This is a genomic window from Xanthomonas sp. PPL134 (assembly GCF_040595915.1).
Classification (GTDB): domain Bacteria; phylum Pseudomonadota; class Gammaproteobacteria; order Xanthomonadales; family Xanthomonadaceae; genus Xanthomonas_A; species Xanthomonas_A indica.
On sequence record NZ_JAMDLL010000010.1, the window covers coordinates 1 to 57,671 of the forward strand.

The following is a 57,671-nucleotide window of genomic DNA, read 5'->3' on the forward strand; positions in this document are numbered from 1 at the left end:
CGTCCGAAAGGACGGGGATTTTTTATTGCGCGTGAAAAAACAGCGCGACGCGAGCTGGCGTTGGAAGTGCGGCCGAACCTCGCAATGGCGGATCGGCGAGGCGCTGCCCGCCCCGTACCCTCACCCCAACCCCTCTCCCGGCGGGAGAGGGGCTCGGTTCCTTCCTTCTCCCGTCGGGAGAAGGTGCCCTCGCGGGGGCGGATGAGGCCAAGCCGCTCGACCACCTCCCGCGCCGCTGTGCCGCCCGGTGAGATGCGCAATGGCGCGCATCGAGACTTGTTGCGTCGCAGCCCTGCGCGATGCCATGGCTGAGCGCCGGCGTTCCGATGCCGGCGGGTGTGGCGGGACTAGCGCGGTGAATCGGGCAATGTGCTGATCGCCAGGCGCCAGGACGGCGTGCCGTGGCCGAGCTGTTGGGCCAGCCGGGCGCAGGCGGGGTCGTAGGCTGCGGCAAGCACCAGCAGCGATTCCGCGCCCTCCGCTGCGTACGGCGTGCCGATCACGTGCCCGGCTTCGCCGTTGTCCGAGCGTGCCTTGTCGAACGGCACCTGGCTGCCGACGAACTCGGCGTGGCTGCGTTCGCCGCGCAGATACGGCAGTAGCCAGTCGACGCTGCGCGCCAGCGACGCGCCGTTGGGTGCGCGCCAGTGGTAGAGGTCCTCGCCGCGTTCGGAGAACAGCAATGCCAGCGTCACCAGCGGGCGCAGGTCGTAGACGTGATAGGACAACGCATCGCGTTCGACGAAATCGATGCTGCGGCCGTCGGGCAACAGGTTGTCGGCGATCTGCTGGCGAAAGCCGGTCCGGGCGTAGTCCAGCAACCGGGTGTCGTCGAGCGCGGCGCCGATCATGCCCACGGTCTTCAGGCGATGGCTATGCCAGTTGTTGGTGGCGGTCTTGCGTTTGAGATCGCGCGAACCGATTTCGGCGTCGGCGATCCGCCGCATCCACGCATCGATGGCGCGGCGCTGCGCATCCGGCAGCGCCGGGCGGACGATGCGATAGGCGAAGATCGCCGGTTCCAGCCCGGTTTCGTCGATCGGGTTGCCGTTGGGCACATTGCGCGCGGCCCATTGCGCGAGTTGGTCGCCGGCCGCCAGCGCGTCCGCGCGCTCGCCGTCCAGGGCGTAGCGCAGCGCCAGCGCCTGGATGCGCGGCATGTCGCCGAGGCTGGCTTCGGTCGCGGCCTTCACCGGATCGCCGTGCAGGCGGCCGCCGGTGCTCAGGGTGTCGAGCGGGTGCGCGCCTTGTGTACGCGCCGCATCGGCCAGCCGGGCCTGCGCTGCCTCGACCTGGCGCCAGGCCGGATCGGTGGCGGCCGACGTGTGCAGCCGTTGCCACTGCTCTGCGGTCGGCCACAGCCGCTGCACCGCGGCGGCGGGCGCGCTGTGCGCCAAGGCGAGTCCGGCGAGCATCACGCCAAGAAGGGCGTGCGATGGACGAGACATGGCGATCTCCGGAGCCAGGTGGGCGAGCGTTGTCGGGCGACTGTAGGCGCGGTGCGGTGAACGGGGGATGGCCTGATTGCCAGCGTGCGCTCCGGTTTCCATATGACGAATGGACGATCGGCGCCAGCGCGGCGTCATTCTCGACAGGCTGGTTTAGGTGAGGTGCGCCGAGTCGTTGTAGCAACGATATGCGTGTCGCCGCGAGGAGCGGGAGCATGGGAGTAGCAGCGGCTTCAGCCGAGACCTGCATTCCCCGCAAGGACCGCCTGCGGTCGCGGCCACGACAGGCGTGTCTAAATCAGGCATTCCGATGGCCTTCGCGCCAGACCCATCCACGTCGCGCTTGATCACCACGTCGCTTGCGGGAGGTCGCAGCACTAGAACGGTGGCCATCGAAAACCGTGGCGATCGAATGCCTGCCGAAGCGCCAAGTCGTGCATCGTCCGCCGGAAGGGGCGCTTCGCGCTCCGGACCCTCACCCCAACCCCTCTCCCGATGGGAGAGGGGCTTTGGTCTTTCCTTTTCCCCTAGAGGCCATGGCCCTTTTCGGGGAAAGGTGACAAGGGGCGGATGAGGATACGGGCGATGTCTCATGGCGTCGGTGTGCACAACCGGCTGCGTCCACCCTGCAACGCACTGCCTTATCGCGCCCGATCCAGCAACCAGAGTTCGACGCGCTCGTTGCGCGTCTTGGCCGCGGCGTCTTCGCCGCCGACCAGCGGACGCAGTGCGCCGAGGCCGCGCACCCGTTCCACGGCGACGCCGCGTTGCACCAGGTACGCGGCAACCACGTCGGCGCGGTCGTTGCTGGCGATGGTCGGGTACAGGCGGTTGGCACTGTCCGGCGTGGCGAAGCCGATCACCGCCAGGGCGCGGCCGCGCATCGCCGGCTGCTGCATGAAGGCGACCAGCCGGTCCAGGTCCTGGGCGCTGCGCGCCTCGTACATCCCGTTGAGCGAGTGCAGGCTGAAACGCAGCGTGGTGGTCAGACGCCGGGCGCCGGCGATGGCCTGGTCACAGGCCGCGTCGGTGCGGACAGCGGCGCTCCCGCTTGGCGGTGTGGTGGGGTCGACGTCGATCGTCATGGGGATCGGACCGAGCCGGCGCACCAGTTGCTGCGCCGGCGGGCCGATCGCATACAGGGCCAGGCTGCGGCCGAGCGCCGACATCATCTGCCCGCCATACAGGCTGTAGCGCTGGACCAACGGATAGTCTTCGCCGCGCACTGCCGCCGCGGTCGGGGCGACGGCGAGGCCGCCATCGGCGATGGCCAGGGCGCGCGTGCCGGCCGGCACCGGTGTGGTCAGCCCGACGATCGCCAAGGCGTCGGGATGGCCGACGATGGCGCGCGCGGCCTCGGCCTGGTCGGCATGCAGGATTTCCGCCGACGCGTGCAGCGCCGGCAGCGCCAGGCGCTCGCGCAGGAAATCGTCGAGTCCGCCATGCACGGCGCTGCGATGGAGTGCGATCGGCAGGTCCGCACCGCCGAGTTGCGACCAGCGGGTCACTCGCCCGCTGAGGATGTCGCGCAACTGACCCACGCTCAGCATCGCGATGGGGTTGTCGGCGGCCACCAGGATCCGCGCACCGTCCAGGGCCACGACGAACTGCTGGTCCGGCGAGGCCAGATCGCCGAGCTGCCAGGCGGCCTCGCGCTCGCGCGCGTCGGGCTGGCGCGCCAGCATCGCCAGTTCGGCCTCGCCATGCACCAGGTCGGCGAGGCCGGCGGCCGAGCCGGTGCCGGCGATCTCGACCACCAGCGGCGCATCGTCGCGCACCGCGGCGATCTCCAGGGTCGTCGCATCGACGCGACGCCGTTGCAGTTGCCGATAGCCCATGCTCTGCAGCCAGGATTCCACCAGCGCCGGCATCAGCCGCGCGCCGAGGCTGTTGGAACCGTGCACACGCAGGCGCTCGGCCGGCTGCGCAGACGCGGACGGCAGCGCGCACAGCGCTGCTGCGCCGAGCAGCAGGCGCAGGATGAAACGCAACATGGGATCCCCCCTGGGATCTGGACAGGCGCGGCAGTGTTGGCGATCGGCGTGACATCGCAGTGGCTGTGCGTACGGTCACGCACGCCAGCGCAGCGTCGCGGCGCGCCCTGTCTGCTGTCCACGCGCGACGCGATCGCGCGCGATGACCGCGCGCGTCAGTCCGGGGCGATACGGCGTGCGGCGGCCTGTGCCCAGCGCGCGGCGATCACCGGCGAGGTGATGCACACGGCGCTGTCGGTGACCGTGGTCACTGCGCGTTCCAGCAACTGGATGTCGGCCTCGTGCTGGCGCGCGACATGCGGATCCTCGAAGAAGATCGCGCGGTGGCAGCGCCGCTCCAGCACGCGATCGGCGATCTGCGCGTCGCCGCCCATCGGGCCGCTCTGGTAGCGGTGCACCCACTCCTGGCCCTGCGGCCAGCCGCGGCTCCAGGCCAGTTCGTTGAGCCGCTGGCCAGTGGTGCCGGTGGCCACGCGTTCGGCGAAGCGCGACAGCAGGTCGAAATGCGCGCTGGCGAACGCCAGCATCTGCGGCTTCATCGCGTCGTGGGCGATCAGCGCCAGGGTCTGCCGCTGCAGCGCGTACAGATTGTCGGCGCCACGGTCCGGCGGCAGCGCGGCGTGGATGCGCTCCATCTCCACCCAGTCGCGGGCGCTGGCCACGGTCGAAATGAACGGCTTGCCGTGGATCACGCACTGGCGCTTGAGCGCGATCGCCTCGGGGAAGATCGAGGATGGGTCGACCGGATCGATCAGGTAGACGGCGCCGTCGAGGGTGCGTTCGGCGCCTTCCAGGCCCACGACTTCGGCCACCAGCTTCATCAGTCCGCCTTCGCGGCCGAACGGGTAGCGCCTGAGGCCGGCATAGCCGTTCAACAACCCGACGCGCACGATCGCCTCGTGGGTGCGGCCGACCGCATGCAGGCCGAGCTGCAGCTCGCGGATGCCGGCTTCGCTGGCGCGCAGCCAGCGGAACAGCGCGGCATCCTTGCCCTGGTGGTGCAATCGGTTGGCGGCCAGGCCCAGGCGCATGCGTCGATCCGTGCGGGAAAGGTGCGACAGTCTGCGCCCGTCGCGGGGCCGACTCAATCGCCGCGCGATCGCCGTGCCGCCGCCGCGGACCCCGGCCTTGCCGCAGTCATTGCGTGACCTGCTGCGCGCGTACCGCCAGCACGTCCATCTGCGGCTTGTCGGCCCCGCTCTTGTCCGGTTGCAGGTTGAACGCATAGTCGCTGCGCCACCACGCACCGCCGGCCCAGGCGGTCCAGCCCAGCCAGACGTCGCCGTTGGCGTGGACGTAGTCGAGCATGGTGTCGAGCGCGGCCAGGCAGGTGGCGTCGCTGCTGCCGCCGAACTCGCCGAGGAAGCCGCGATAGCCGTTGGCGCGCAGCCATTGGGTGAACCCTTGCAGCCGCTCCGTGCCGATGGTGGTGCTGACGCAGGCGGCGCTGGTGCCGGAGGAGTCCGGATCCAGGTACTGATGCACCTCGAACGCCAGGTTGCCGGCGGGATCGTGGACCGTCAGCAACCCTTGCGCGTTGGACACGCCGTACCAGGTGCTGTTCCAGCTGTGCGCGCCGCTGAAGGCGGTGCCGGGCACCAGGATCAGATTGTCGGCGCCGGTGCCGCGGATCGCGTCGATCGCCGCCTGCGCGATGGCCGCCCAGTCGCCCGACGCCAGACCGTTCGGCTCGTTCATCAGCCCGAACACCACGCTGCTGTCGTTGCCGAACACCAGCGCCAGGCGCCGCCACAGATCGGCCAGCGCCGCCGCCGGCACCGCGTCGCCGCCGATACGCACGCCGTTGTACTTGGCGTAGTTGTGCACGTCCAGGATCAGCTGCAGGTCGTAGCGCTTGGCGCGCGCGACGGCGGTGCGCAGGGCGTCGAGCTGCGCGGTGTCCAGCGGGCCGTTGGCCTGCGGCTGCAGCCGCTCCCACAGGAACGGCAGGCGCACGATGTTCATGCCCTGCGCCGCGGTGTACGCATAGTCGGCGTCGGTGGGATACACATAGTCCTTGAACAGCACGCCGGGCTTCTTCGCCGAGTTGAACTCGGCACCGGCCAGGTTGATGCCGGCATAGCGCAGCGTTTGCTGCGCGTGGGCGAACGGCACGCAGGCGGCCAGGAGCAGGCACAGCGCGGCGCGCTGCCGCCATTGCGGGGAGCGGAAAAAACGGGAATTGCGTGGCATGGCGGATCCTTCGTGGGGAAAGAGCGGCAGGCGCCGCCGCGATGCGGCGTGCGCGGCCGTGCACCACGCTGCAACCGCCATGCCAGAGCGATCGTGGTCATCGCAAATGTGCGACGCATTGCACGTCGCAGGTCACGCGGGCAGCTCTACTCGCCCGCGTGCGCACAATCCGCTGGATGCAGCTTGCCCTGTGGGAGCGGCGCAGCCGCGACGACGCGTTCGCGGTAAAGCCCGCCTCGGCTGATCTCGCAAGAAAGCGTGAGCGCCGCTCACGCAACACGTCCCGACGTGACGCGCGGTGCCTATGTGTCGGCGCGCGCCGCGGTGTTGTTCCGCATGGCGTCGCGCGCGTGTACCGCTTCCGGCAGCGCCACGTTCAGCGCGTGATGCGCTGTGCCCAGGGCGCGAGGATCGCCATCTGCGGACGGTCATGGCCGTCGGCGTCGGGCTGCACGTTGAACGGATAGTCGGCGCGCCACCAGGCGCCGCCGGCCCAGTAGCTCCAGCCCAGCCACAGCGTCGGGTGCTGCGCGATGTCGGCGAGCATGCCATCGAGCGCGCGCCGGCAGACCGGATTGTCGGCGGCGCCGAATTCACCGAGGAAGCCGAGGTGGCCGGTCTCCTGCAACCATCCGGTGAACGCGCGCAGGCGTTCGGCGCCGATGTCGTCGCTGACGCAGACCGGGCTGGTGCCGCTGGAATCGGCATCGAGGTATTGGTGCACTTCGATCGCCACGCGCTGCAGCGGATCGTGCAGCGTGGCCAGCGCGCTGGCGTTCGAGGTGCCGTCCACCGGCGTGTACCAGCTATGCGCGCCGGTCCACAGCGCGCCCGGCACCAGGATCAGGTTGCTGGCGCCGGTGGCGCGGATCGCATCGACCGTGGCTTGCGCGGCGTCGGCCCAGGCGGCGGGGCTGATGCCGTGCGGCTCGTTCATCAGCCCGAATACCACCGCGTTGTCGCTGCCGTAGGCGCGCGCCAGACGCTGCCACAGGTCGACGAAGGCGGCGACCGGCAGGCCGGCGCTGCCGATGAGGTGGCCGTCGTAACGCGCGTAGTTGTGGATGTCCACGATCACGTACATGCCCTGCGCCTTGGCTTGCTGCACGGCGTCGTCGATCAGCGCCAGTTGCGCCGCGTCGAGCGGACCGCGCGGCTGCGGTTGCAGGCGTTCCCAGCGCACCGGCAGGCGCAGCAGGTTCATGCCCTTGCCGGCGAAATAGGTGTAGTCGCTGCTGCGCGGATAGGTGTAGTCGACGCCGAGGACGCCGGGAATCTTCGACGGCGTGATTTCGGCGCCGGACAGGTTGACGCCGGCCAAACGCAGCGCCTCTTGCGCCTGCAGCGACGGCAATGGAACGGACAGGCACAGCAGCAGCGCGGCACGCCATGCGTGCCGCGACCGCCGACGCAAGGTGCGCGCGATCATGGTGGGTCTCCTTCGGCATCAAGGGGGAACCCGGCCGATGGAACTGCAGGCCGGGCTGATGACAACGGTGTGCGGACACCGTAGTGCATTGCCGAGGGAGAGGCGATGCGTCGCAGGCACGCATGCATGGATCTGTGCCGCGATTGGCAGCGCGAACCGGTACTGGATCGCGCTGCATGGGCTGTGCCAGGCGTGCGTGTCGTGCACGCTGCACGCGTCGTGTGGTGATCGGCGAGGCGTTGCCGGCGCGCAACGCCGGCAACGGCGGCTCACTTCTTGCCGGTGATCTGACGGGCGTACTTGGACAGGATCGGCATCTGCGGCTTCTCGCTGCCGTCCTTGCCGGGCTGCACGTTGAACGGATAGTCGGGCTTCCACCATGCACCGGCCGCCCACCAGGTCCAACCGAGAATCACGTCGTCGTTCTTCTGCATGTAGCTGAGCATGTTCTCCAGCGCTTGGTTGCAGGTGGGCGTGTTGGCGGTGGCAAACTCGCCGATGAAGCCGACCTTCTTGTTCTCGCGCAACCAGCTGACGAACCCGGCCAGCTTCTCGGCACCGGCGGTGGCGCTGACGCACTCGCCCTTGGTGCCGCTGCTGTCGCGGTCCAGGTACTGGTGCGCTTCGAACGCCATGCGGTTGCGCGGATCCTTCAGCGGCTGCAGCGCCACCGCGTTGGGCGTGCCGTAGGCGGTGCTGCGCCAGCTGTGCGCGCCGGTGTAGGCGGTGCCCGGCACCAGGATCAGGTTGTTGGCACCGGCCTTGCGGATGGCGTCGATCGCCGCCTGCGCCGCACTGGCCCAGTCGGTCGAGGACACCGCGTTGGGCTCGTTCATCAGCCCGAAGATGACGTTGTCGTCACCCTTGAACTCCTTGGCCAGGCGCCGCCACAGATCGGCGAACACGTCGTCGGGGGCGCCCTCGCTGCCGACCAGCGCGCCGTTGTACTTGGCGTAGTTATGCGGATCCAGGATCAGGTACATGCGGTTGGCCTTGGCTTGCTCCACCGCCTTCTTCAACAGCGCCAGTTGCGCCGGATCGAACTCGCCCTTGGCGGTGGGTTGCAGGCGTTCCCACAGGAACGGCAGGCGGATGGTGTTCATGCCCTTGCTGGCGAAGTAGGCAAAGTCGCTGGCGGTCGGGTAGGTGTAGTCCTTGTACAGCACGCCGGGCTTCTTGCCGGAGTTGAACTCGGCGCCGGACAGGTTGACGCCGGCGTACTTGAGCACGCTGCGGCCTTCGGCGGCAGCGTTGCAGGCGACGGTGGCGAGCAGCAGCGCCAGCGGCAGGGAACGCCAGCGCGGGGAACACGACGAGGAAAGCGGCATGGGGGAGCTTCCTTGGGTGAGGGGAGGCGCCGACCGCGTCGGGGGAGTGCGGACGGCAGGCGCAAGCGTGCAAGGATCGCCCCCGGGATCGCCAGCCTGCACGCACCCGTGTTAGCCCAGCATTCACCTGGCGCGGACGGGGGGTGCGCGGACGTCGCCAGCGTCACCGCGCGCGCGTGGTTCAGCTGCCAACAGCGGCGTGACCATTGTCGCGTTCGCGCGTTGTTGTTGCAGCCGTCCGCGTCAGGTCGGGCGCGTCGCGAGAGGTCGCGCAAACGGATGCGCGCACCGGATGCGCCGCTCGAGCCGCGGAGCTCGGCGAAGACATGGATCATGCGGTCTGACGCTGCGCTTTGGGCACGCAGTCATCCGCTTCGCCGACGTTGCCGTTGCCGAAGCCTGCGCCCCGGCAGCGCCGCTCAGGCGGCCGCCTGGGTCGTCACCGGCAGGCGGTTGCCGATCCACGCGGCGATGCTGGCCGCGGCATCGCGGCCTTCGGCCACCGCGGTCACCACCAGGTCGGCGCCGCGGACCGCGTCGCCGCCGGCGAACAACTTGGGGTTGGTGGTCTGGTACGGCAGGCGGCCGCTGCCGTCGGACTCGCTGCCGCCGGCGAGGATGCGGCCGTTGACGGTGCCTTCCACGCCCTGCGCCGCCAGCCACTCGGGCACGCTCGGCGAGAAGCCGAAGGCGATGATCACCACGTCCGCGTCCAGCAGCGATTCGCTGCCTTCCACCGGCACCGCCGCCTGGCGTCCGCGCGCGTCCGGCTCGCCGAGCCGGGTCTGCACCACGCGCACGCCGGCCAGGTTGCCGGCGGCGTCGGCTTCCACCGCCAGCGGCTGGCGGTTGAACAGGAAGCGCACGCCTTCCTCGCGCGCATTGGCCACCTCGCGCGCCGAGCCGGGCATGTTGGCCTCGTCGCGGCGGTAGGCGCAGGTGACCTTGGCCGCACCCAGGCGGATCGCGCTGCGCACGCAATCCATGCCGGTGTCGCCGCCGCCCAGCACCACCACGCGCTTGCCGCTCAGGTCGGGTAGCGCGATCTTGTCTTCCCAGCCGGCGATTGGCCGGCCCCAGGGATCGTTGCCGCCGACGATGCGGCTGTTCTGCACCAGGAACGGCAGCGCCGGCAGCACGCCGGGCAGGTCCTGGCCGGGCAGGCCGCCGTCGGTGTAGCGGTAGGCGCCGGTGCCCAGGAACACCGCGTCGTACTCGCCGAGCAGCTGTTCCAGGCTCACGTCGCGGCCGATCTCCACGCCCAGGCGGAACTGCACGCCCATGCCTTCGAGCACCTCGCGGCGCTTGCCGATCACGCTCTTGTCCAGCTTGAAGCTGGGGATGCCGAACTGCAGCAGGCCGCCGATCTGCTCGTAGCGGTCGTACACCACCGCCTGGATGCCGGCGCGGGCCAGGCGGTCGGCGCAGCTGAGCCCGGCCGGACCGGCGCCGATCACCGCCACGCGCTTGCCGGTGGGTTCGACCTGGCTCAGGTCCGGGCGCCAGCCGTTGTTGAGCGCGGTATCGACGATGTACTTCTCGACCGCGCCGATGGTGACCGCGCCGAACTCCTCCAGCGTGCAGCTGCCTTCGCACAGGCGGTCCTGCGGGCATACCCGCCCGCACACTTCCGGCAGCGGGTTGGTGCTGTGGCACAGCGCCGCGGCTTCCTCGATGCGGTTCTCCTGCACCAGTTGCAGCCACTGCGGGATGGCGTTGTGCACCGGGCACTTCCAGCTGCAGTACGGGTTGCCGCAATCCAGGCAGCGCCCGGCCTGGTACTGCGCATCGGCCTTGTCGAACTTGCCGTACAGCTCGTTCCAGTCGCCGGAGGTGCGTAGTTCCACCGGAATGCGCTGTGGCATCTGTCGCGGCAGGTCGAGGAACTGGAAGGCGTGCTTGCGGCTCATAGGGCTGGGAATCGCGAATGGGGAATGGGGAATGGCAAAAGCCAATCTGCGTGCACGGTAGGAAACGGGGAGAACCGGGCCTTTACCATTCCCGATTCTCCATTCCCGATTCCCGGCGCCGCCATCAGGCGGCGCGCCGCAGCGACTCGGTCAACGACTCGATGCTCGCCGCCTTCGGTTTGACCAGCCAGAACTTGCCGACGTAGTCGCGGAATTCGTCGAGGATCTGCTGCGCCCAGATGCTGCCGGTCAGTTCGCGGTGGCGGCTGATCAGCTTGTGCAGGTGCTGGCGGTGGCTTTCGAAACCTTCGGCGGAGATGCGGTGGATGTCGATCAGTTCGTGGTTGTAGCGGTCGACGAAGTCGCGGTCCACGTCGAGCACGTAGGCCAGGCCGCCGGTGAAGCCGGCGCCGAAGTTCAGCCCGACCTTGCCCAGCACCAGCACGATGCCGTCGGTCATGTACTCGCAGCAGTGGTCGCCGGCGCCCTCGATCACCGCCAGCGCGCCGGAGTTGCGCACCGCGAAGCGCTCGCCGGCGCGGCCGGCCGCGTACAGTTCGCCACCGGTGGCGCCGTACAGGCAGGTATTGCCGATGATCGCCGTGCTGCGTGCCTCAAAGCGCGCGCCGCGCGGCGGACGCACCACCAGGCGGCCGCCGGCCATGCCCTTGCCGACGTAGTCGTTGGCCTCGCCTTCCAGTTCCAGGTGCAGGCCGCCGGCGTTGAACGCGCCGAAGCTCTGCCCGGCCGAACCCCGGAAGCGCAGGGTCAGCGGCGCATCGTCCATGCCGTGGTTGCCGTGGACGCGGGCGATGGTGCCGGACAGGCGCGCGCCGATCGAACGGTCGGTGTTGTGGATCAGGAAGCGATGGTCGCCGCCGCGCTTGTGCGCGATGGCGTCGGCGAGCAGGCCGTCCATCTGCGTGGCCAGGCTGTCCGGCGATTCGTACAGGCGCTGCGCGGCGCAGTGGCCGCCGTCGTGGCGCACGTCCTTGAGCAGCCGCGACAGGTCCACGCGCACGCCTTCGCGCGGCGAGATGTCCAACTGCTGCAGCAGTTCGGTGCGGCCGACGATCTCGTCCAGCGAACGCACGCCCAGGTACGACAGCCATTGCCGCACTTCCTCGGCCAGCAGGCGGAAGAAGTTCTCCACGCGCTCGGGCAGGCCGACGAAGTGGTTGGCACGCAGGCGCTCGTCCTGGGTGGCCACGCCGGTGGCGCAGTTGTTGAGGTGGCAGATGCGCAGGTACTTGCAGCCGAGCACGATCATCGGCCCGGTGCCGAAGCCGAAGCTGTCCGCGCCCAGGATCGCCGCCTTGACCACGTCCAGGCCGGTCTTCAGGCCGCCGTCGGTCTGCAGGATGGTGCGCGCGCGCAGGTCGTTGGCGACCAGCGCCTGGTGCGACTCGGCCACGCCCAGTTCCCATGGCACGCCGGCATAGCGGATCGAGCTGACCGGGCTGGCACCGGTGCCGCCATCGTGGCCGGACACGGTGATCAGGTCGGCGCCGGCCTTGACCACGCCGGCGGCGATGGTGCCCACGCCGGCATGGCTGACCAGCTTCACCGACACCAGCGCGCTGGGATTGACCTGCTTGAGGTCGTAGATCAGCTGCGCGAGGTCCTCGATCGAGTAGATGTCGTGGTGCGGCGGCGGCGAGATCAGGCCGATGCCGGGCTTGGCGTAGCGCAGCCGCGCGATCAGTTCGTTGACCTTGTGGCCGGGCAGCTGGCCGCCTTCGCCGGGCTTGGCGCCCTGCGCGACCTTGATCTGCAGCACCTCGGCGTTGACCAGGTACTCGGGGGTGACGCCGAAGCGGCCGGAGGCCACCTGCTTGATCTTGGAGCGCTTCTCGGTGCCGTAGCGCGCCGGGTCTTCGCCGCCTTCGCCGGAATTGCTGCGCCCGCCGAGGCGGTTCATCGCGATCGCCAGCGCCTCGTGCGCTTCCGGCGACAGCGCGCCGAGACTGATCGCGGCGGTGTCGAAACGGCGCAGCAGGTCCTCGGCCGGGGCCACCTCGTCCAGCGGCGTCGGCGTAGCGGCGCGCTTGAGCTGCAGCAGGTCGCGCAGGGCGGAGGCCGGGCGCCCGTGCACCGCGGCGGCGTAGGCGTCCCAGTCGGCCTGCAGGCCGCTGCGCGTGGCGCGCTGCAGGGTCAGCACCACGTCCGGGTTGTACATGTGGTACTCGCCGCCGTGCACGTACTTGAGCAGGCCGCCCACTTCCGGCTTGAGCAGGTCGTTCCAGGCGCGCGCGGCCAGTTGCCGCGCCTCGGTGTCCAGCCGCGCCAGGCCGACGCCGCCGATGCGCGCGGCGGTGTCCGGGAAGCACAGCGCCACCACGTCCGGATCCAGCCCGACGATCTCGAACAACTGCGCACCGCGGTAGCTGGCGATGGTGCAGATGCCCATCTTGGAGATGATCTTGGACAGGCCCTTGTAGATGCCCTTGCGGTACTTGCGGCCGATCTGGGTCTGCTCGCCGCCGCTCTTGAGCATGAGGATGCCGCGCCGGCCCAGGTCGAACAGGGTCTGGTAGGCCAGGTACGGGTACACCGCGGTGGCGCCGAAGCCGAGCAGGCAGGCCATGTGGTGCGGATCGCGCGCGGTGCCGGTCTCGATGATCAGGTTGACGTCGCAGCGCAGGCCGACCCGCGAGAGGTGGTGATGCACCGCGCCGGTGGCCAGCAGCGCATGCGCCATCGGCCGCTCCGGCACCGGGTAGCGGTCGGTCAGCAGCAGCATGACCTTGCCGTCGCGCGCGGCCTGTTCGGCCTCGGCGCAGATGCGCCTGAGCCCGGCCTCCAGGCCTTCCTCGACGCTGTAGGACAGGTCGATCTGCGCGTTGCGGGTCTGGTACTGCTCCATCTTCAGCAACTGCCGCAGCTTGCGCTGGCTGAGCACCGGCGAGTTGAGGATGACGTGGTTCACCGTCTCCGGGCCGGCATGGAAGATGTTGGTCTCCTTGCCGAGCTGGGTGGTCAGCGACATCACGCAGTCTTCCCGCAACGGGTCGATCGGCGGGTTGGTGACCTGCGCGAAGGCCTGGCGGAAGTAGTCGTACAGCGGCCGGGTGTGGCGGCTGAGCACCGCCATCGGGGTGTCGTCGCCCATCGAGCCGGTGGCTTCCTGCTCGGTCTCGGCCAGCGGCCGCAGCACCTGCTCCACTTCCTCGGTGCTGAGCTGGAACAGCTTGTGATAGCTGCGCAGGGTGCGCTCGTCGAACGGCTCCTCGACCAGCGAGGGGTCGATCAGCTCGGTCTGCAGGTAGGTCACGCCCTGCTGCAGCCACTGCTTGTACGGGGCGCGGCCGCGGTTGATGCGGTCGATGGCATCGGAATCGAGCAGGTCGCCGCGCTTGAGGTCGATGGCCATCATCTCGCCGGGGCCGAGCTTGCCCTTGCGGGTGACGCGCTCGGCCGGCAGTTCCCACACGCCGGCTTCGGAGGCGACCAGGAAGTGCCGGTCGGAGGTCAGCATCCAGCGCGCCGGGCGCAGGCCGTTGCGGTCGAGCATGCACGCGGCGTAGCGGCCGTCGCAGGCGACGATGCCGGCCGGGCCGTCCCACGGCTCGGTGTTGAGCCCGTAGAACTCGTAGAACGCGGCCAGGTCGGCGTCCTTGAACTCCAGCGACTGGGTGGCCGGCGGCACCAGGATGCGCAGCGCCTGCAGCAGGTCCATGCCGCCGGCGACCAGCAGCTCGAGCATGTTGTCCAGGCTCTGCGAATCGGAGCCGTGCATGGAGATCACCGGGTCGAACTCGGCGATGTCGAAGCGCGGGGTCTTCCACACCTTGCTGCGCGCCTGCGCCCAGTGCCGGTTGCCCTCGATGGTGTTGATCTCGCCGTTGTGGGCGAGCAGGCGGAACGGGTGCGCCAGCGGCCAGCGCGGCAGCGTGTTGGTGGAGAAGCGCTGGTGGAACACGATGGCGCTGGAAGCCAGGTCGTTGCGCTGCAGGTCCGGGTAGAAGGTGCTGAGCTTGTCCGGCAGCACCATGCCCTTGTAGCTGATGCCGTTGGGCGAGAGCGTGGTGACGTAGAAATCGGCGACCTCGCGCAGGCGCTGCTCGGCGCGGCGGCGCGCCAGGAACAGGGCCAGGGCGAAGGCGTCCTCGCCTTGCTCGGCGCCGGCATCGACGAACACCTGCTCGATGCGCGGCAGGGTGTCCTTGGCCAGCTGTCCGCACACCGCATCGTCGGTGGGGGTGAGGCGCCAGCCGCACGGCTGCACGTCGACGCGGCGCAGTTCCTCTTCCAGCACCTGGCGGCAGCGCGCGGCATCGTCCGCGTCGCGCGGCAGGAACACGTTGCCGGCGGCGAAGCGCGCGCCGACGCTCAGGCCGGCCTCGCGCGCCAGCGCGCGCAGGAACGGCTCGGGTTTGCGGATCAGCAGGCCGCAACCGTCGCCGGTGAGGCCGTCGGCGGCGACGCCGCCGCGATGGGTCATGCGCGACAGGGCGGCGATGGCGGTATCCACCAGCGCCCGCGAAGGTTGGTCGTCGAGTTGCGCGACCATGCCGAAACCACAGGCATCGCGCTCGTCTTGGGGGTCGTAGAGCCCGTGGCGGTTGCGGGGGGCCATGTCTGCCTCTGAAAGCGATCCGAAGGAACGCGGCGACACTCGCCCCCGCTCTCTCCTGGAGCGCTTCTTGAGGTCACCGGAATCTCGACTAAAACATAGTTGGTGCGGTGCCGCAATACACCGTTACACCTGCAACTTCAGCGCTGGCGGCGGCCGTGTCGCCGCCGCCGCGCCGGGCTCTTGGCCGAGCGCTCAGCCGCAGCGCACGCCGGTGATCTGGTTCTTCTCGTCGACCTCGATATTGAGCCGTTCGCCGTTGAACTCCATGGTCACCGCCTGGTTCGGCTTGAGCACGCGCACGCTCTTGGCGCCGGTGTCGCTGCGCGCCTGGTCCAGCAGCGCCTGTTCGGCAGCCTGGCCGACCAGCCCCTGTGCCTGCGAGGCATCGCAGGTTCCGACCGGCGGCGCGTCCGGGGCATTGGCCGGGTCCGGCGCGGCGGCCTGCTGCGCGGCGGCCTGGGCCTTGGCGGTCACCTGTTCCTGCTCGTCCGGCGGCGGCGCGCCGCAGGCGGCCAGGGCCAGCGCCAGGCAGGCCGTGCCGAGCAGGCCGACACGCGTGGACGCACGGGAGGAAAGGGGTGTGCTCATCGGGGCTCCTGATGGATGGAGGGAGGATGGGTGCAGCATAGAGCGTGTGATGCCCGTGAGACGAGTGCGGAGCGCTTGCGATGTGGTGCGAAGGCGTGCGCCCTGGCACCGCCCTGGGCCGCACCCCGCAGACCACCCCGCTCCGCATCGCGCACAGGCACCGCCTCTTGCCTCCACGTCCATGACACGCACCAGAACGTGCGCCGCGCTTTGAGACCGGCTGCGGTCATCGGCGGCGAACGGCACCGCCGATGCGCCCACGGCCGTTGTGGTGTCTGCCGGCGCGACGCACGTCCAACACCACCAGCATCGGACATGGCGCGTTCGCCACACGTTAAGCGGTGCAACGGCCCGGCATCACGCGCCGTAGCCGTTGCGCTGTCGACAATCCAGGCTCGTGGAACCGACGGCGCGGGCCGCGGTTCCGGCTTCCGGAGGTCCGATGTCCAACCCGTCCCGTTCCACCGCCGCGGCCGAGGCGGCGCGTGCCCGGCAGTCCCGCCAGGCCGCCAGCAGCGCGGGCCTGGTCTACGTCAGCGACCAGGAGCCGGGCATCGTCCGTCGCCGTGCCGGCAAGGGCTTCGGCTATCGCATGCCCGACGGCAGTGCGGTGCGCGACGCCGCCACCCTGCAGCGCATCCGCCAGCTGGCGATCCCGCCGGCCTATACCGAGGTGTGGATCTGCACGCGCGACAACGGCCACCTGCAGGCCACCGGCCGCGACGCGCGCCGGCGCAAGCAATACCGCTACCACGCCAACTGGGCGCAGGTGCGCGGCGACGGCAAGTTCGAGCGCATCGTCGCCTTCGGCCAGGCCTTGCCACGGCTGCGTCGGCGCCTGCGCCGCGACATGGCGCTGCCCGGCTACCCGCGCGACAAGGTGCTGGCGATGGTGGTGGCGCTGATGGCCGAGACCCTGGTGCGCGTGGGCAACGCCGAATACGCGCGCAGCAACCGCTCCTATGGCCTGACCACGCTGCGCAACCGCCACCTGGCCTTCGTCAAGGGCGGCCGCGCGCGGCTGCAGTTCCGCGGCAAGGGCGGCCAGGAGCACGATATCGAGGTCGACGACGTGCACCTGGTCAAGCTGATCCGCGGCTGCCAGCAGCTGCCCGGGCAGGCCCTGTTCCAGTACCGCGACGACGATGGCCAGCTGCAGCCGGTGGATTCGGGCGAGGTCAACGACTACCTGCGCGAGGCGATGGGCGACAGCTTCACCGCCAAGGACTTCCGCACCTGGGGCGGCACCCGCGCCGCGCTGCAGCGGCTGGCCGCGCTGCCGCTGCCGGACACGGGCGGCGAGCGCGCGCTGGCGCAGGCGCAGAACGCGGTGATCCGGGAAGTGTCCGAGGCGCTGGGCAATACCCCGGCGGTGTGCCGCAAGGCCTATATCGATCCGTGCGTGTTCGACGGCTGGCGCTGCGGCCGCCTGCACGGCCTGTGCGAGGGCGTGCGCGGCGAGCGGCAGTGGGATCTGATCACGCTGAAGTATCTGGGGCGGGCACGCACCGCGGCACGCAAGGCGGCCAAGGCGGCCGGCCGCACCGCGGCGAAGGCGCCGCCGCTGCGCAAGGTTGCTCGGACCACGCGCAAGGGCGCGGCGGCGAGCGCGCAGGGCAGCGGTCATCGCGGCAAGCGCAAGGCCGCACCCGGGGCCCGCAAGCGCGCCTGAGCGGCTGACGCTGCGTCAGCCGCGGCACGCCGGCCCGGCGACGCGGATCAGCCGCAGTAGACGGTGGTGATGTTGTTGGTCGGGCCGATCTCGACCGTCAGGCGGTCGCCGCCGGTTTCGCGGGCGCCACGGTTGGCGCTGTCCACGCCGCTGGAGGTGGCGCCGTTGTCGGTGACGCTGCTCTTGACCACCTGCACCTTGAGGCTGTCGCTGTCGACGCGGGCGCGTTCGACGGTCATGCGCGAGGCGGCCAGGCCGACCGCGCCGCGTACCTTGTCGATATGGCATTGGCCGGAGATGACGCCGTCGATCGGCTGCACCTGCGCCACCTGAGTGGTGCTGCAGGCGCCGAGCAGCAGCACGGCGGCGAACGGGGCAAGGCGGGCGAGCGGGTGGCGGATCATGGGGCGTCTCCTTCGATCGATGGCGCGAGCCTGTCGCGGCGCATGTTTGCGCGGCATGAAGAGATCGCCCCGGTGGTTTCACCGGTCGTGGCCGCCGGCGGGGCCAGACTCGGGGTTCCCCCAGCAACCGGAGCCGATCATGGCCACCTGCGATGTCTGCGGAAACGACTACGACCAGGCCTTCACCCTGACCCAGGGCGCGCGCAGCGGCACCTTCGATTCGTTCGAGTGCGCCATCCACGCCTTCGCCCCACGCTGCAGCCACTGCGATTGCCGCATCGTCGGCCACGGCGTGCAGGCCGGCGAGCGCATGTTCTGCTGCGCGCACTGCGCCCAGCACGCCGGCGTCAGCGGTCTCGCCGACCGCGCCTGAGCGACGCCTCTTCCTTCCGTTCGAGGAGGGCTGCGCCACCGCGTCCTCCTCCCGCATCCGGAGTATTGCCGATGGCCTCCCGCAAGCGTCCTGCCGCCACCCCGTCCGCCCCGTCGAAGCGCAGCAGTGCCTCGTCGTCCAGCGCCAAGACCGCGCAGCAGCAGCGCGCGCTGCAGCGCGCGGTCGATGCCGGCGACGCCAAGCCCAAGCCCAAGCGCGCCAAGCCGGGCGACGCCGGGCAGGCCGGGCCGCGCAAGCAGCCGCAGCGCATGCCTAAGCAACACCTGGCCAAGCCGGGCAACGAGCACGAACTGGCGCTGCAGCCGCGCTTCGAGGCGCCCGAGTACGTGGGCAGCGGCAAGCTGCGCGGCATGAGCACGATCGTGACCGGTGCCGACTCGGGCATCGGCCGCGCGGTGGCGGTGCTGTTCGCGCGCGAGGGCGCGGATGTGGCGGTGCTGTACCTGGACGAACACGAGGATGCGCAGGTCACCCGCCAGCACGTCGAGAACGAAGGCCGCCGCTGCATCACCATCGCCGGCGACGTGAAGGATCCGGCGTTCTGCGAGGACGCGGTGGCGCAGACTGTGCGCGCCTTCGGCGGGCTCGACGTGCTGGTCAACAACGCCGCCTTCCAGTTGCATTGCGATGCGCTGGAGGACCTGAGCGAGGAACATCTGCAGGAGACGCTGCAGACCAACATCGCCGGCTATTTCCATATGGCGCGCGCGGCGCTGCCGCATCTCAAGCGCGGCGCGGCGATCGTCAACAGCGGCTCGGAAACCGGGTTGTTCGGCAGCAAGTCGCTGCTGGACTATTCGGCGACCAAGGGCGCGATCCATGCCTTCACCATGGCCCTGGCCAGCCAGTTGCAGCCGCGCGGCATCCGCGTCAACGCGGTCGCCCCGGGGCCGGTGTGGACGCCGCTCAATCCGGCCGACAAGCCCGCCGAGGATGTGGCCGAGTTCGGCAAGCAGAACCCGATGGGGCGCCCGGCGCAGCCGGAGGAACTGTCGCCGGCCTATGTGTTCCTGGCGTCGCCGATTACTGCCAGCTACATCAATGGCGCGATCCTGCCGGTGATGGGTGGGCCGACGGGGTAGTTGCGGGGTGGGATGGTGGCCAGTGCGTTGGCTAGCGGTCGGACCCTCACCCCAACCCCTCTCCCGGGGGGAGAGGGGCTCGTGACTCCCTTCTCCCGCTGGGAGAAGGTGCCCCGCAGGGGCGGATGAGGGAGCGGGTCGCTCGTGTCATTCCGGCAGTCCGGACATCTGCCATGCTCAGTCCGACTGCACGAGGCTGCGCCCGTACCCTCACCCCAACCCCTCTCCCGGAGGGAGAGGGGCTTCACTTCTCCGCTTCGGCCCAGCGCGCCAGGTTCTGCTTCAGCGCGTCGATCCCGGCCCAGGGATCCTTGCGTCGCCGTTTCAGCTTGCCCGGCACGTCGCGCAGTTTGAAGGCGTCGGCGCGGTGCAGCTTGGGCAGGTCGCTCCAGGCCAGCGGCATCGCCACCGGCGCGCCGGCGCGCGCGCGTAGCGAGTACGAGGCCACCGCGGTGGCGCCGCGGCCGTTGCGCAGGTAGTCGACGAAGATGCGCTGGTTGCGCAGGCGCTTGCTGGCGGTGGCGAGGAAGCGCTCGGGTTGCGACTGCGCCAGGGCGTCGGCGAAACCATGGGCGAAGCGCTTGGTCAGGTCCCAGTCGCAGCCCGGCGCCAGCGGCACCACCACGTGCAGGCCCTTGCCGCCGGACACGCGCAGGAACGACTCCAGCTCCAGTTGGGCGAGCAGCTTGCGGATGTCGGTGGCCGCGCGCTTGACCTCGGCGAACGGCACGTCCGGCCCTGGGTCCAGGTCGAACACCACGCGGTCGGCCACGTCCGGGCGCTGCGCATGCGCGCCCCAGGGGTGGAACTCCAAGGCATTGAACTGCACCAGTTCCAGCAGCCCGGCCGCATCCTCGACCACCAGATACTCGGCCTGGGTGCCGCTCTCCTCCTTCAAGCGCACCGACGACACCAGCTCCAGCCCGGCGGTGTGGTGCTTCTGGAAGAAGCACGCGCGTTCGGCGCCGGCCGGGCAGCGGATGATCGACAGCGGGCGTCCGGCAATCTCCGGCAGCAGGTGGTCCATCACCGCGTTGTAGTAGTCCCAGACCTCGCGCTTGGTCGCGCCGATGTCGGGGAACACGACCCGGCCCGGGCTGGACAGGGGCGGCGGCGTGCGCGCGCTGTCGACCGCTGCGGCGCCGCGCTTGGCGCTGGCGGCCTTCGCGCCGACCGCCTTTGCTGCCTTGGTCGCCTTGGCCGTTTTGCCCGTCTTGGCCTTCCTGGCCGGCGGTGTTGCGCGCGCGGCCGCCGCGCGCGGCGCCGGTGCGTCGTGATCGCCCAGGTCGGCGATGTCCTTGTCCGGGCGCACCGCCTTCAGCGAGGCCTGGCGCAGCAATTGTTGCCCGCCGATGCCGCGGTAGAACACTTCCACCACGAAGCGCGGCGCGAACCAGCGCGCGCTGCTCAGGTCGGTCTCGGTGGTCGGCACGTGCACGCTGGGCGTGGCGCTGCCGGCCTTGCCGATCAGTGCGGTCACCTCGCGCAGCAAGGCGTCGGAGAAGCCGGAGCCCACGCGCCCGACGTACAGCCAGCCGTGCTCGGCATCCGGCCGCGCCAGCAGCAGCGAGCCGAAGCCGCTGCGGCTGCCCTTGGGCGCGGTATAGCCCACCACCGCGAATTCCTCCGAACGCAGTTGCTTGGTCTTGCGCCAGTCGTCGCTGCGGCCGCCGTGGTAGCCGCGGTCGGCGCGCTTGGAGACGATGCCTTCGAAGTGCTGCGCGCCGGCGAGCTGGAACGCCGCGTCGCCATCGCCGTCGATGTGCGAACTGAAGGCCAGGTGCGCATCGGCGCCCTGCAGCAGCCGCTGCAGAAATGCCTTGCGCTCGGACAGCGGGGCGGCGGCGATGTCGATCCCGTCCAGGTGCAACAGGTCGAACAGGGCGAGCGCCAGCTTGCCCTGGCGCTCGCCGGACAGCACCGCCTGCAGCAGGTTGAAGTCCTCCTTGGTCCCCTTGCCGGCGATCAGTTCGCCGTCCAGCGCCGCCGAACGCAGGCCCAGTGCGGCGATGGCGTCGCGGATCTCGGGAATCTTGTCGGTCCACTCGATCGCATTGCGCGACCACAACCGCACTACGCCGTCGGCGACGGTGGCCAGGATCCGATAGCCGTCCCACTTGATCTCGTGGATCCAGTGTTCGCCCTGCGGCGGCGCGTCGCCGAGCCGGGCGAGTTGCGCGGCGAAGGGCCCGTCCGGTGCGGCGGCCGGCACAGCCGCGGGCAGCGCCTGGGCGAGCTTGGCCCAGTTCGTCCGGCGGCCCTTGCGGACCGGTGCGGCGACGACCGTGGCCTTGCGTTTGTCGGGTTTGCCGGCGCCGGCACGCTTGACGTCCTGCGCCGGCGCCGCGGTGACATCGGCCAGCAAGTCGTCGGCCTCCAGGTCGCCGGCGAAGGCATCGTCCTCCTTGAACAGCAGCCACTGCGGCTGCCGCGCCGGCTTGCCCGAGCGCACCAGGTGCCAGCCGCCCTTGAGCTTGTCGCCGAACAACTCGAAGCGCAGGTGACCCTTGGCCAGCTGCGCTTCCGGGTCGTGCGCGCTGCTCCACACGCCGTGATCGAACTGGGCGACGTGGCCGCCGCCGTATTCGCCCTGCGGGATCTCGCCCTCGAACGTGGCGTAATCCAGTGGATGGTCTTCCACTTCCACCGCCATGCGCTTGACCTTGGGGTCGTAGCTCGGTCCCTTGGGCACCGCCCAGCTCTTCAGCGCGTCGCCGACCTGCAGGCGGAAATCGTAATGGCGGCGGCTGGCGTGATGCAGCTGCACGACGAAGATCGGCCGCTGCCCCGCCGGCACCGGCTTGCCCGGCTCCGGTTCGCGGGTCTTGTCGAAGCGGCGCTTGCGGCGGTAGTCGGCGAGGCTCATGGCGCGGGCCTGGCCCGCGTCACTTGCGCAGGTGCGCGCGGACCGCCGCGGCACTGCTGCCCACGGCCTGCACGGCGGCGCGCAACTCGTCGGCGGACACGCCCAGCGCCTGCGTCCAGTAGCGCACTTCGTAGTCTTCGTGGAGGTTGATGCGGTCGCGGTCGGGCGAACCGGTGTTGCGGGGATCGTCGCTCATGCCGATGTCCTGCTGTCCAGAAGCCGCTGCGGTCGCGGGGCGCCACGGGTGGCGGCGAGTGCCGACGGACGCGGCATGCGTCGGCGGACCGGTGCGGAAACTTCTAGTCGCGCCGGCGTGGCATCGCCGTGAACGCCGTGTCAGCCCGATGCATGCGCGCCGCTGGCGTGCACGCGCGTGCCGCTCCCTCAGAACGCCAGCGACGTACTGAACAGCAGTTGCCGCGGCGCGCTGCGCTGCAGCGTCTGGTAGTCGCCGGCGAACGCCGAGCCGGCGATGTTGGCGGTGCCGATGTTGTGGCGGTCGAGCAGGTTGCTCACGTCCAGGCGCAGTTCCAGGCCCGGCAGCCGGCTGTCCGCGCCCAGCGTGTAGGCCGTGTACGCGTTGACCTGCCAGAACGCCGGCACGCGCAGGTCGTTCTCGTAGGTGAAGGGCTGATGCAGGTACTCGGTGCTGGTGGCACCGAGACGCCAGTGGCGCAGGTGCGCCGACAGGTCGCTGACCAGCGACAGTTGCGGATAGCCTGGCTGCGCCTTGCCCTGGATCGGGTAGACGCTGCCGTCGACGACGACAGCGCGGTCGTACACCGAGCGCGCCAATGCCACGCCCTGGTAGAACTGCAGGTGCGGCGTCAAGTCGGCGGTCACGCCCAGGTCGGCGCCGAACGTGTGCATCTTCGGCATCACCTGCACCGTGTTGACCTGCGCGAACTGGGTGCCGACCGCGGCGGACAGCAGGCGGTGGCGGATGTCGCCGTAGAACACGTCCGCGGTGACGGTGGCGCGGTCGAGGCGATGGGTGCCGCCGACGGTAAGGTTCCAGTCCTGCTCCGGCTGCAGGTGGCGGGCGAGACGGTCGAACGTGGCCTGGTCGGGGACGGTCCAGGCCGAGGCGGTATAGCCGATGTTGCCGCGCTGGGCGACGCGGAAGCCGTTCATGGTGCTGCCCAGGTCGATGAAGCCATCGGTCTGCGTGGTCGGGCTCCAGAACAGCGACAGGTGCGGCAGGAACGCGCTCCTGGCGCGCAGCGTGCCGGACGCGGGCCGGTCCGGTGCATCGCCGACACCGCCACCGCGGGTGCGGAAATCCACTGCTTTGGCGCCCACGCCCAGCACCAGCGTGTCGCTCAGTGCGATGTCGTCGTGCACGTACGCCTGGCGCGCGCGGGTGGTCCAGTGCGAGGCGTTGTCGGTCTTGAACGCCGGGCCGTACGTGTCCCACGGCCCGATGGTGCGCAGCGGCCGGCCTTGTCCCAGCAGCGGCTCGCTGTACCAGAACGTCGCCGCGTCGGCGGTGGAGCGCTCGGCCCAGAGGCCGGCGCTGAGGGTGTGGCGGCCGATCAGGTAGGTCAGGCTGAGCAGGCCGCCGCTGCGCTGCAGGTGCGGCGCCTGCACCTGCTCGGAGAACGGCGCACCGTCGGGCGAGGGCGTGGTCGGATCGTTCAGCGTGGCGTGGGTGCGGCTGCGCGCGCTGTAGACCTGCACGCGTCCGCTGAGCGCGTCGGAGATGTGGAAGTCGTGCGCGAGCGAGGCGATGCGGTCGTCGGTGACCTGGCCGGTGTCGTACGGCAACAGCCCGGCCAGCGTGCCGCAGCTATAGGCGCCGCAGGACGCACCGGCGTTCTGCGGCAGGGCGACCGCATAGGCCTTGGCGTAGTCGGGATAGACGCTGTCGGCGTGCCAACCGAGCTTGTCGAGCATGTCGAAGGACAGGTTGTTGTAGCCCCACATCGCCGCGTGGCTGGCGGACAGGAACATGGTGAACGTGCCCCAGGCCACGTCCTGCGTCGCCTTCAGGTCGCCGCGCAGGAAGCGTTGGGTGCCGCCGCCCTGGTATTTGTCCGCGCCCAGCCGTTGCAGGTCGACCTGCAGCTTCGGGCCGGTATCGCCGAGTTGCCCGCTCTGCGCCGAAACCGTGGTGACCCGGGTCGCGTCGCTGCCCACCCCCTGCTTGAGGCGCAGGCCGGGCGTGTCCTTCGGCTCGCCCAGGCGGTACTCCAGCGCGCCGCCGTTGGCGCTGCTGGAGAACACGCTCACCGGCGCCGCACCGGGGCTGACCGTGATGGTGCCGATGGCGTCCGGCACGCCGACGTTGACCACGCTGGTCCCGGTCAGCGACAGGAAACCGCTGTCGTTCAACGGCACGCCTTCGAAGGTGATGCCCATTTCGTTCATGCGGAACCCGCGCACGAACAGGCTGGTGGCGGAGACGTCCAGGCCCAGGCCATCGGTGGCGGTATAGCTGGCGCCGGGCACGGTCTTCAGCCGCGCCAGGCCGTTGCTGCCGGCGAGGTCGGCGTCCATGTCGCCGGCATTGATGACATAGCGGTTCGGGCCCACCACCTGGGTGGGCGCCACCGCGGCCGCATGCGGCGAGGCCACCACGTCCAGCGCGGACAGCGTGGTGGGGGTGGTGCCGGGATCGGCGCTGGTGGCCGCCTCCGCGGCATGCGCCGCCGACGCGGCGAGGCAGGCGCCCAGCGCCGCGGACAGCACCGACGGCGTGCCGGGCCGAATGCGGCGATGCGGTGCGGGCAGCGGTAGAACGGCGACACGAAGATGGGAGGAAGTCACATGCATGGCGGGTCCAGCGTGCAGGGGAAGCGGTGCCGCAGGCGCGCACCCAGCGCTGGGCGGTGGCCTCGCGGCGGCCCGGCTGGCTGTGCGTTTGCGATGGGAGGGCGCCGGCGGTGCGGCGCGGACCAGGGATGTCGCGCGCGGCAGTTGCGGTGGCTCGCTCCGGATCGGTGGAGACGAACGGCGCATCCGCGCGACAGCGCACTTCCCGAGGTGAATGCAGCGGCGTGAAGCGATGCGGAGCATTCTTGCACCGCATGTGCGCTAGCACCATTGCGCGTTGGTACAGCCCTGCCTGCCCTGCGTATGTGGGGCGATACCTGGGTATAGGGCGTTCTCGTCCCTGCACGAACGGGGCGGATCGCGACGGACTTCTGCGGCGGGCGCGTGCATTGGTGGCGGCGGATGCCGACCTCGCCCCGCACGCCTGCGCGACGCGTGGACGACCGTTAGCCAAGGACCGACGCGACATCCGCCGGCATGCGATGTGGCACCACTGGGGCCTCCCCGACGGACGCCATCGCCAGCCTGCAGCCGACCGCCCGCCCATGACCTGCGGCCTATTGACGACAGTTGTCGTCATGGGTAGCTTTGCCGACACGTGTAGTCAACGGAGTGGGCGGATGCGCCGCAAATCGATCGGGGACCAGGAACTGGCCCTGCTGCAGTACATCGCCGAGCACGGCGATGCCAGCGTCGGCGAGGTCGCCGCCGGGTTCGGCGAGGCCCGCGGGCTGGCGCGCTCGACGGTGCTGACCATGATGGAGCGGCTGCGCGCCAAGGCCTATCTGCGCCGCCGCCAGGTGCAGGGGGTGTACCGCTACGCCGCCACCAGCGGCCAGGACGACGTGGTGCGCAGTGCGGTCGGCAGCTTCGTCGAGAAGACCCTGCAGGGTTCGGTGTCGCCGTTCGTGGCGTGGATGTCGCAGCGCGCCGAGGTCAGCGACACGGAACTGGCCGAACTGGAGGCCCTGGTGGCCAAACTGCAATCGCAACGGCGAGAGGACTGAGCCATGCACAGCCTGTTGGGGACGGACGTGTTCGAGAGCTTGCTGTCGCGGCTGCTGGCGACCAGTGTGCAGACGGTGGTGCTGGTCGCACTGATCTGGGCGCTGTGCCGCTGGCTGCCGACCCTGCCGGCGGCGACGCGTTGCCGGCTGTGGTGGCTGGTGGCCGCGCAGAGCGTGCTGGGCCTGCTGTGGGCCGGGGCGGTGCAGTTGCCGGTGCTGCCGGCCGCGCCGGCGCAGATGGCCGCACCGACGGCTATCGCCACGGCGCCGGCAATGCAGGCACGCGCGGCGACGCCGCCCGTGTCGATGTCGGCGGCCACGCCCATGCAGCTCAATGTCAATGCCACCGCCAAGGTGAGCGCCGGGACGCTCGCCTCCCCGCCGGCATCGGCCGCCGCGGCAGCCTGGCCGTGGGCGCAGGCGCTGGCGGCGTTGTGGCTGGCCGGCGTGCTGGTCTGCGCCGCGCACAGCGTCCTGGCCTACCGTCGCAGCCGCCAGCGTGCACGTGAGGCGGCGCCGTGCACCGACGCCGCCCTGCTCGGCGCGCTGCGCCTGGCGGCCGAGGCGCACGGCCTGCGCCAGCCGCCGCAGCTGCGGCTGTGTGCGCACATCGATTCGCCGCAGCTGATCGGGCCGTGGCAGCCGGTGCTGCTGCTGCCGGCGCGGCGCATGGCCAGCCTGCGCGCCGATGATCTGGACATGGCGCTGACCCACGAGCTGGTGCACCTGCAGCGCCGCGACCTGTGGTGGGGCCTGCTGCCGGCGGTGGCGCAGCACCTGTTCTTCTTCCATCCGCTGGTGCACCTGGCCAACCGCGAGTACGCCCTGGCCCGCGAGGCGGCCTGCGATGCGGCCGTGGTCGCCGGCCACCGTCATTGCCGTCACGACTACGCACGGCTGCTGGTGCAGCTGGGTGTGGCGCCGCGGCCCAGCGCCGGCCTGGCCAGCGCTTCGCCGACCTTCCTGAGCCTGAAACGGAGATTGCTGATGCTGCAGACCACGTCCGCTTTTCCGCGCCTGGGCGCGGCCCTGATCCTGACCGCAGTGACCGTGCTTGGCGTGGCGCCGTTGCGCCTGGTGGCCCAGCCCGGCCATTCCGTCGCGCCTGCCAGCAAGTCGGGTTCCGCTCATGCAGCGGCACCGACCGCCGCCGAGGCCGACGCCGCAGCCGAGGCGGCCGATGCGGCTGCCGAGGCCGCCGAGGCCGCTGCCGATGCAGCCGCCGAAGCAGCGGAGAAGGCGGCCGACGCCGCCGATGCCGCCGACACGGACAACGACACGGCCATGGATGACGGCGCCGCTGCCCGTGCCGCCAACGTGCCCGGGACGCCGCTGCCGCCGCGTGCGGCGACCTCGGCGATGTCTGCCACCTCCGCCGCTTCTGCGACGACCTCGCGTCGCGCGCCGCCGGCCGCACCGTTGCCGCCGCCCGCGCCGCTTGCGCCCCCGGCACCGGCCGTCCCGGCTGCTCCGCCGGCCATCGGCTCGCGGATCAGCACGCGGTCGATGCAGAAAACCCACAACGGCCAAATCGAACAGTCGTATGTCCGGGTCAAGGGCAACCATTCGACGATGAGCGGCAGCAGCGACGAACTCGCCAGCATGAAGCGCGAGACCCAGGGCGATGGCCTGTGGTTCCGCCGCGGCGGCAAGCGTTATGTGGTGCACGATCCTGCGCTGCTGGCCCGCTTCGACGCGCTGTTCGAGCCGATCGGCAAGCTGGGCGCGCAGCAGGGCGAACTCGGCAAGCGCCAGGGGGCACTGGGACGCGAGCAGGGCGAGCTGGGCCGGGAACAAGGCAAGCTGGCGCAGGAGGCCGCGGCGCGGGCGCTGGACCGCATCGACATGGACGCCGTCGCTGCCGAGGCGCAGGCGCGTGCGCAGACGGCGCTAGCGCAGCGCCAGGACGCGCTGGCGGCGAAGATGCGCGCGCTCGGCGAACAGCAGGCCGCGCTGGGCCGGCAGCAGGGCGAACTGGGCGCACGGCAGGGCGAATTGAGCGCGCAGGTCGATCGCGAGGTCGACCGCCTGCTCGATGCGGCCATCGCTGCGGGCAGCGCGCAGCGGCTGGAGTGATCCGCCGGCGGCGTGCAGCGACTACGCCGATGCCGCCGCCGCCAGCGCGCGTTCCTCGGCCTCGGCGGCGACCAGGCGCTGCAGCAGTAGCGCCAGCGTGACCACGTCCTGGTGGTTGTGCGCGGCGACGCGGCGCAGATTGCGCGCATTGCCGCCGCGCAGGTAGCCCAGCCACGCCGCCGGGGCTTCGGACCCCGGCAGGTCGTCCTCGCGGACCACCCGCAGCAACTGCCGCTCGATGGTGGCCAGCTTGCAGTTCTCCCAGGTGCCGCGGTAACGGCGGCGGGTGGGATGCAGCAGGTCCACGTGGTCCAGCGCCGACAGCGGATCGGCGCAGCGCGCCAGCCGGTAGCGGGTCTTCAGCAGCGGCGCGTCGTAGCAGCGGCCGTTGTAGCTGGACAGCACCGTGCCCGGCCGCAGCCAGGCGCGGAACGCTTCCAGCATCGCCTTCTCCGCGCCCATCGTGGCCATCAGCAACTGGCGGATGCGCAGGCCCGGGCCGTCGGCCGGATGCACGGTCCAGTCGGCCGCGCCGATCATGAAGGCGCGGGTGCCGGTACCGCCGGCCAGGCCGGTGGTCTCGGTATCGAAGAACAGCAGGTCGGTGGGCTCCACCGCGTCCTCGCGGCGGGCGAAGGCCAGCGACAGCGACGTCGCGGGAATCGGCTGCGGCAGGAACGCCTCGATCAGGTGCAGCCCCGGCGCGATCTCCACGCCGGGAAGATGCCGGTCCGGTGCCGCGGCCGGCCTGCGTGCGGCCGCCGCCGCGGCGGGCGCGACGGCACGCTCGCGCAGGCCGAGCAGGCGCCGCAGCGCGGACACATCGGTGCCGCCGCGGTCGAACGGGGCGATGGCGATGGGTGGGGCCACCGCTGTATCGGTGCCGCTGCCGCGCGCGGGAACGGGCTGGCTGCGTGCTGCCGGTGGCACCGCTGCGTGCGATGTGCCGTCGCGCGTCGCTGCCGATGCCTGCATCGGCGCCTGTGTGGACGTCGCCGCGGCGGCGCCTGCGCGTGACGCGGTGGACGCGTCGGTCGTGGTGCGGCTACCGGAGGACGCCGACGCGCGCTCGGCGCTGGCATCGCCGGCCTGCCGGCGCAGCGCGCGCAGGCGCTCCAGGCTGATGCTCATGCGCTCCACTCCGGCAGCGCGTCGGCATCGGCATCGATGGCGATCGTGGTCGCATCGTGCGCGTCCAGTGCCGCGTCGTCCTCGCCGTCCAGCAGCAGGCGCAGCACGCGCAGCGCCAGCGCCCGGGGCGTGGTCGCGCTGGCTTCCTGCGCGGCCAGCACCGGACCGACGCAGGCCGGACAGCCGGCCACGCAGTCGCAGCCCTGCACCAGTTCGCGCGCGCGCTGCACCAGCTCGGCCTGGCGCCGATACAGCGGCTCGCTCAGGCCGACGCCGCCGGGGAAGTTGTCGTACAGGTACACGGTGGGCACGAACTGCTGCAGTTCGATGCTGGCCGGCTCGCCGCTCTCGCCGCCACGCAGCTGGCCGCGGCCCTTGGCGTCGGCCACGGCGAACCAGGCGCCGTCGCCGTCGCCCACCGCCTGCTGCAGGTCGCGCGCATCGGCCATCACCGCCACCGTCGCCACCACGTGCAGCGCATAGGCGGCGCCCAGGAAACCATCCAGCGCGTCCTGCTTGCTGCCGAACGCCTTGAGCAGGGTGGCCTGCGGCAACTGCCACCACACCGCGGTGGTGTGCAGTTCCTGGTCGGGCAGGTTGACCGGGCCGTAGCCGATGTTCTCGTGGGTGTAGTAGCGGATCTTCTTGTAGCCGGCCACGCGCCGCACCACGTGCACCTCGCCGTGGTGCGCGTCGCCGCGGCCGGCTGCGCCGCCGTCGAAGCGGTCCAGCACCTTGAGCTTGGTGAAGTCGATGCTGTCGGTGTAGTAGTCGACGTGGGTGCGGGTGACGTAGGCCTTGCGCCCTTCCCAGTTCAGCTTCTCCACCTGGTAGGGCGTGCTCTGCACCATGTGGATGGCGCCTTCGTACAGGGTCAGCGCGGCGGCGGAATAGTCCACCTCGGCGATGATCTGCTGCTTGCCGTCGGTCTTGTCCACCACCACGAAGTTGCCGTCGGCCACCGAGCGCAGGCTCACCGCATTGGCCGGGTAGCTGTCGGCGATCCATTCCCAGCGGTCGCCTTCCTGGTGCACCACCTCGCTCTCGGCCAGCGCTTCCAGGAACACTGCCGGGTCCACCGGACCGAACGCCTCGCCGGCGACGAAGGTCAGTTCGAACGCGGCGCAGCGGATGTGGTCGAACAGGATCAGCGGCTGGTCCGGGGCGATGCGGGCGTGTTCGGGCGAGGCGTCGGCGAAGAAGTCCGGGTGCCGCACCACGTACTGGTCCAGCGGCTGCGAACTGGCCACCAGCACGCCCAGCGCCGGCTGCTGGCGGCGCCCGGCACGACCGAAGCGCTGCCAGGTGGCGGCGACGCTGCCGGGGTAGCCGTTGAGCACCACCACGTCCAGCGCTCCGATGTCCACGCCCAGCTCCAGCGCCGAGGTGGAGACGATGCCGTCGATGCTGCCGGCGCGCATCGCCCGCTCGGCCTCGCGGCGCTCGCTGGGCAGGTAGCCGCCGCGGTAGGCGCGGATGCGCGGCGGCTTGCGCGGGTCGTGGTCGAAGATGTCTTTCAGGTACTTGGTCAGCACCTCCACCATCAATCGCGTCTGCGCGAACACCAGGGTCTTCAGCCCGGACTTGATCGCGATACGGGCGATGCGGTTGCTCTGCGAGCGCGCCGAGGCGCGCAGGCCCAGGTCGGCATTGACCACCGGCGGGTTCCACAGCAGCACGTGCTTGTCGCCGCTGGGCGCGCCGGAGTCGGTGATGGCGTGCACGCGCTGCTCGATCAGCGCCTCGGCATGCGCGCGCGGGTTGCCGATGGTGGCCGAGCACAGGATGAACTGCGGGCTCACTCCATAGAACGCGCAGATGCGCTTGAGCCGGCGCAGCACGTTGGCGACGTGGCTGCCGAACACGCCGCGGTAGGTGTGGATCTCGTCGATCACCACGTAGCGCAGGTTCTCGAAGAACTGCGCCCACTTGGTGTGATGCGGCAGGATCGCCTGGTGCAGCATGTCCGGGTTGCTGACCACGATGTCGCCGTGCAGGCGGATCGCCTGGCGCGCATCGCCCGGGGTGTCGCCGTCGAAGGTGAAGGCCTTTACCCCGAGATCGCCGGCGCGGTTGAGGTCCAGCAGCTCGGCCACCTGGTCCTGCGCCAGCGCCTTGGTCGGGAACAGGTACAGCGCCTTGGCCTGCGCGGTCATCGCCGCGGCCACCACCGGCAGCGTGTAGCACAGCGACTTGCCCGAGGCGGTAGGAGTGACGATGGCCACGTGCTCGCCGCGCTGCGCCGCGTCCCAGGCCTCGGCCTGGTGGCTGTACAGCTGCGCGATGCCGCGTTCGCGCAGTGCGGCGGCCAGCGCCGGCGGCACGTCGTCCGGGATCGGCGCATAGCGGCCGGCCTGGCCGGGGATGGTGAAGCTGCCGGTGATGCGGTCGTGGTAACGGCGCTCCAGCCGCGCGCTGAGCAGGGCGCCGTCGCGCGAGGGCACCCCGTCGGTGGTGGACAGGGCGCGCTCGGCGTCCTCGGTGCGCGGGGCTAGGGCGTGGGCGGGCATCGGCACGGCTCTCAAAGCGGAACAGGGAAGCGAAATCGCGTCTCAGGGTATGAGACGGCGCCTGCCGAGGCGAGGAAGGCAGGCTGAGCGGATTCAGGCGGGGGGCTTGCGCGAGTGCGGTTGGCCGCCTTGGTGCTGTGTTGTCGGGCGACGCTGCCGCTGTCGTGTGGCGCGCGTTGTCGCCATCGACAGGTATCCTGTCGTCCCCCCTCGGCAACGACGGCTCCTGTCGTCTACTTCCCTTGCCCGTGTCCGCTCCCCCGATTCCCCCGCACTACCGCACCGCCGCCGCCCGCCGCGCCGATCTGCTCGTGCATGCCGCCGGCCTGCTGCTGGCCGTGGTCGGCGGCGCGCTGCTGGTCTGGCGCGCCCATGCCAACGACGCGCTGATCCTGGCCACCAGCATCTACGCGCTGGGGCTGCTGACCATGTTCGCCTGCTCGGCGGCGTACAACTTCGCCCCGCCGCAGCGCCAGCCGGTGCTGCGCAAGCTCGACCATGCGGGCATCTTCGTGATGATCGCCGGCTCCTACACGCCGTTCTTCGTGCTGGCGCTGTCCGGCGCCTGGGTCTGGTCGATGACCCTGGCGGTGTGGGGTGTGGCGCTCTTCGGCGTATTCGCCAAGCTGTTCCTGCCGGGCATCGCCAAGGGCTTCTGGGTGGCGATCTACCTGCTGCTGGGCTGGGCTGGGATGGCCGCAGTCAAGCCGATCATGGCCGGGCTGGACACGCCGGTGCTGTGGCTGATCGCCGCCGGTGGCGCGATCTACACGGTGGGCGTGGCGTTCTACGTGCGCAAGTCGATGCTCTACAACCGCGCCATTTGGCATGCGCACGTATTGGGCGGCGCGCTGGCGCACTGGTGCGCGATCTGGCTGTGCCTGCGCCCGCTGTCGCCGACGTGAACGGCGGTGGCGACGCGCTAGAGAAGGCCGCGCCGCGTCCGTAAGCTCGGGCGCCATGGACAGCGTGGACACAACGGATCCGATCGGCCGGCGCCTGCGGGCCTTGCTGGCCGTCGCATTGCTGGCCGCATGCGCGCAGGCGCAGGCGCAACAGGCCGCGCCTGCGACCGATGCCGCTGCGCCGGCGGCGGCATCCGTCGCCACGCCGCCAGCCACCGACGCTGCCAAAGACGACATCCAGACGCTCGGCGAAGTCCGCGCGCTGCCGCCGGACGAGGGCGAGCCGCTGGATCTGTACCGCTTCAAGAATCCGGTGACCCCACCGCCCAACCGCTTCGACAAGGACTGGCGGCCGCCGCCCTCGGTGGAACAGGTCAGCCAGAGCGGCGGCTACATCGCGCTCGGCGTCTACTACCTGGCCGGCAAGGCGGCCAAGGGCCTGCACGCGCTGACCGGCGGCCCCGACCAGGTCCAGGCCGCCGTCGCGCGGCCGCCCCCGCAGCTGAGCGAGGCCGAGCTGCAACGCGCCATGAAGCTGTGCGTGGAACAGGGCGGGGGTTGTGCCTCGGGGCAGTGAAATGCGCCGCCGCACAAGCGTCGCCCGGCTCGGCGACCTCAGTCGCAGGCCCAGTCCAATCGCAGGCCCTGGATGTCCAGTTGCGCGATGCCGCCGCCGAAGTTGTAGCCGCCGAAGGCCTCGTCGAACTCGATGTAGTACGGGCTGAAGTCGGGGATGCCCTGTATCGGGCGCATCGTGCCGCCGAGGTGGTTGATGGCGTGGCCGGCGGCCCAGTCGTGTTCGCGGTAGTGCTCGCGGCTGACCACGCCGTCCTGCCAGTAGTAGAACGGCTGATAGCCGCCGGGATCTGGCGCGTCGCCGAACGTCTCACGCGGCGGCACCCCGGCATTGGGATCGTGCTCGCGCAGTCGCAGCCGCAGCGGACGATGCAGGGCGAAACGGTCCGGCGCCTGCGGCAGCGGCGCGCTGCGCGCGTCCCACGCCTCGCATACTGTCGCGCTTCCGACCTGCAGCCATTCCGGCGGCGGCGTCTGCTGCAGCAACGGGCTGTCCACCAGCGGCGGCGGCCGGCATGGCGCGCCATCCACCTCTTCCTGCCGCAGCAGGATCAGCGCATAGGCGCAGTCCAGAAGGTCCTGCATGCGCCGCAGCCTCGGGTGGGCCTGCAGTGCGCGTTCGCGGAACGGTTGCAGTGCCGGGTCGGCCAGCGCCTGCGCGGGCGTGGCGATCGCGGCGTGCATCCCGTCCACTGTTCCGGCCGGGCCGCCGTCGTTATGGTCCGGCGCGGTGGCGAAGAACGACACCGCGACGATGTCCGGGCCGTGCACGCGGTAGTCCGGTGGCAGCCGCAGGGTGAAGCCGTGCTGCATCGGATAGCCGCTCCACGGATCCAGCGGCCATTGCGCCGCGGCGATGCCCGGCGGCAGGCCGAAGCACCAGCCGTCGCTGTCGGGAACGGGCGCGCCGCCGTTCCAGTCTCCGGGTTCGATGTCGTAGGCGCGCATCGGAACGTTCTCCAAGGTTTCGCGAGACTGCAGGGCCCAACGTCGCGACGCCATCGGCGGGTGCCGTGTCAGCCCATGCCTTTGCCTTGTGCCTGGCGCAGCTGCGCGTCGCGCTGTTGCTCGCCCAACTCGGCCTGCAAGCTGGCTTGGCGTTGCTGCTCCGATTGCGCCAGGGCACCGAAGGATACTTCGACTGGTGTCTTGATCGCCTGGTCGGTCGGCATGTGCGCGCGCAAGCTGGCGGGGTTGCGTGGATCGCCTTCGACGACGAAGACGTACTGCCCTGGCTCGGCCTGACGGCCGCGCTCGCTGAGCAGTACATGATCGACCCGGGTCAGACCGTTGCGCGTGGCCAACTCGGTCAGGCTGGCCTTCATGCACGCGCTCGCCGTGTCGGACGCACGACCCAGTTGCCGGTCTAGGGCGTCGACGCCGTTGGAGCAGTCCTGATACAGCGAGCTGTGCATAACCCCGGGTGCTGTTGGCGCCGGTACCTGGCCTTGCCGACGGTCAGGTGATGGCTCCGGTGTCGCGGGTGCTGGTGGAGCAGTTTGCGCTGGTGCCTGCTGGCGGGTCTGGTACTCGGCCCTGGTATACGGCGGCGGTTGCGGAGGCCAGTTTTCCGGACGGTCGAATTCGGTGGTCGGCGGTAGATGCTGGCTCACCGCGAACGCATTCAGCTGTCGCCGCGTCTCCGTATCGGCACGTCCGGTCTCCTGCAGGCCATTGGCCTTCTGGAACGCACGGACGCCGGCTTCCATGTGCTCGTCGTAGAGGCGGTCGCCGCTCCAGTTCGGAGGCGCATTCTGTATGTAGCCCAAGCCTTGCAACTGACGGCGCAGCTCATACACCGGTTCACCTTTCTCGCCTCGGCGGAGCTCTCCATCCTTCAGTGGGCCGTACAGGTCCGTCATCGTCTGGCGCTTGAATTGCGGCTGCGCCTGCAGCGTATCGGCACGCAGTTCGGCCAGCATCGCGGCATCGACGCGGCCAGTTGGCTCTGCGATACCTTTACCGCGCTCATATTGTTTGACCGCATGCTCGGTGCCAGCACCAAAATCACCATCGGGTGAGATGGCCTTGCCCTTGGCATCGGTCATTCCCAATGCGGCCAGATACTGCTGCGCTTCGAACACGGTTTGATTCGCGTCGCCCTTGCCGACGGATGCTGGTGCATTGGGCGCGGCCGGTGGCTGCGCAGGCGTCACGCCTTCACGTTGGACACGCTCTACCAGCGCCGGTACGGCAGCTTCCCACGTGCGCGCATAGCCGGCGATGGTTTGCACGCTTGCCGCATCCCGGGGATTGATGATCGCGCGTGCGCCGGCATAGTCCTGCTTGTCGGCGTTGATATGGGCGGCCAGGGTCTGTCCCGGCACGAAGTCGCCATCGCGCATGCCGGCGACGAGGATCTTCGTCGCAATGGCAGGTTCTCCGGCCCGGCCTGGCGATTGCACGAGTTCGCGGCCTAGCCCGGCCTTCTCGCCAAGCTTTTCGTACAACTCGACATGGGTGAGATGCGCATAGCCGCGGCCGTAATAGGCTTCGCCACCGTGATAGGACAGCGTCACAGCCTGCTTTCGCCCCCATTCCTCTTCAGGGGCCTGGAAGTCTTTGGATTCGTGCTGTGCTGTGGCCAGCACATACGCGATCTGCCGGGTGTCGGTGACACCGTGATCCAGGCAGCTGTGGACGATCAGGTCGACCGATTGTTCGCGTGTCAGTCCGAATCCCGCGTTTTGCTTGCCGTATCCGTCGCTCATGGGAGGTCCTTGTCTCTCTGTGTCGTGCGAGGGTGGCGCCGCACCGGCTTGGCTACTTGCAGGAATCGATGGTCTTGCTGGAATGCGGCGTCGGTATCGTTCCATGCAATGCAAGCGACACCACGGTGCGCTTGCATTGTCCTGCTTCCGACCAAAGGTGCAGCGTCGTGCCGCTGATGCCGGAGAGTGTGAGGCCGCGTGTCGCCTGTGCGAGCTTCTCGCTCTTCACGAAGCGCTGGGTCTTTGGATCGAATAAGTAGTAGGTATAGGCGGGTGCGCCGAGGCGGCCGGAAAAGTCGGTCCACAACAGCAGATCGTCGTAGCCGTCACCATTGATGTCCGAGACGATCGCGGTATAGCGCAGGCCCTCGCTCCCTTCGCCCTGTTGCGCGATGGGGCCGCGATAGGCGGCGACATAGTCCTGTTGATCCGCTGTGTTGCTCAAAAAGACCAGCGACGGGACGGGGATGGACTGTTCACCCGCCGGACGCTGCACCACGACCGTCGCGGGCGCGCAGCGCAGGAGTAGCCCACCGGTGTCGCGGCAATGCGCGTCTACGACCTGCAGGCTTAGGTCTCCCAGGGAGAACGCGACCTGTCCCGTTGCATCCGGCAGCCCAGTCGCAGTGAACACCTTCGCCACCGAGCTTGCATCGGGCGACGGCGCTATCGGCTTGGCGGCACTGATCGACGCGACGAACTGCGGATCGTTCAGTTGGCGCAGCCGGCCGATCGTCGTGGCCAGCCTGCATTGCTTGGCATCCAGGCGCATTGCAGGGTTTGCCTGCTCCGGCAGCTTGCAACGATTCTGGTAGATCTGCGCGATCCACTGGCACTGTGCGGCTTGCAACGCCGATCGCTCTTTCGCGGAGGGCAGGGCCGCCATGCGGGCGCGGTAGACCCGGTTCAACGCGCCGTCCTGGTAGGCGAACTCCTCGTCCACGCAGCGTTCCGGCGTCTCCTGCTGCATTGCCTTGGCGAGACACCGCGCATATGTCGGACGTAGCGCGTCCTTCTGCAACGCCAACAATTCCGCGCCCGACGGCAAGGACGGCACCGCTGCGATTGCGCCACTTAGCGCTATAGCGGGCAAGGCCCCGAGGCACAGGGTGCCGAACCAGCGCGCGTGCACCCATTTGAGCGATGCGACAAGGCCACGGTGCGGCAGCTGTGGCGACGTGCTCCGCTTGCGAATCTGGTCCCGTTGTTCCATGCCTGCCATCTCCGGCCTCCGTGCAACGCCTTTGAAAGACCTCAACTGTGCCCTGCTGCCGGGGACAATCGCCCGCGCAGCACCGCAACACGCTGCTGCGTATCGTCCGACAGCTTGCCTGTAGCTGCCCTCAACGCCCGCCGCGCGTATAGCCTTCCAGTTCGTCGGCACGGGAGCTGATCCGGCGCAGGGTGGCTTCGGCGCTTTGCAGGGCGGCTTCCTGGCCGCGCGCGCCGAGCGCCCGGTCCAGGTTTGCGGCCTGTTCGTTGGACTGCTGCCAGGTGTACTGCGCGTCCATCAGCCGGGAGCGGTCCATGCCACTGAGGCGGTAGCGCAGTCTGTCGTAGGCGCGGTCCAGGCGTTCCTGCTGCACGCGCTGTTCGCGCTGGATGCAGCGGCGGCTCTCGTCCAGGCCCTGCGCCTGCCTGCGGCAGTCGTGGTAGGTGGCGGACAGGCCATCGGCCGGCGCGCCTGCCGCGTCCGCGTCGGGACCGGTTGGCGGCATCTGCTGCAGTTGCTGCTGCATCCGCTGGATCTGTTCGGCCTGCTGCTGCAGCAGGCGCTGCTGTTGCTGCAGTTGCGCATCGCGCGGGTCGATCTGTTGCGCGGCGGCGTTGCCGCAAACGCCGGCGACCACCGCGGCGATCAGCCATGCGCGCAGCCGGCGCTGGCCCTGGGTTCCCTGGTGCTGGTGCATCGTCCTTCTCCTTCGATCGGCAGCCGATCCTGCCGCGCGCCGCATCGCCGGTGCGCGGTCGAGGTGGCGCCAAGCATACGGGAAGGGCGGTGATGGCTTCATGGCACGGCGATGGGCGCGCTCAGCGGGGAGACACCGCGCTCGTCGAAGGCTTCGACGGCGAACACGTAGTCCTGGCCGACGTTGAGCGCGCGGAGTTCCAGGTCGGTGCCGCGGTCGGCGAACACCTGGTAGGTGAGGGTGAGGCGATCGGCGCGCAGGCCCCAGCGCACGTTGTAGCCAACGGCGCCGGGCACGGCCTGCCAGTGCACGCGGGCGTTGCGGCGGTCATCCTCGCGGCGCGCGGTGACACCGGTCGGCGCCGGTGGTGGGGCACCGTCGGCGTTGCCGAACACGCGCAGTTCGCTGATCGCCAGGTGCGCGGCGCCGACGTGGCCGTGCACGTAGCGGATGTAGCGGGTGCGCACCGGCGCGGGCAGTTGCAGGTAGGCGTTGGGCCGGTCGCGCCGGTCGGCGCCGTCGCTGACCTCGGCCAGCGGCAGCCAGTGGCGGCCGTCGCGCGAGTGCTGCAGCCGGAACGCGGTGTAGATGTCCGGCGCATCGCCATAGCGGCCGGCACGGTAGTCGGCGAAGTTGACCTGCACCGCGCGCACGCTGCGCTCCCCGCCCAGGTCGACGGTGAGGGTCTCGCCGGGCGCGTTGCGCGCGGCCACCCAGTCGCTGCGCGGGTCCTCGTCGGTGGCGCGGCCGGCGGCGAAACCGTCCAGGGTGGACGATGCGGTGGCCGGCTTGCGGTAGGACAGCAGCATCCAGCCGGTGAACAGCGTCTCCGGGTCGGCCACCGGGCCTTCCGGCATCCAGTGCGGGAAATCGCCGAAACGGGTGGACACGCGCATCTGCCCGTCGGCGGCGAACGCGGCGGGGAACAGCACGATGCGCCGTTCGAAGGTCCAGTTGGCGCCGATCCAGGCGGTGCCGCTGTTCCACCAGTTGCCGTGCGCATCCTGGAACGTGGAGCCGTGGCCGGCGCCCTGCATGAAGCCGCCGGGCTTGTACGCCACCGGGTTGTACGCCGCATAGACGAACGGGCCGAGCGGGTGCTCGCCGACGTATACGCCGGTGGCATAGGCGTTGTACTCGCTGCCCGGCGCGCCGTACTGCAGGTAGTAGCGGCCGCCGGTCTTGGTCATCCATGCGCCTTCCAGGAAGCTGCCGATCGGGCTGCCGTCGGGGAAGCGGGCGCCGCGGTGGTCGGGGCCGAAGCGCTCCCAGCCGTGCTGCGCCGGATCCAGCGCGAGCAGCGGCGTCGGCACGCCGCGGAAGGCGACTCCGTGCGCGCTGCGGTCCATGGCGATGCCGTACAGCGGGTAGCGGTCCGAGGAGCCCCAGTACAGGTACCACTGGCCGTCGTCGTCGATGAACAGGTCCGGGTCCCAGGGGCCGGGCGGCACGTCGCTGAGCGGCCGGCCCTTCATCTCGGTGCCGATCGGCTGGGCGCGCGGCAGCTTCGGCAGCAGCCGGGTCAGGAAGTCGAGCGTGCCGCTGGCCGGGTCGCGGGTCTGCAGCAGCGGGCGCGGTTCGAAGGCCGACTGCATGATCACCAGGCGGTCGCCGTCGGCGACCACCGCCGGCGCGACGATGCTCTCGAACGGCCAGCGGCTGGGCGTGACGAACTGCCAGTCGAGCAGGTTGCTGGAGCGCCAGTAGCCGTCGGCCAGGGTCTGGAACAGGTAGTAGGCATCGCCGAAGCGCACGAACACCGGGTCGGCGCCGGTGCGATAGGAGATGCCGTCGTTGAGTTGTTCGAAGTTGTAGCGGTAGTCTAGGTCGATCGGGTTGGCGTAGCTGCGTGCGCCCGGCGCCTGCGCCGCGGCCAGCCCGGCGGACGCCAGCAGCGCCAGCGGTGCGAATGCTCTGAACATGACGATGGCCTTCCCCCGTGGCGGCGCCGGCTACCGTAGCAAAGGGGGTGGCGAGATGCGATGCGGCCGCCCGTGTCGCCGCGGTTACCATGGCGCCCGCCCAGTGCCCAGTGCCCAGTGCCCAGTGCCCAGTGCCCAGTGCCCAGTGCCCAGTGCCGTGCCGTGCCGCGGCCGCGGCGCCCGTCTCGCCAACCGCCGACTGCCATGATCGCCAACGTCTCGCCGCGCCGCCTGTTGCCCCTGCTGCTGTCGCCCTTGCTGTTTGCCGCTGCCGCCTTCGCCAACGACAGCAGCATCGGCGACGCCAATGGCTCCATCGAACTGATCCGCCAGCCGGACATCCGCATGAGCAAGGAAGACCTGTTCATCAGCGAGGACCGGGTGCAGGTCGACTACGTGTTCACCAACACCAGCGCGCGCGATCTGGTTGTGCCGATCGCCTTCCCGATGCCGCCGATGTACTTCGGCATGGCCGACCACAGCGCGCTCACCGACTTCACGCTGTGGGTGGACGGCAAGCCGGTGCGCACCGAGCGCCAGCTGGTGGCGAAGCTGGACGGCAACGACATCTCCCGCGCGTGGGCAGCCAGCGGCTGGACGCCGGACGACCTGGCCGAGTACGTCGAGGGCGGCACCGTCCCGGCCGGCCGCAAGCCGCTGCCCGCACGCTGGTTCGACGCGGACGGGCAGCCCCGCTTCACCCTCAGCGAGTACTTCGTCTGGCAGCAGCGCTTCCCTGCCGGCGGCGCGGTGGCGATCCGCCACCGCTACGTGCCCAGCGTCGCCACCGGCGTGCCGATGCCGGCCAGCGACCTGATCGGCGAGTACGCCAAAAGCACCTGCCTGGACGCTGCCATGCAGCAGCGCATGCGCCGCCGTGCCGGCGCCGACGGCCTGCAGTGGAGCAACCTGCGCTACGTGCTGCGCACCGGCGCCAACTGGAAGGGGCCGATCCAGGATTTCCACGTGACCCTGAAGAAGCGTGCGCCGGGCGACCTGCTCAGCCTGTGCTTCGACGGTGAGCTGCAGCGCACCGATGCCCTGACGTTCGAGTTCCGCCAGCGCGACTTCGTGCCCGACCGCGACCTGGACATCCTGTTCCTGCGCTGAGCGGCGGCCAGCGCCCGCAGCGGCCGGACGCGCCGAAGCCGACATCCCGCTGAACGCCGACGCGGCGCGGTCGGCAGTTTTCGCCCGACGCGGTGGCGCGCGTGCCGCTGGATCGGGCAGCATGCGCCGGCGCGTTTCCTCCCCCCAGGACCTGCCCGCATGCGCGATGCCGCCGTTGCCGCTTCCGATCCCGTCGCCCTGGTCGCGGCGCGCCTGGAACGCCTGCCGCCGACCCGGAGCCTGTGGCGGCTGGTCGCGCTGCTGGCGCTGGGCGGTTTCTTCGAACTGTTCGATCTGTTCCAGACCGCCTACCTCAGCCCCGGCCTGCTGCGCGAGGGCGTGTTCGCCGAGGGCGCGGCCGGCGTGTTCGGCATCGCCGACCAGGCCGCGTTCGCCGCGGCGACGTTCCTGGGCCTGTTCCTCGGCGCGAGCCTGCTCAGCCCGCTGGTCGATCGTTTCGGGCGCCGTGCGGTGTTCTCCTTCGCCCTGCTCTGGTACAGCGTGGCCACGGTGGCGATGGGCCTGCAGCACAGCGCGCTGGGAGTGATCCTGTGGCGCGGGGTGGTCGGCATCGGCCTGGGCGTGGAACTGGTCACCATCGACACCTACCTGTCGGAAATGGTGCCGCGGCAGATGCGCGGCGCGGCGTTCGCGCTGGCGTTCTGCGTGCAGTTCCTGGCGGTGCCGGCGGTGGCGTTGAGCGCCTGGGCGCTGGTGCCGCATGCGCCGTTGGGCCTGAGCGGCTGGCGCTGGGTGGCGTTGCTCAGCGGCGGCTTCGCGCTGGCGGTGTGGTGGCTGCGCAGCCGCCTGCCGGAGTCGCCGCGCTGGCTGGCCACGCAGGGCCGGCATGCCGAGGCCGACGCGGTGCTGCAGCGGCTGGAGGCGCGCTGCGCCGCCGACCTGGGGCAGCCGTTGCCGGCACCGGCGCCGACATCGGCAACGCCAGTGCCGACGCCGCAGCTGTCGGCGCTGTGGCAGCCTCCGTACCGGCGGCGCATGGCGATGCTGGTGAGCTTCCACATCTTCCAGGCGATCGGTTTCTTCGGCTTCGGCAACTGGCTGCCGGCGCTGCTGGCGCGGCAGGGCGCCGACAGCGTGCACGGGCTCGGCTACGCCTTCGCCATCTCGCTGGCCTATCCGCTGGCGCCGCTGTTGCTGATGGGCGTGGCGCAGCGCTGGGAGAACAAGTGGCAAGTGGTGGTGTCGGCCCTGGGCGCGGTGCTGTTCGGCCTGCTGTTCGCCTGGCAGCAGCAGCCGCTGCTGCTGATCGCCTGCGGCGCGGCGGTGACCTTCTGCAATGCCTGGATGAGCTTCGCCTACCACGGCTACCAGGCCGAACTGTTCCCCACCGCGCTGCGCGCCCGCGCGGTGGGCTTCTGCTATTCCTTCAGCCGCCTGTCCACCGCCGCCAGCAGCCTGCTGATCGGCGTGCTGCTGGACCGCACCGGCCACCGCGGCGTGCTCGGTTTCATCGCCGCCAGCCTGGTGCTGGCCGCCGCGGTGGTGGGGCGGTTCGGACCGCGCACCTACCAGCGCGCGCTGGAGCGGATCTAGGGCCTGTCAGCACCTCCTGCGCAGGCACGGCCGGTTCCTGAACGTCCCGCACCGGTCATCGGGCCTCGACACCATGCCGCCGCGGCCCGGTGCATGCTGTCGCCTCCTTCGCCACGAGCTTCGGCCATGACCTCGCTATTGCCCGTCCCCGTGATGGATGCCGCCGACCACCGCGACCTGGCCCAGGCGCGCGCGCTGCTGGAACACCCGGGCCTGGCGGCGAAGATCGCCAATGCGGTGGGCGCGCCGATCGAGGCGCTGATCAGCAAGCGCCTGCCGAAGATGCTGTCCTCGCGCCTCGATGCGGTCAGCCAGCGTGCGCTGCGGATGGCGCTGCGCTCGGCGCTGCTGACCCTGCGTGGGCAGGCGCCGGACCGCGCGCGGCCGCGCCTGCACGGCGCCGCGGTGGCGGCGACCGGCGCCGCCGGCGGCTTCTTCGGCCTGCCCGGGCTGGTGGTGGAACTGCCGTTGACCACCACCCTGATGCTGCGCTCCATCGCCGACATCGCCCGCGCCGAGGGCGAGCGCCTGGACGACCCGGCCACCGCGCTGGCCTGCCTGGAGGTGCTGGCGCACGGCGGCCGCAGCCAGCGCGACGATGGCAGCGAATCGGGCTACTTCGCGGTGCGTGCGGCGATGGCGCAGCAACTCAGCGCCGCCGCGCAGTACATCGCCGCGCACGGCCTGGGCAGCAAGGGCGCACCGGTGCTGGTGTCGCTGCTGTCGCGCATCGCCGCCAAGTTTTCGGTCACGGTCAGCGAGAAGCTGGCGGCGCAGGCGGTGCCGCTGGTCGGCGCGGCCAGCGGCGCGCTGCTCAACACCGTGTTCATCGCCCACTTCCAGGCGATGGCGCGCGGCCACTTCACCGTGCGCCGGCTGGAACGCCGCTACGGCGAGGCCGCAGTGCGCCAGGCCTACGAGGCGTTGCCCGCGTCGCGCTAGTCGCATCGGCCAAGCGGCGGGATCGTGCAAAGTCGCGCGTGCGCCGCCCCGCTATCCTCGGCGATCGATCGATGCCGTGGAGGGCACCTGGACGTGATGGGAGCGATGTACAGACAAGGGGTGCGCCTGCTGGCGCTGATCGCGGGCGTGACCCCGCTGGCGTCGCGGGCCACGGACGCCGCACCGCCGCACGATGGCGTGCGGCACATGCCGACGTTCGATCTGCCGTTGTCGCCCTTCCTCAGTCCGCAGGCGCAGGCGGCCGCGCGCAAGGACATGGCGCAGGGCGACCCGCTGGCGAAGATGGACAACGCCACGCTGCGCCGCGAACTGCCGCGCATCCGTGCGGAAACCGAGGCCTGGGCCAAGACCGTGGTGGACCCGCTGCGCGAGCGCTACGGGGTGACGCTGCAGCGGACCACCTGGGACGGCGTGCCGGTGACCCTGGTGCAGCCACGCGATGCCTCGCCGGCGCAGCGCCAGCGGCTGCTGATCGAACTGCATGGTGGTGCCTTCGTCATGGGCAGCGCGGCCTCGTTCGGCATGATGGAGGCGATCCCGGTGGCGGCGATGACCGGCGTCACCGTGGTCAGCGTCGACTACCGGCAAGGCCCGGAACACCGCTTCCCTGCGGCCAGCGAAGACGTGGCCACGGTCTATCGCGCCGCGCTCAAGCGCTACGCGCCGCAGCACATCGGCCTGTTCGGCTGCTCGGCCGGTGGCGTGCTGACCGGCGAGTCGCTGGCCTGGTTCGCCAAAGAGAAACTGCCGATGCCGGCGGCGGCCGGCATGTTCTGCGCCGGCGGCGATGCGCGCTACCGCGGCGATTCGCGCTACGTGGTGGCGGCGGTGAACGACGCACCGCTGCCCGATGCGCAGGGTGCGCTGCCGATCATGGAAGACCTGTACTACGGCGAGGGCGTGGACTTCCACGATCCGCTGGTGTCGCCGGTGTTCTCCGACGCGGTGCTGGCGCAGTTCCCGCCGCTGCTGTTCATCACCGGCACGCGCGCGGCGGAACTGAGCAATGTCGCCTACACCCACACACGGCTGGTCGATCTGGACCGCGAGGCGGACCTGCACGTGTGGGACGGCATGGGCCACGCGTTCCATCTGAACACCGAGTTGCCGGAAAGCCAGCAGGCGCTGCGGGTGATCGCGCGCTTCTTCCGCCGGCATCTGGATCTGCCACCGTTGCCGGCAGCGGCGCCGGTGGCCGCGGCGCAGGACTGAGCGGCGCTGCTTCGCGACTGGCCGTCGCGGCGTGGCGGTGGCACAGTGGCGGCCGCTGCCCTGCGGCCGCCTTCAACCCCGTTTCCTGCCAGGTGCTTCGCCATGAAAACCCGCCACCGTTCCGACAGCGACGACGACCAGCCGCGGCTGGCGGTGCTGATCGACGCCGACAACGCGCAGCCGTCGGTGATCGAAGGCCTGCTCGCCGAGGTCGCCAAGTACGGCCTGGCCAGCGTCAAGCGCATCTACGGCGATTTCACCAGCACGCGCATGACCCAGTGGAAGCAGGCCCTGCTGAAGCACTCGATCAGCCCGGTGCAGCAGTTCGCCTACACCAGCGGCAAGAACGCCACCGACAGCTCGCTGATCATCGACGCGATGGACCTGCTCTACACCGGTCGCTTCGACGGCTTCTGCCTGGTCTCCAGCGACAGCGACTTCACCCGCCTGGCGCAGCGCCTGCGCGAGGAGGGGCCGACGGTGTATGGGTTCGGCGAGCGCAAGACCCCGGATGCGTTCGTGCAGGCCTGCGACAAGTTCATCTACACCGAAGTGCTGCGCAGCGAGGCCAGCGCCGCCGAGCCGGCCAAGCCCGCTGCCGCGGCCGCCAAGCCGGCGGCCAAGGGCCGCAAGAAGCCCGCCGCGACGCCGGCCAAACCCGAGCCGGCGCCGGTGCCGACCGAGACCAAGGCCGCGGCGCCACTGACCCTGCTGCGACAGGCGATCGAGGAAGCCTCCGACGACCAGGGCTGGGCCGGACTCGGCAGCGTCGGCAGCTATCTGAACAAGGTGCGGCCGGATTTCGATCCGCGCCTGTACGGCCACAAGAAGCTCAGCGATCTGCTGCGCCGGTTGTCGTCGCACTTCGAACTGGAGGAGCGCGGCAACGAAGGCGGCGGCAAGCGCATCTTCGTGCGCTCGCGCGGATGAGCCGCCTGTCGCCGCGGTGTGGCGTCGCGGCACTGCCCGGCGCATCCAGGTGCACGACACGATGAGCGATCGACCCTACGCCCCGTCCTGCGACCGCAACCGCGATCCGATCCTGCAGGTGCTGCAGCGGCACTTCACCGGTCGTCGCCATGTGCTGGAGATCGGCAGCGGCACCGGCCAGCATGCGGTGCATTTCGCCGCGGCGCTGCCGCAGCTGACCTGGCAATGCAGCGAGCGTGCCGAGCACCTGCCCGGCATCGCGCAGTGGCTGGAGGCGGCGGCGCTGCCGAACACGCCGCCGGCGCTGGCGCTGGACGTGCGCGACGGGCCGTGGCCGCACACCGGCTACGATGCGGTGTTCACCTCCAATACCTTGCACATCATGGGCTGGGACGCGGTGCAGGCGTTCTTCGCCAGGGTCGGCTCGTTGTTGGCGAACAGCAGCGACGCTGTGCTGGCCGTGTACGGCCCATTCAATTACGGCGGCACCTTCACCAGCGACAGCAATCGCGCGTTCGATGCGTGGCTGAAGGCGCGCGACCCGGCCAGCGGCATCCGCGATGCCGAGGCGGTGGATGCGCTGGCGCAGACGCAGGGCCTGGTGCTGCAGGACGACGTGGCGATGCCCGCCAACAACCGCTGCCTGGTCTGGCGCCAAGGCTAGGCGTGGCTGACCACCGCGTGCGATCGATCCGTCGGCCGCGCGTTGCGTCCAGGTGACGAAGACGCACCATTGCCCTCATGACGGGTTCACCGTGGTGCCACGACGGATTCACCGCGCGCTTGCGACTGTGCGCAGACACCTGCCGCCGCCGAAAGGGGCCTGCGGCCGGTGCTTCCTTCCTTCGCCACGGAGCGTTCCCATGGACAACAACGACGAATCCCGCGATCTCAATCGCGACCCGATCTCCGGCACCCCCGGCTCGCACCCGGTCGGGGTCGGCATCGGCGGCACCGCCGGCGGCGTCGCCGCCGGCGCGCTGGCCGGCACCGTGTTCGGCCCGCTCGGCACCTTGATCGGCGCGGCGGTCGGCGTGGTCGCCGGCGCAGCGGCGGGCAAGGGCGTGGCCGAGCGCATCGACCCCACCGGCGAGGACGCCTACTGGCGCGAGGAGTACCGCAACCGCGACTACGCCAAGGCCGATTACGACTACGACCGCGACTATGCGGCGGCCTACGGCCTGGGCCTGCAGGCACGCGAGCAGTATCCCTCGCGCACCTGGGACGAACACGAGCGCGAACTGTCGCACGACTGGGGCACGCGCCGCGGCGACTCGCGCCTGGAGTGGGACGAGGCGCGACTGGCCGCGCGCGACTCCTGGGAGCGCGCCGATGCCACCTACCGCACTTATGAGGACAGCGACCGCTACTACGCCGAGCGCTTCGACACCGCGGACTACCGCGGCACCGACAGCAGCTACGACGACTACCGCCCGGCCTACCGCTATGGCGTGCAGGCGCGCAGCCGCTACCGCGATCGCGTCTGGGACGACCGCCTGGAATCGGATCTGGAAAGCGGCTGGGAGCGCGTCAAGGACCGCTCGCGGCTGAGCTGGGCGCAGGCCAAGGCCGCCGTGCGCGAAGCCTTCGATTCGGATCGCTACGATCGCCCCGGCCGCGGCAATCCCCCCGATCCGCGGGTCTGACGTCGACACGCGTTCGATCGGGTGGCCGCCAGCGGCGCCCGATTGAATTGCGCCTTCCGTCGGCGCAGCGGCCGCATATGCGCGGCCGCTGCGCCGTATGTGGGAGCGTTTTCTGTGGGAGGGACTTCAGTCCCGACGCGCCGTGTTTCCGGTACCCGAGAACCAGGGCCACGCTACGACCCTGCCACACGGGCAGTGGTCCAAAGATGTTCCCCGGAAGTCATTCGGCAGTCCGGCGCGATGACGACATCCGAGGTCGCGGCTGAAGCCGCTCCTACGCAAGGCGGATAATGGTGTTGTAGGAGCGGCTTCAGCCGCGACGCTGTTTACGCCGCACACCAAGCATCCCGCGGCCTGCGTCATCGCCACGACCGGCACCGCCACCCACGGCGATGCCGACGTGACTGGCGGCCTCAGGCCGCCTGCACGATATGTAGCGCCCTGGGATTGCGCCAGGTCGCCAGCAGCCGCGCTTCGCGCTGCTTGGCGTCGTGCAGGTGCGCTTCCTTGACGTGGCCATAGCCGCGGATGTGTTCCGGGATGCTGGCGATCTGCACCGCCAGCGCCAGGTTGTCCGCCTGCAACCGCTGCAGCAGTTCGTCCACGGTGGCGAGGTAGTCGGCGATCAACTGCCGTTCGCCGCGCCGCTCGGCACTGTAGCCGAACACGTCGAAGGCACCGCCGCGCAGGCGGCGCAGTTTGGCCAGCCACTTGAACGCGGTGAACATCCACGGGCCGTATTCGCGCTTGCGCAGCCGGCCCTGCGCGTCCTTCTTCGCCAACAGCGGCGGCGCCAGGTGGAAACGCAGCCGGTAGTCGCCCTCGAACTGCGCCTGCACCTGCTGCGCGAACGCGCCGCTGGTGTACAGCCGCGCCACTTCGTACTCGTCCTTGTAGGCCATCAGCTTGAACGCATAACGCGCCACCGCTTCGGTCAGCGCAGTCGAGGCCGGGGCCACGCGCTGCTCGGCGGCGCGCACGCGCTCCACCAGCGCGCTGTAGCGTGCGGCGTAGGCGGCGTCCTGGTAGTCGACCAGGAAGGCATGGCGGCGCGCGACCAGTTCGTGCAGCGAGCGCGACAGGCGGCTGTCGTCCAGCGGCGCGTGGCCGGTGTCGCCGCTGTCGGCGGCGGCCGGCAGCTCGCGCGCCGGACGCGGATTGGGCGGATTGCGCGGGGCGGTGCTGGCGCCGGCCTCGTGGCCTTCCCACTCGCCCGGCGGCAGTTGCTGCAGGCCCAGCGCCTGGCGTTCGCCCTCATCCGCGGTCGGATCGGCGAGACCCGCCGCGCGTCGCACCGCCGGCAGGTCCAGCGCCGCCAGGCGGCCCCAGGCGAACGCCTGCTGGTTCATCGCCACGGCCGCGCCATTGAGCTCGATCGCGCGCATCAGTGCGGCGTGCGACAGCGGCACCAGGCCCTGCTGCCAGGCGTAGCCGAGCATGAACAGGTTGCTGGCGATGGCGTCGCCGAGCAGCGCGGTGGCCAGTTGCGTGGCGTCGAGCAGCAGCGGGTCGCGCCCGCCCAGCGCCAGGCGCACGCCGGCAATGATCTCGGCGGCGGGGAACTGCATGTCCGGATGCGTGGTGAAGGTGCCGGGCATCGCCTCGTAGCTGTTGAGCACCACCTGCGAGCGATCGCCGCGCACCTTGGACAGCGCCCAGTAGTCGTTGACCACCACCATGTCGCAGCCCAGCACCAGGTCGGCCTCGCCGGCGGCGATGCGCACCGCGTGCAGGTCCTCCGGCTGCCGCGCCAGGCGGATGTGCGTGGTGACGGCGCCGCCCTTCTGCGCCAGGCCGGTCTGGTCGAGCACGCTGGCACCCTTGCCCTCCAGGTGCCCGGCCATGCCCAGCAGCGCGCCGATGGTGACCACGCCGGTGCCGCCGACGCCGGTGATGAGGATGTTCCAGGGCTGGCGCAGGTCGCTGCGGAAGTTCGGCGCCGGCAGTTGTTCCAGCAGCGCTGCGGCCTCGGTCTTGCGGCCCTTGCGCGGCTGCCCGCCGTGCACGGTGACGAAGCTGGGGCAGAACCCGGACACGCAGGAATAGTCCTTGTTGCAGCTGGACTGGTCGATCTGGCGCTTGCGTCCGTACTCGGTCTCCTTCGGCAGTACCGACACGCAGAAGCTCTTCTCGCCGCAGTCGCCGCAGCCCTCGCACACCAGCGAGTTGACCAGCACGCGCTTGGGCGGATCGGGCAGCTTGCCGCGCTTGCGCCGGCGCCGCTTCTCGGTGGCGCAGGTCTGGTCGTAGATCAGCACGCTGGTGCCCTTGACCTCGCGCAGGCGCCGCTGCACCGCGTCCAGCTCGCTGCGGTCGTGGAAGTCCACGTCGCTGGGGAACAGCTCGCGGCGCCGCGTCCACTTGCCGATGTCGTCGCTGACCAGGGCGATGGTGTGCACGCCTTCGGCACGCATCTGCCGGGCGATGTCGGGCACGCTGAGGGTGCCGTCCACCGGCTGCCCGCCGGTCATCGCCACCGCGTCGTTGTAGAGGATCTTGTAGGTGATGTTGACCCCGGCGGCGATCGACTGGCGGATCGCCAGCGAGCCGCTGTGGAAATAGGTGCCGTCGCCCAGGTTCTGGAACACGTGCGGGGTGTCGGTGAACGGCGCCTGCCCGGCCCAGGTGACGCCTTCGCCGCCCATGTGGGTGAAGGTATCGGTGGCGCGGTCCATCCACGTCACCATGTAGTGGCAGCCGATGCCGGCCATCGCCCGCGACCCCTCCGGCACCACCGTGGAGGTGTTGTGCGGGCAGCCGGAGCAGTAGTGCGGCACACGCGGGAAGTTGGCGCGCGGCAGCGCCATTTCCGCTTCCTTGGCCTCCATCCAGCGCAGTCGTTGCTCGATCGACGCGGTGTCGAGCGCAGCGGACTGCGGCAGGCGCAGGATGCGCTTGCCGATCACCCCGGCGATGGTGGCCGGGGTCAGTTCGCCGGTGGACGGCAGGATCCATTCGCCGGCCTCGTCGTACTTGCCGACGATGCTCGGGCGCGGGCCGGCGCTGGCCGGCCAGTTGTAGAACTGCTCCTTCATCTGCCGCTCGATGAAGGCCTTCTTCTCCTCCACCACGACGATGTCCTGCAGCCCGCGCGCGAACGCGGCGATGCCCAGCGGCTCCAGCGGCCAGGTCATGCCCACCTTGTACACGCGGATGCCGATGCGCGCGCAGGCGTCGGCGTCCAGGCCCAGGTATTCCAGCGCCTGCAGCACGTCCAGGTAGCTCTTGCCGGTGGTGACGATGCCCAGTCGCGCCTGCGGCGCGTCCATCACCGTGCGGTCGATGCCGTTGGCGCGGGCGAAGGCCTGCGCGGCGCGCACGGCGTAGCGGTGCAGGCGCATCTCCTGGTCCAGCGGCGGATCCGGCCAGCGGATGTTGAGGCCACCCGGCGGCAGTTCGAAATCCTCCGGCAGCACGATCTGCCGCGCGAACGGATCCACCTGCACCGAGGCCGAGGATTCCACCGTCTCGGCGATGGTCTTGAAGCCGATCCAGCGCCCGGTGTAGCGGCTCATCGCCCAGCCGAGCAGGCCCATGTCGAGGATGTCCTGCACGCCGGCCGGATTGAGCACCGGCATCATCGCGCTGACGAACTCGTCCTCCGAGCCGTGCGGCAGGGTCGAGCTGCGGCAGGCATGGTCGTCGGCGGCCAGCGCCAGCACGCCGCCGTGGCGCGAGGTGCCGGCGGCGTTGCCGTGCTTGAACACGTCGCCGCAGCGGTCCACGCCCGGGCCCTTGCCGTACCACATGGCGTACACGCCATCCACGCGCGCGCCGGGGAAGAGATTGGTCTGCTGCGTGCCCCAGACCATGGTCGCGCCCAGGTCCTCGTTGAGCCCGGGCTTGAACACCACCTTGGCCGCGTCCAGGTGCTTGCGCGCGCGCCACAGTTCCAGGTCGAACCCGCCCAGCGGGCTGCCGCGGTAGCCGCTGACGAAGCCGCCGGTGTTCAGCCCGGCGGCGCGGTCGCGCAGTTGCTGCATCAATGGCAGCCGCACCAGCGCCTGCACGCCGGACAGATAGATGCGGCCATCGGTGCGGGTGTACTTGTCTTCCAGCGTATAGCCGGTATCCACGCCGTCGGCAGCCGCTGCGGCGAGGGAGGACGACGGACGCGGATCGGCGATGCGGTTCATGGCTTGCCCGGAAATGGAAGGCTGGCGCGCGCGCAGCGCCTGCCGCGCGCGATCGCCCCGATTGTATCAGCGGCGATTTTTGCGCTCGTTCTCGTCCACGGCGGCGCGGGCACGGTAGGATGGGACCTGGGTGAGGGGATCACTCCAGGGGATTGCAGCAGTGAAGGCATACACATACGCAGTGGCCGCGATGCTGGCCTGCATCGGTCTGGCCACCGCGGCCAGCGTGCGGGCGCAGGCATTGCCGGCACCGAAAGAGTTCTATTTCGACGAAGACCGCAGCACCACGCGTCCGGTGACCGCCATCGCCGGCAGCGGCGAGGCCCTGGTCGATCGCCTGGCCAGCACCGTGCAGCGCAACCCCGACGCCAACGAGGCGCGCGCCCAATTGGCCGGCATCGCCATGGCCGGCGGCCGCCGGGAACTGGGCGAACAGTTGTACCAGGCGGCGCTGCATGGCCTGCCCGCCGGCATGCAGCGGCGCCAGGTGCAGTGGAACTACGGCTGGGACCTGCTGCGCGCCGGCGACCCGGGGCGCGCGTTGAACGAGTGGAGCGCCCTGGTCAACGGCCGCCCGGCGGCACCGGACTGGATCCCGCCGACCCTGGCGCTGGCACTGTGGCGGTTGCAGCGCAAGGACGAGGCGGTGAAGTGGTACGCCGCGGCGGCACGCACCTGGCCGGACAAGTGGGGCGCCGGCGCCGATTTCGCCGCGCTGCTGCCGACCTGGCGCGACGACGAGCGCGCCACCCTGGCCGAGGTGCAGGCCGCCTGGAAGGCCGCGCCGCCCGCCTGGCCCTGAGCCGGCGCGCAGCGCGCCCGCCGCGGCAGGGCAGGGCGCGCGTCGAGGCCTGCGTCGAAGGCGATGCGGCTGTCGCCTTCGCGTTTCCTGCCGTTTGAGGCGCAACGCCAACGCGTCGCACCGTGCGTGGTGCGGCCCGCGCAGGCGCTGCCGACGCGGCGCTGGTGGTCCGGCATGCCCCGCGCGTGGCGGATCACGATCGCCATCGTTGATCTGCCGCGCGCCGGCACGTCGACGCGGCCGCGGCGGCCGCGCCTCCATCGCGTCCACACAGCGCATGCGATGATGCGGGCCGATTCTCGTCGAGTTGCGTTGTCGCGATGGCCTTCGATGCCTTTGCCCTGATTCTGGCCATGCTGGCGCTCGGCAAGCTGTTCGCGCGCCTGCGCGTATTGCCGGCCAACACCACCGAAGTGCTCAACGGCGTGGTGCTGTACCTGTGCCTGCCCGCCTCGGTGCTGATCTACGTGCCGCGCCTGCAGTTCAACCTGGACCTGCTCGGGCTGATGCTGACCCCATGGCTGCTGACCGGCGTGAGCGTGCTGGCGATGCTGGCCTTGCGCGGGCCGCTGCGGCTGCGCCGCGAGCAGCAGGCGGTGCTGCTGCTGTGCGTGGCGCTGGCCAATTCCAGCTTCATCGGCTACCCGATGGTGCGCGCACTGCTCGGCGAAGCGGCCTTGCCGTATGCGGTGGTCTACGACCAGTTCGGCACCTTCGTGCTGCTGTCCAGCTTCGGCCTGTACGTGCTGGCGCGCTACAGCGGCGAGGCGCCGCCGTCGCCGCGGCAGACCTTGTTACGCATGGCGCGTTTCCCGCCGCTGTGGGCGCTGGCGTTCGCGCTGACCCTGATGCCGGCGCAGCCGCCGGCCTGGATCGCCTCCGGCCTGCAGCACCTGGCCGACGCGATGCTGCCGCTGGTGATGCTGGCGGTGGGCTTCTCGATCCAGTTGCGGCTGCCGCGCGAGGAACTGGCGCCGCTCGCCGCTGGCCTGGTCTTGAAGCTGCTGCTGTTGCCCGCCCTGGCCTGGCCGCTGTCGTTGGCGCTGGGCCTGCGCGGGCAGGCGCTGCAGGCCAACGTGCTGGAGTCGGCGATGCCGACCATGATCACCGCCGCGCTGCTGGCGATCTCGCATCGCCTCGCCCCGCGACTGGCCGCGGCCCTGGTCGGCTACGGCATCCTGCTGTCGCTGGTCACCTTGCCGGCCTGGGCGTGGGTGTTGGGGGCGTTGCGGTAGTGGCGGCGCGACGCCTGGCGTCGCGCGGCATGGCGTCGGGGCGGAAGGGCGGCGCTTCGTCGGCATTGCGTGCGCCTCCGTACCCTCATCCGCCCCTGCGGGGCACCTTCTCCCGATGGGAGAAGGGAGAAGCCGCTAGCCCCTCTCTCCCCGGGAGAGGGGTTGGGGTGAGGGTCGGGCCCAGCCTCGTACTGCGGCATCACCCGATCTCGCCCACCGCCCGCCGCTAATCCGCCGGCACCGTCCGCCCGCTGGCCCAACTGCGCAGCGCCTGCACCTGTTCGGCCATCAGCACTGACAGCGGCCGGGTGCCGCGGATCTCCTGCATCAGCAGTTCGGTGTCCAGCGGCCGCTGTTCGGCGTGCGCGGCGTACAGCCCGGAGACGATCGCTTGCTCGATCTCCGCACCGGAAAACCCGTCCGCCGCCGCGGCCAGCGCCGACAGCGCGAACGCATCCGCGTGCAGTTGCCGCCGGGTCAGGTGCAGGCGCAACAGCTCCACCCGGGCCTGCGGATCGGGCAGGTCGACGAAGAAGATCTCGTCGAAGCGGCCCTTGCGCAGCAGTTCCGCCGGCAGCTCGTGCACCTGGTTGGCGGTGGCGACGATGAACACCCCGGCGCTGCCGTCGGCGTTGCCGCGTTCGGCCATCCAGGTCAGCAGCGTGCCGAGCACGCGCCGCGACACGCCGCCGTCCTCGCCGCCGCTGGCCAGGCCCTTCTCGATCTCGTCCATCCACAGCACGCACGGCGCCAGTTGCTCGACCGCGGCCAGCGCGTCGCGCAGGTTCTTCTCGGTCTCGCCGTGGTACTTGGCATACAGCGCGCCCATGTCCAGGCGCAGCAGCGGCACGCCGAACCCGGCCGCGGTGGCCTTGGCCAGCATCGACTTGCCGCAGCCCTGCACGCCGAGCAGCAGCACGCCCTTGGGCGGGTCCAGCCCCGGCGGTGCGGTGCCGGCGAACACCGCGCGGCGCTGCGCGATCCACTGCTTGAGCCGGCGCGCACCGGCCACGTCCTCGAAGCGCGTGGCATCGTTGTCGTACTGCAGGTGGCCGCTGCGGTTGAGCAGTTCGAACTTGAGCTTGGCCAGTTGCGGCAGGTCGGATGCGGTGAGCGCGCCGTCGGCGTAGATCAGTTGGCGGGCGATGCGCCGCGCATCGATCAGGCTGAGCCCGCGCAGGTTGCGCAGGATCTGCTTGACCGCCTCGCCGTCGACCTCGACCCGGCGTCCGCCGAATTCGCGCGCGTAGCCCTGCGCTTCCTCCTGCACCATCTTCAGCAGCGCGTTGGCATCGGGCAGGCGCGGATTGAAGCGGGTGGCCAGCGCCTCGAGTTCGGGCGGCAGTTCGATGCGCGTGCCGATCAGCACCAGCACGTGCGGCTGGCAATGGCGGCGCTCGACGATGTCGCGCAGCAGGCGCTGGTGGCTGGCATAGCCCAGGTACGGGGTGACGTCGAGCAACAGGTAGATGCCGCGCTGATCGGCCTGCTTGATCGCCTGCAGCACCGCGCTGGCGTCCGGCGGCCCGCTCGGCGGGTCCTCGCGGTCCAGGTCGATGCGGCGCAGGCCCTCGGTGATCGACCAGCGGTGCAGGGCGCGCCAGACCTGCATCAAGGCCTGCCGGAACAGGTCGACGATGCGCGCCTCCTCCTGCGTCTCGATCACGATCAGGGGCGTGTTGGCGCGGATCAGCGCGACCAGGTCCTGCAATTCGCTCATGGCATTGGAGGCCGAAGGGGGCCGCCACGATAGCAAGCCCGGCGGCGGGCGGCGTGCTGCGCGTTGACTACCGGCTGACGTAGGGCCGGTGTACGCTCCGGCTTCTTCCCCCGGAAGCGAGGCGTGCATGAAGACGATCCTGGTGGCCGGCTCCAAGGGCGGCGTGGGCAAGACCACGGTCGCCACGCACCTGGCGGCGTCCTACGCGCTGGCCGGCAAGCGCACGGTGCTGGCCGATGCCGATCCGCAGGGCTCCTCGACCCGCTGGGCCGAACGCCGCGCCGGGCTGGACAGCGCGGTGCTGCCGATCGACGCCAGCCGCAAGCGCAGCTGGCGCGCGGCCCTGCCCGACGATGCGCAGCGGGTGATCGTCGACGCCGCCGCCGGCGCCATGGCCGAGGATCTGGGCCACTTCCTCGAGGAGGCCGACGCGGTGGTGGTGCCGGTGATGCCGTCGGCGCTGGACATCGACGCCACCGTCGGCTTCCTCAACACCCTGGCCAAGGTGCCGCGGGTGCATCAGCGCAAGCTGCCGGTCGGGCTGGTGCTCAACCGCAGCAAGCCCTGGACCAATGCCACCCAGCAGGCGCTGCAGATGCTCGCCGACTGGCCCTACCCGGTGGTGGCGCAACTGCGCGACAGCCAGGCCTACGTGGTGCTGGTGGGGCTGGGCCGCAGCCTGTTCGATTACCACTCCGTCCAGGTCCGCGACCATCAGCAGGACTGGGAACCGTTGCTCAAGTGGCTCAAGAAGGCCTGACCGATGACCATCGTTTTGCGAGAAGTGATCCTGCTGCGCCATGCCCACGCCGAACCGGCCGACACCGGCCAGGCCGATTTCGACCGGCCGCTGTCCCCGCACGGCCTGGCCGAGGCCGAAGCGGCCGGGCGCTGGCTGCTGGAGCAGCGGTTGGTGCCGGACCGGGTGCTGTGTTCGCCGGCGCGGCGCGCGCGCGAGACCCTGGAGGCGGTGCTGGGCCTGACCGGCTACGTCGAGCAGCGCCTGGAGCCGCGCATCTACGAGGCCACCTCCGGCACCCTGGCCGATCTGCTGGATGGCCACCGCGACGTCGAGCGGCTGCTGCTGGTCGGCCACAACCCGGGCCTGGAGCGGCTGGCGGCGCTGATGCACAGCGGCCAGTCCGGCGACTACCGCGGCATGCCCACCGCCAGCGTCGCCGTGCTCGGGGTGCCGCACGACGCGGCGATCGAGCCGGGCGTGGCGCGGTTGACCGCGTTCTGGTGGCCCTGAGCGCGCTGCGCAGGTCCCTGCGGCCGGCGCTGTGCGCCGCGCTGCTGCCGTTGTGTCTGTGGTGCGCCACCGTCCATGCGCAGGTCACGCCTGCGCCGCTGGCGCCCGGCGAGTATGGCCTGGACCCGGCGCAGTCGCGCTTCGGGTTCGAGATCCGGACCCGCTTCGGCCAACGCATCGAAGGCTTCTTCCCGCGCTACGAGGGCACCGTGCACGTGCTGCCCGATGGGCGCCACCAGGTGCACCTGCGCCTGTTCACCGCCTACGTGGAGATTCCCGGCAAGCCGCGCTACACCGGCTGGATGCGCGGCGAGGATTTCTTCGACGCGCCACGCTACCCCACCGTGTCCTTCGACTCGCAGCCGTTCTCGCCGCAGGTGCTGGGCAAGGGCGGGCCGGTGCCTGGCACGTTGAGCATCCGCGGGATCAGCCACGCCGAGACGCTGACCGTCATGCCGGCCGCATGCACCCGCCCAGGCTATGATTGCGATGTCATCAGCCGCGGTACGGTATTGCGTGGACGTTACGGAATGGACAAGTGGGATCTGGCCTTGAGCGACCGGGTCACGTTCGTGCTGCGCGCACGCCTGACCGAGGCGGCCCCTCGGTGACATCGCGGCTGATGCGGGTGCTGGTGGTGGTGGCGCTGCTGCTCGGCAGCGGCTGCGCGAGCCTGTCGCAGGCGCAGCACGGTCGTGCCGTGGCGATCGCCGAAGCCGCGCGCGACCGCCAGGTCGACTGCACGCGCGGGGACCACTGCGCGCTGGCCTCGCCGCTGCGCGGGCTGGCCGGCAAGGCCTTCGCCCAGTCCGGCGACGGCGCGCCGCGGCATTACGCCACCATCCTCGACCATGGCGAAGAGGCGCTGGTGGCGCGGGTCAACCTGATCCGCAGCGCCAGCCGCAGCATCGACCTGCAGACCTACATCTTCGACAAGGACGACAGCGCACGGCTGGTGATGGACGAGCTGCTGGCCGCGGCGCGGCGCGGGGTCAAGGTGCGGGTGCTGATCGACCAGCTCTCGGCGATCTCCGACCTGCAGATCCTCGGCGCGCTGGCCGGCGCGCACGAGAACTTCTCGCTGCGCATCTACAACCCCACCTTCGGCCTGGCCAAGCCCAACTACTTCCACTACGCGGCCAGCGTGCTGTGCTGCTTCCGCCGCTTCAACCAGCGCATGCACAACAAGCTGCTGGTGATCGACGATGCGATCGGCGTGGTCGGCGGGCGCAACTACCAGGACGATTACTACGACTGGGACGCCGAGTACAACTTCCGCGACCGCGACGTGCTGGTCGCCGGTCCCGTGGCGCGGTCGATGGCCGCCAACTTCGATGCGTACTGGGCGGCGCGACGCAGCGTGCCGGTGGCACGGCTCAACGACGTCGGCAAGCTGCTGCTGCGCGAGGGCGTGCCGGCGATGCCGCCGGCGCAGTTCCTGCGCCCGGAGCGGGTGCAGCGGGTCAGCGAGGAAGCGGCCGATCCGGCCTTTGTGGAGAATGCCTTCGTGCTGCCGGCCTTGCCGGTCAAGCACGTGGACTACGTCGCCGACCTGCCGCAGAAGCACCGCCGCGAGCACGGCCCCAAGGCCATTTCCACCGCGCCCAAGCTCGACCGGCTGATCGCCGAGGCGCGCGAGGAGATCATCCTGCAGACGCCGTACCTGGTGCTGTCGGACCCGGCGCAGGAGATCTTCCGCGA

At 70.5% G+C, this 57,671-nt stretch carries 41 protein-coding genes and 1 pseudogene (1 of these 42 running past the window's edge); 20 read left to right on the plus strand and 22 right to left on the minus strand.

Features of this window, described 5'->3' with window-relative positions; all coding sequences use genetic code 11:
• Positions 1 to 347: 347 nt before the first annotated feature.
• From M3U25_RS16225 to M3U25_RS16265, 9 genes are all read right to left on the minus strand, one after another.
• Complete coding sequence (locus M3U25_RS16225; RefSeq protein WP_355502075.1) at positions 348 to 1,586, minus strand: alginate lyase family protein; 1,239 nt, start codon at positions 1,584 to 1,586, stop codon at positions 348 to 350.
• A gap of 503 nt (positions 1,587 to 2,089) precedes the next feature.
• Entirely contained in the window at positions 2,090 to 3,442 is a 1,353-nt protein-coding gene (locus tag M3U25_RS16230; protein ID WP_355502077.1) for a substrate-binding domain-containing protein, read from the minus strand.
• A gap of 155 nt (positions 3,443 to 3,597) precedes the next feature.
• Positions 3,598 to 4,473 carry a methylglyoxal synthase gene (locus tag M3U25_RS16235; RefSeq protein ID WP_355502079.1) on the minus strand — a complete coding sequence of 292 codons (876 nt, stop codon included), beginning with the start codon at positions 4,471 to 4,473 and terminating at the stop codon, positions 3,598 to 3,600.
• 106 nt (positions 4,474 to 4,579) lie between these two features.
• Positions 4,580 to 5,635, minus strand: coding sequence for a glycoside hydrolase family 5 protein (locus M3U25_RS16240; RefSeq protein ID WP_355502082.1), 1,056 nt, complete (start codon positions 5,633 to 5,635; stop codon positions 4,580 to 4,582).
• 376 nt (positions 5,636 to 6,011) lie between these two features.
• Positions 6,012 to 7,064, minus strand: coding sequence for a glycoside hydrolase family 5 protein (locus M3U25_RS16245; protein ID WP_355502085.1), 1,053 nt, complete (start codon positions 7,062 to 7,064; stop codon positions 6,012 to 6,014).
• Between the two features lie 269 nt (positions 7,065 to 7,333).
• A complete protein-coding gene (locus M3U25_RS16250; RefSeq protein WP_355502087.1) occupies positions 7,334 to 8,392 on the minus strand; it encodes a glycoside hydrolase family 5 protein in 1,059 nt (352 codons plus the stop codon).
• Between the two features lie 419 nt (positions 8,393 to 8,811).
• On the minus strand, positions 8,812 to 10,302 hold the full coding sequence (locus M3U25_RS16255) for an FAD-dependent oxidoreductase (protein ID WP_355502089.1): 1,491 nt from the start codon (positions 10,300 to 10,302) through the stop codon (positions 8,812 to 8,814).
• Between the two features lie 124 nt (positions 10,303 to 10,426).
• On the minus strand, positions 10,427 to 14,881 hold the full coding sequence (gene gltB, locus M3U25_RS16260; protein WP_355502092.1) for a glutamate synthase large subunit: 4,455 nt from the start codon (positions 14,879 to 14,881) through the stop codon (positions 10,427 to 10,429).
• Between the two features lie 192 nt (positions 14,882 to 15,073).
• Complete coding sequence (locus tag M3U25_RS16265) at positions 15,074 to 15,469, minus strand: I78 family peptidase inhibitor (protein ID WP_160947937.1); 396 nt, start codon at positions 15,467 to 15,469, stop codon at positions 15,074 to 15,076.
• Positions 15,470 to 15,911: 442 nt separating this feature from the next.
• On the opposite strand from M3U25_RS16265, the gene M3U25_RS16270 reads away from it, so the two are divergent.
• A complete protein-coding gene (locus M3U25_RS16270; RefSeq protein WP_355502095.1) occupies positions 15,912 to 17,141 on the plus strand; it encodes a DNA topoisomerase IB in 1,230 nt (409 codons plus the stop codon).
• A 47-nt stretch (positions 17,142 to 17,188) separates the two neighbouring features.
• Here the strand turns inward: M3U25_RS16270 and M3U25_RS16275 are convergent, their stop codons facing one another.
• A complete protein-coding gene (locus M3U25_RS16275) occupies positions 17,189 to 17,545 on the minus strand; it encodes a hypothetical protein (RefSeq protein WP_209248234.1) in 357 nt (118 codons plus the stop codon).
• A gap of 139 nt (positions 17,546 to 17,684) precedes the next feature.
• Here M3U25_RS16275 and M3U25_RS16280 point away from each other — a divergent pair, with 139 nt between their 5' ends.
• Both M3U25_RS16280 and M3U25_RS16285 read left to right on the plus strand, forming a co-directional pair.
• Positions 17,685 to 17,918, plus strand: coding sequence for a hypothetical protein (locus tag M3U25_RS16280; RefSeq protein ID WP_019797504.1), 234 nt, complete (start codon positions 17,685 to 17,687; stop codon positions 17,916 to 17,918).
• Between the two features lie 71 nt (positions 17,919 to 17,989).
• The gene (locus M3U25_RS16285; RefSeq protein WP_355502098.1) at positions 17,990 to 19,021 is read left to right on the plus strand and encodes an SDR family oxidoreductase; all 1,032 of its coding nucleotides are present in this window, start codon (positions 17,990 to 17,992) and stop codon (positions 19,019 to 19,021) included.
• A gap of 244 nt (positions 19,022 to 19,265) precedes the next feature.
• Here the strand turns inward: M3U25_RS16285 and ligD are convergent, their stop codons facing one another.
• The 3 genes from ligD to M3U25_RS16300 all read right to left on the minus strand — a co-directional run bounded on the left by ligD (position 19,266) and on the right by M3U25_RS16300 (position 24,599).
• Positions 19,266 to 21,887 carry a DNA ligase D gene (gene ligD, locus M3U25_RS16290; RefSeq protein WP_355502101.1) on the minus strand — a complete coding sequence of 874 codons (2,622 nt, stop codon included), beginning with the start codon at positions 21,885 to 21,887 and terminating at the stop codon, positions 19,266 to 19,268.
• Positions 21,888 to 21,906: 19 nt separating this feature from the next.
• Entirely contained in the window at positions 21,907 to 22,083 is a 177-nt protein-coding gene (locus M3U25_RS16295; protein WP_019796493.1) for a DUF3606 domain-containing protein, read from the minus strand.
• Between the two features lie 188 nt (positions 22,084 to 22,271).
• Positions 22,272 to 24,599 carry a TonB-dependent receptor gene (locus tag M3U25_RS16300; RefSeq protein ID WP_355502304.1) on the minus strand — a complete coding sequence of 776 codons (2,328 nt, stop codon included), beginning with the start codon at positions 24,597 to 24,599 and terminating at the stop codon, positions 22,272 to 22,274.
• Between the two features lie 683 nt (positions 24,600 to 25,282).
• Here M3U25_RS16300 and M3U25_RS16305 point away from each other — a divergent pair.
• Complete coding sequence (locus M3U25_RS16305; protein WP_017909741.1) at positions 25,283 to 25,669, plus strand: BlaI/MecI/CopY family transcriptional regulator; 387 nt, start codon at positions 25,283 to 25,285, stop codon at positions 25,667 to 25,669.
• A gap of 3 nt (positions 25,670 to 25,672) precedes the next feature.
• Positions 25,673 to 26,860, plus strand: a pseudogene (locus M3U25_RS16310) (M56 family metallopeptidase); the annotation flags it as partial.
• 906 nt (positions 26,861 to 27,766) lie between these two features.
• Here M3U25_RS16310 and M3U25_RS16315 read toward each other — a convergent pair.
• Positions 27,767 to 28,876 carry a ribonuclease H-like domain-containing protein gene (locus M3U25_RS16315; protein ID WP_355502105.1) on the minus strand — a complete coding sequence of 370 codons (1,110 nt, stop codon included), beginning with the start codon at positions 28,874 to 28,876 and terminating at the stop codon, positions 27,767 to 27,769.
• Positions 28,873 to 31,386 (minus strand): DEAD/DEAH box helicase, encoded by a 2,514-nt coding sequence (locus tag M3U25_RS16320; protein WP_355502108.1) that lies wholly within the window; start codon positions 31,384 to 31,386, stop codon positions 28,873 to 28,875. The genes M3U25_RS16315 and M3U25_RS16320 overlap by 4 nt, the downstream gene beginning before the upstream one ends.
• Before the next feature lie 242 nt (positions 31,387 to 31,628).
• Here M3U25_RS16320 and M3U25_RS16325 point away from each other — a divergent pair, with 242 nt between their 5' ends.
• Positions 31,629 to 32,291 carry a hemolysin III family protein gene (locus M3U25_RS16325; RefSeq protein WP_242159082.1) on the plus strand — a complete coding sequence of 221 codons (663 nt, stop codon included), beginning with the start codon at positions 31,629 to 31,631 and terminating at the stop codon, positions 32,289 to 32,291.
• Positions 32,292 to 32,346: 55 nt separating this feature from the next.
• Positions 32,347 to 32,868 (plus strand): hypothetical protein, encoded by a 522-nt coding sequence (locus M3U25_RS16330; RefSeq protein WP_355502111.1) that lies wholly within the window; start codon positions 32,347 to 32,349, stop codon positions 32,866 to 32,868.
• A 38-nt stretch (positions 32,869 to 32,906) separates the two neighbouring features.
• Here the strand turns inward: M3U25_RS16330 and M3U25_RS16335 are convergent, their stop codons facing one another.
• From M3U25_RS16335 to M3U25_RS16355, 5 genes are all read right to left on the minus strand, one after another.
• Entirely contained in the window at positions 32,907 to 33,815 is a 909-nt protein-coding gene (locus tag M3U25_RS16335) for a hypothetical protein (RefSeq protein WP_355502114.1), read from the minus strand.
• A 68-nt stretch (positions 33,816 to 33,883) separates the two neighbouring features.
• Positions 33,884 to 35,578, minus strand: a complete 1,695-nt coding sequence (locus M3U25_RS16340; protein ID WP_355502117.1) for a peptidoglycan-binding domain-containing protein — start codon at positions 35,576 to 35,578, stop codon at positions 33,884 to 33,886.
• 52 nt (positions 35,579 to 35,630) lie between these two features.
• On the minus strand, positions 35,631 to 36,800 hold the full coding sequence (locus M3U25_RS16345; protein ID WP_355502120.1) for a lysozyme inhibitor LprI family protein: 1,170 nt from the start codon (positions 36,798 to 36,800) through the stop codon (positions 35,631 to 35,633).
• A 121-nt stretch (positions 36,801 to 36,921) separates the two neighbouring features.
• Positions 36,922 to 37,488, minus strand: a complete 567-nt coding sequence (locus tag M3U25_RS16350; protein ID WP_355502123.1) for a lysozyme inhibitor LprI family protein — start codon at positions 37,486 to 37,488, stop codon at positions 36,922 to 36,924.
• Positions 37,489 to 37,586: 98 nt separating this feature from the next.
• The gene (locus tag M3U25_RS16355) at positions 37,587 to 39,410 is read right to left on the minus strand and encodes a family 43 glycosylhydrolase (protein WP_355502126.1); all 1,824 of its coding nucleotides are present in this window, start codon (positions 39,408 to 39,410) and stop codon (positions 37,587 to 37,589) included.
• Between the two features lie 204 nt (positions 39,411 to 39,614).
• Here M3U25_RS16355 and M3U25_RS16360 point away from each other — a divergent pair, with 204 nt between their 5' ends.
• From M3U25_RS16360 to M3U25_RS16390, 7 genes are all read left to right on the plus strand, one after another.
• On the plus strand, positions 39,615 to 40,520 hold the full coding sequence (locus tag M3U25_RS16360; protein WP_355502129.1) for a DUF4424 family protein: 906 nt from the start codon (positions 39,615 to 39,617) through the stop codon (positions 40,518 to 40,520).
• Between the two features lie 159 nt (positions 40,521 to 40,679).
• Entirely contained in the window at positions 40,680 to 42,074 is a 1,395-nt protein-coding gene (locus tag M3U25_RS16365) for an MFS transporter (protein WP_355502132.1), read from the plus strand.
• A gap of 126 nt (positions 42,075 to 42,200) precedes the next feature.
• The gene (locus tag M3U25_RS16370) at positions 42,201 to 43,016 is read left to right on the plus strand and encodes an EcsC family protein (RefSeq protein WP_242159091.1); all 816 of its coding nucleotides are present in this window, start codon (positions 42,201 to 42,203) and stop codon (positions 43,014 to 43,016) included.
• Positions 43,017 to 43,121: 105 nt separating this feature from the next.
• Positions 43,122 to 44,249, plus strand: a complete 1,128-nt coding sequence (locus tag M3U25_RS16375) for an alpha/beta hydrolase (RefSeq protein ID WP_355502136.1) — start codon at positions 43,122 to 43,124, stop codon at positions 44,247 to 44,249.
• Between the two features lie 102 nt (positions 44,250 to 44,351).
• Positions 44,352 to 45,179 carry an NYN domain-containing protein gene (locus tag M3U25_RS16380; protein ID WP_355502139.1) on the plus strand — a complete coding sequence of 276 codons (828 nt, stop codon included), beginning with the start codon at positions 44,352 to 44,354 and terminating at the stop codon, positions 45,177 to 45,179.
• A gap of 61 nt (positions 45,180 to 45,240) precedes the next feature.
• Positions 45,241 to 45,843 (plus strand): DUF938 domain-containing protein, encoded by a 603-nt coding sequence (locus tag M3U25_RS16385; protein WP_355502142.1) that lies wholly within the window; start codon positions 45,241 to 45,243, stop codon positions 45,841 to 45,843.
• A gap of 199 nt (positions 45,844 to 46,042) precedes the next feature.
• A complete protein-coding gene (locus M3U25_RS16390; RefSeq protein WP_355502145.1) occupies positions 46,043 to 46,825 on the plus strand; it encodes a hypothetical protein in 783 nt (260 codons plus the stop codon).
• 413 nt (positions 46,826 to 47,238) lie between these two features.
• Here the strand turns inward: M3U25_RS16390 and M3U25_RS16395 are convergent, their stop codons facing one another.
• Positions 47,239 to 50,961 (minus strand): indolepyruvate ferredoxin oxidoreductase family protein, encoded by a 3,723-nt coding sequence (locus tag M3U25_RS16395; RefSeq protein WP_355502148.1) that lies wholly within the window; start codon positions 50,959 to 50,961, stop codon positions 47,239 to 47,241.
• Positions 50,962 to 51,151: 190 nt separating this feature from the next.
• On the opposite strand from M3U25_RS16395, the gene M3U25_RS16400 reads away from it, so the two are divergent.
• Both M3U25_RS16400 and M3U25_RS16405 read left to right on the plus strand, forming a co-directional pair.
• A complete protein-coding gene (locus tag M3U25_RS16400; RefSeq protein WP_242159270.1) occupies positions 51,152 to 51,763 on the plus strand; it encodes a tetratricopeptide repeat protein in 612 nt (203 codons plus the stop codon).
• A gap of 320 nt (positions 51,764 to 52,083) precedes the next feature.
• Entirely contained in the window at positions 52,084 to 52,998 is a 915-nt protein-coding gene (locus M3U25_RS16405) for an AEC family transporter (protein WP_242159096.1), read from the plus strand.
• A gap of 226 nt (positions 52,999 to 53,224) precedes the next feature.
• On the opposite strand, the gene M3U25_RS16410 is transcribed toward M3U25_RS16405, so the two are convergent.
• Positions 53,225 to 54,718 carry an AAA family ATPase gene (locus M3U25_RS16410; protein ID WP_242159097.1) on the minus strand — a complete coding sequence of 498 codons (1,494 nt, stop codon included), beginning with the start codon at positions 54,716 to 54,718 and terminating at the stop codon, positions 53,225 to 53,227.
• Between the two features lie 127 nt (positions 54,719 to 54,845).
• Here M3U25_RS16410 and M3U25_RS16415 point away from each other — a divergent pair, with 127 nt between their 5' ends.
• From M3U25_RS16415 to M3U25_RS16430, 4 genes are all read left to right on the plus strand, one after another.
• Positions 54,846 to 55,478, plus strand: a complete 633-nt coding sequence (locus M3U25_RS16415) for a ParA family protein (RefSeq protein ID WP_160947918.1) — start codon at positions 54,846 to 54,848, stop codon at positions 55,476 to 55,478.
• A 15-nt stretch (positions 55,479 to 55,493) separates the two neighbouring features.
• Positions 55,494 to 55,970, plus strand: coding sequence for a histidine phosphatase family protein (locus M3U25_RS16420; RefSeq protein WP_160947952.1), 477 nt, complete (start codon positions 55,494 to 55,496; stop codon positions 55,968 to 55,970).
• A 98-nt stretch (positions 55,971 to 56,068) separates the two neighbouring features.
• Positions 56,069 to 56,581 (plus strand): YceI family protein, encoded by a 513-nt coding sequence (locus M3U25_RS16425; RefSeq protein ID WP_260114912.1) that lies wholly within the window; start codon positions 56,069 to 56,071, stop codon positions 56,579 to 56,581.
• An 11-nt stretch (positions 56,582 to 56,592) separates the two neighbouring features.
• Positions 56,593 to 57,671, plus strand: partial view of a phospholipase D family protein gene (locus tag M3U25_RS16430; RefSeq protein WP_355502309.1) — the 5' portion only. 916 nt of this gene lie beyond the right edge of the window; only the first 1,079 of its 1,995 coding nucleotides appear in the window; the start codon lies at positions 56,593 to 56,595; its stop codon lies beyond the right edge, outside the window.

What these genes read in the sequence shown, in the direction of transcription:
- M3U25_RS16405 (WP_242159096.1), top strand. Translation starts at nt 52,084, where the DNA reads ATGGCCTTCGATGCCTTTGCCCTGATTCTGGCCATGCTGGCGCTCGGC.
- M3U25_RS16390 (WP_355502145.1), top strand. Translation starts at nt 46,043, where the DNA reads ATGGACAACAACGACGAATCCCGCGATCTCAATCGCGACCCGATCTCC.
- M3U25_RS16380 (WP_355502139.1), top strand. Translation starts at nt 44,352, where the DNA reads ATGAAAACCCGCCACCGTTCCGACAGCGACGACGACCAGCCGCGGCTG.
- M3U25_RS16245 (WP_355502085.1), bottom strand. Translation starts at nt 7,064, where the DNA reads ATGATCGCGCGCACCTTGCGTCGGCGGTCGCGGCACGCATGGCGTGCC.
- M3U25_RS16400 (WP_242159270.1), top strand. Translation starts at nt 51,152, where the DNA reads ATGCTGGCCTGCATCGGTCTGGCCACCGCGGCCAGCGTGCGGGCGCAG.
- M3U25_RS16315 (WP_355502105.1), bottom strand. Translation starts at nt 28,876, where the DNA reads ATGAGCATCAGCCTGGAGCGCCTGCGCGCGCTGCGCCGGCAGGCCGGC.
- M3U25_RS16395 (WP_355502148.1), bottom strand. Translation starts at nt 50,961, where the DNA reads ATGAACCGCATCGCCGATCCGCGTCCGTCGTCCTCCCTCGCCGCAGCG.
- M3U25_RS16365 (WP_355502132.1), top strand. Translation starts at nt 40,680, where the DNA reads ATGCGCGATGCCGCCGTTGCCGCTTCCGATCCCGTCGCCCTGGTCGCG.
- M3U25_RS16410 (WP_242159097.1), bottom strand. Translation starts at nt 54,718, where the DNA reads ATGAGCGAATTGCAGGACCTGGTCGCGCTGATCCGCGCCAACACGCCC.
- ligD (WP_355502101.1), bottom strand. Translation starts at nt 21,887, where the DNA reads ATGAGCCTCGCCGACTACCGCCGCAAGCGCCGCTTCGACAAGACCCGC.
- M3U25_RS16280 (WP_019797504.1), top strand. Translation starts at nt 17,685, where the DNA reads ATGGCCACCTGCGATGTCTGCGGAAACGACTACGACCAGGCCTTCACC.
- M3U25_RS16415 (WP_160947918.1), top strand. Translation starts at nt 54,846, where the DNA reads ATGAAGACGATCCTGGTGGCCGGCTCCAAGGGCGGCGTGGGCAAGACC.
- M3U25_RS16350 (WP_355502123.1), bottom strand. Translation starts at nt 37,488, where the DNA reads ATGCACCAGCACCAGGGAACCCAGGGCCAGCGCCGGCTGCGCGCATGG.
- M3U25_RS16345 (WP_355502120.1), bottom strand. Translation starts at nt 36,800, where the DNA reads ATGGCAGGCATGGAACAACGGGACCAGATTCGCAAGCGGAGCACGTCG.
- M3U25_RS16375 (WP_355502136.1), top strand. Translation starts at nt 43,122, where the DNA reads ATGTACAGACAAGGGGTGCGCCTGCTGGCGCTGATCGCGGGCGTGACC.
- M3U25_RS16370 (WP_242159091.1), top strand. Translation starts at nt 42,201, where the DNA reads ATGACCTCGCTATTGCCCGTCCCCGTGATGGATGCCGCCGACCACCGC.
- M3U25_RS16265 (WP_160947937.1), bottom strand. Translation starts at nt 15,469, where the DNA reads ATGAGCACACCCCTTTCCTCCCGTGCGTCCACGCGTGTCGGCCTGCTC.
- M3U25_RS16235 (WP_355502079.1), bottom strand. Translation starts at nt 4,473, where the DNA reads ATGCGCCTGGGCCTGGCCGCCAACCGATTGCACCACCAGGGCAAGGAT.
- M3U25_RS16305 (WP_017909741.1), top strand. Translation starts at nt 25,283, where the DNA reads ATGCGCCGCAAATCGATCGGGGACCAGGAACTGGCCCTGCTGCAGTAC.
- M3U25_RS16360 (WP_355502129.1), top strand. Translation starts at nt 39,615, where the DNA reads ATGATCGCCAACGTCTCGCCGCGCCGCCTGTTGCCCCTGCTGCTGTCG.
- M3U25_RS16340 (WP_355502117.1), bottom strand. Translation starts at nt 35,578, where the DNA reads ATGAGCGACGGATACGGCAAGCAAAACGCGGGATTCGGACTGACACGC.
- M3U25_RS16355 (WP_355502126.1), bottom strand. Translation starts at nt 39,410, where the DNA reads ATGTTCAGAGCATTCGCACCGCTGGCGCTGCTGGCGTCCGCCGGGCTG.
- M3U25_RS16285 (WP_355502098.1), top strand. Translation starts at nt 17,990, where the DNA reads ATGGCCTCCCGCAAGCGTCCTGCCGCCACCCCGTCCGCCCCGTCGAAG.
- M3U25_RS16320 (WP_355502108.1), bottom strand. Translation starts at nt 31,386, where the DNA reads ATGCCCGCCCACGCCCTAGCCCCGCGCACCGAGGACGCCGAGCGCGCC.
- M3U25_RS16225 (WP_355502075.1), bottom strand. Translation starts at nt 1,586, where the DNA reads ATGACGCCGCGCTGGCGCCGATCGTCCATTCGTCATATGGAAACCGGA.
- M3U25_RS16270 (WP_355502095.1), top strand. Translation starts at nt 15,912, where the DNA reads ATGTCCAACCCGTCCCGTTCCACCGCCGCGGCCGAGGCGGCGCGTGCC.
- M3U25_RS16240 (WP_355502082.1), bottom strand. Translation starts at nt 5,635, where the DNA reads ATGCCACGCAATTCCCGTTTTTTCCGCTCCCCGCAATGGCGGCAGCGC.
- M3U25_RS16255 (WP_355502089.1), bottom strand. Translation starts at nt 10,302, where the DNA reads ATGAGCCGCAAGCACGCCTTCCAGTTCCTCGACCTGCCGCGACAGATG.
- M3U25_RS16275 (WP_209248234.1), bottom strand. Translation starts at nt 17,545, where the DNA reads ATGATCCGCCACCCGCTCGCCCGCCTTGCCCCGTTCGCCGCCGTGCTG.
- M3U25_RS16385 (WP_355502142.1), top strand. Translation starts at nt 45,241, where the DNA reads ATGAGCGATCGACCCTACGCCCCGTCCTGCGACCGCAACCGCGATCCG.
- M3U25_RS16330 (WP_355502111.1), top strand. Translation starts at nt 32,347, where the DNA reads ATGGACAGCGTGGACACAACGGATCCGATCGGCCGGCGCCTGCGGGCC.
- M3U25_RS16335 (WP_355502114.1), bottom strand. Translation starts at nt 33,815, where the DNA reads ATGCGCGCCTACGACATCGAACCCGGAGACTGGAACGGCGGCGCGCCC.
- M3U25_RS16230 (WP_355502077.1), bottom strand. Translation starts at nt 3,442, where the DNA reads ATGTTGCGTTTCATCCTGCGCCTGCTGCTCGGCGCAGCAGCGCTGTGC.
- M3U25_RS16250 (WP_355502087.1), bottom strand. Translation starts at nt 8,392, where the DNA reads ATGCCGCTTTCCTCGTCGTGTTCCCCGCGCTGGCGTTCCCTGCCGCTG.
- gltB (WP_355502092.1), bottom strand. Translation starts at nt 14,881, where the DNA reads ATGGCCCCCCGCAACCGCCACGGGCTCTACGACCCCCAAGACGAGCGC.
- M3U25_RS16295 (WP_019796493.1), bottom strand. Translation starts at nt 22,083, where the DNA reads ATGAGCGACGATCCCCGCAACACCGGTTCGCCCGACCGCGACCGCATC.